The sequence below is a fragment of the Xanthomarina sp. F2636L genome (assembly GCF_026410195.1).
In the GTDB taxonomy this organism is placed as follows: domain Bacteria; phylum Bacteroidota; class Bacteroidia; order Flavobacteriales; family Flavobacteriaceae; genus Xanthomarina.
This window is the reverse complement of record NZ_JAPMLM010000055.1, coordinates 288,357-346,027: the sequence shown is the minus strand read 5'-3', so window position 1 is coordinate 346,027 and position 57,671 is coordinate 288,357. Positions and strand designations below refer to the sequence as shown.

Here is a 57,671-nt window from a genome sequence, read left to right as displayed (position 1 = left end):
CAGCTAATTCGGCATCTTGCCATGCTTTATCATTTAAAATTCCGTCTATTTTAGGTGCAGCAATAGCTCTTTGTATATGAATAGATTTCTTTTCTTGAGCAATTATGGTATTTGAAAAAAATAGAAATAAGAATATATATGCAAAAGATTTCATTAAATGCTATGATTGGTTAGATTAAAAGACATTAAAAATGGAACATTGTTACACTTTATAAAAACAAATCTAAAGGAGATGCAATTAAAAAATGCTAACTAAAAGTTAAAAATAACTTAAATAAACATGTTATAAATTTATAAAGTATTCATAGTCAGGTTTTGTCTTATAAATATTTTGGAACGTTATTTGTTATTATTGTTATAATTAATTTATTATATGACATCAGAAAAAAGTTCAAAAAATAAAAAACTCCTTTTAGGAATCCTATTTGATTTATTAGGATATGTCTCCTATGTATTCCCTCCGTTCGATTTTGTTTGGGCACCGTTATCTGCTTACTTAATGACAAGATTGTATCCTGGAAGAAAAGGTAAAATTGCAGCTGTTATTTCATTTGTGGAAGAAGCCTTACCAATGGTTGATATTATTCCTACGTTTACTCTCATGTGGTTTTACACCTTTGTGTTTTCTAATAGTAAAGCTAAAACTCAAGTAAAAACAAATAAATAAAAAAACCTTCTGAAGTTAAATTGCTTCAGAAGGTTTTTGTCGGTTTTTTTAATAGGTAGTTTATAAATTATAAGAAAGTGATATACTAATATTTCTTCCCATATTATAGATACCTTCCTGTTTTAGTCTGGATAAATGATTGATATATTTTTTGTTGGTTAAATTACTTCCAGAAACTGCCACAGACAAATCATTTTTAAATAGTTGAAATGTGCCACCAATACCTGCACTTAGTAAGTTGTAGCTGTCTGAAACCATTTCATATTTGCTTACATTATTTTGAGCAAATGTAGATTGTAGTTTAATAAAACTATATAGCTTATCAGCCCATTTGCTATCTAATTCCACTCTAAGCGTATTGCTTAAACTATTTGCAGGAATTAAAGGTAAATAAGTCTCATTTTTCTGTTTTCCTGTTACAGTTTCAAAATTACTTTCTACGTGAAGCCAATCTAAAGGATGTGGATGAAAATGAAATCCTATCTCTCCGCCATATAAATTAGCATCTTCCTGAATATAGCTATACACAGGAGTGTCATTAATAAAAGTACCATCTGGTTGAAGAAAAATATAATCATTTACAAGGTTATAAAACCCGTTAACATAGAATTCCACATGTTCACTTTTAAATTCTAAAGCTACATCTGTTTGAAAGTTTTGTTCGTTGGTAAGATTTTCATCTCCAATTTCAAACCTATTAGTTCCTTCATGAGTTCCGTAAGATGTTAATTCGGCAAGATTTGGAGCTCTAAACCCTGAAGCAAAATTTAACCTAGCAGTTAATCTTTTTAGCAGAGTGGTTTTAACTCCTATAGCGCCATTAAAGCTTTTAAAGTCTTTAGTGAACCCGTTGAGAACCTGTATGTTTCTATTATCAAATCGAGCTCCAATTTGGATATCTGCATTTTCAAAATGAATGTGAGACATGGCAAATAAACCAAAATCGTTTGTAGTGGCATCAGGAATTAATTGTTCTTCACCATAATTGGTATTCACTTGATTCATCCCTTGTGTACCAACTATGGTTTCAAACTTACCATATTCGGGTAATTGATATTTTACATCATAATTAAAAGTCTTTAACTTCATATGAAGTGCAGCTTCTAACGCTTCCTCTTCATGTTCATCATGGTCATCATGGTCATCATGGTCATCGTGGTCATCATGGTCATCGTGGTCATCATGACCATGATGATGTTCTTCGAATTCTTTTCTATCGTTATAGATATAGCCTAAACTAATTTCTAAACTTGAAGTGTCGAAATATATGTTAGACTTAGAGCTAAATACATGATTGGTGATGTCTTGATAAGGTAATTCTGGAGTTTTATTTTTAGTTTGCTCTCCAATAGTTTCTGGAATTCCTAATTTGGAATGATTCATATTATAACGGAATTCCGTTTTAAACTGTGTGCTTTGATATCCAATCCCAGATTTAAAATCCTGCTCTTTAAAGCGTGTATTGGTAACTCTGTAATCTGCAGTGTTGTAATCTGAGTGTTCCGTTAAACTTCCTCTTATCAAAAATTTTAGTTTGTCGCTAGACTCTTTATAACCTATGTTGCCTGAGTAACCAGAGGTGTTTCCAAAATAAGTTGCTTCAACATCGGCAACGTTTGTATTTTGTTGAGCAAACTTTTCTGGATTTATATATAAAACACCACCAAGAGCATCGCTACCATAGAGTAGGGAAGCAGGACCTTTGATAACCTCTACACTTTCCACACCCGAATCGTTTAAGCCCAAGCCATGTTCATCTCCAAACTGTTGATTTTCTAACCTGACACCCTGTGTATAAACTAAAACACGATTAGAACTTAGTCCTCTAATTACAGGTTTTCCAATACTAAGTCCTGTACTTATGCTTTCAACTCCAGCTATATTTGTAATACCTTCAGCTAAAGTTACAGCACCTTGTGCTTTAAGATCTGAAATTTTTGCTTGTTCTACTTTCATCACATTTTCACTTTGAAGTTTATGAAAAGGAGTTGAAATAATAATTTCTTCCATTTCAATGGCGGAAGATGATAAGAAAATTTCTAAGGCTTCTGTTTTTGGAATCGAAACAGTTTTAGAAAAGGTTTCATAACCAATAATAGAACATACTATCTTGTAATTACCTGAGGGCAAATTGCTAAGAGTAAACTGGCCATGTTCGTCTGTAGTGGTTCCTTTTTCTAATTGTGGCAAATAGATATTTGCAAATACTAATGGTTCCTGAGTTTCATTGTCTAATATGGAACCATGTATGTTGTTTTGTGCTTGTATTACAGGAATACTCGCAAAAAACAATAGATATAAAATTTTTTTCATTTAAATATATTTAATAGTTAATGTGCTACTGAAAGATTCAGTCTCGAAATAAAATATTAACTATTAAATGGTGGTCCACGAAGGGAGAAATGAAGTTTTTGGAATTCACTAATAAAGAAATATTGTGAATTAATTACTTGATGATTTTCTGCTTTTTCAAGAAATTCATACGTGTATTCAGGTAAGTTAAATGCTGTATTGAGTTGGAATTTTTGAAATTCACAATCTATATCAAGAGTATGTAAATGTGCTTGTGCTTCACCTAAACAAACTTCGTGTTTGTGATGATTATGACTAAAAGCATGCGACAATTTAAAAGCAGAAGGCATTAAAACAAATACTACCAAAAGTATTGAGATAATTCTAAAGATGATATGTTGTTTAATTTCTTGCACTAATTAAAAAAACGTTTTAAGCCAAATCTACTGAGCATTTTCTTTTCAAATTCCCAAAAGAATTTAAACTGTCCAAACAGCCAACCAGTAAAAATCAAGAGTATTTGGTAAAAAATAAGTCCAATAATAATATATAAAACCCAATAGACCGTAATATTTAAGTTTTCTTTAGTAATTCCTATGAGTTTCATGATTGGTCTTCCTACAAATAATGACGATGTTCCAGTTATTGCAAAAACTATGAAAATACGAATAAGTTCCCATTTATAATCTACAATCCAACGGTTTTCTAATTTTTTAAAAATAAATAAAATAAATTTAAGTAGGATAAAAAATAGGATGGCCGTACCAGCTAGTATAAATAATATATGTTGTTCTTTTAGAATGACGTTTGCCAATTTATAGGCACTATAAGTCAATCCTAATATTCCTAGAAATGGAAATAGAAGTTGCCAGTTTTTCTGTATTTCCCAATTTTTTTTGAAAGTCTCCATGAGGGCTCATTTAAACGTGCAAATATACTTTAAATTCTAGGAATATAACTAGTTAATTGTTGTTTATAGGTTAACTGAAAGTATATGAAATAGTTATATAGTTTATAATTTACTTCATAGCCATAATCCACTGTTTTATCGTAATATATTTGAGAATCGTACAAACCTGATGGGTAATTTAAAGGGTGTAAAACTCTCTCATTCCAAGCATCTACATACTGTTTGTTTCTTGTTTCCAAAAAATCCTGTTCGTAATACCCTATGGGTCTAGCTCTGGTTTCTAACCATATATTATATCCAGGTTCAATAATTATTAATTCGTATTCTAAATCGTTATTAGCTATAGATACTGTATCGTTTTTAGTTACATGGATGTTTTCATTATCTGAAGTGTTATCTATTGATTTAGCAGAATTACAACTAAATAAAAACCCAAAAATCAATAAGATGTAAAGTAAGTATTTCATGGTAAGTGAATTTACATTATAAGATACAAAAATCACATCTTATTATATAGATTTTTAAAGATTTTAACTAAAAAAAGCCAAACCTTGGTTTGACTTTATATTTAGACTTTTATGGTCTGAATAAGAGGTTGTTTAATAAAAAACATATTGAGATTAATGTGTTTGTTTTATATTTTTTATTTTCCAAAAAGACCTCCAAGCAAGCCTCCAAGTCCACCTTTCTTTTTACTTCCACCTAAAACCATACCGGCAACATCGTCGATAACGCTTCCGTCGCCATCAGCATCTAATATAGACTCTAAAAAACTTTGTTCATTATTAGCAGAATTTCCACTTAATAAACCACCAAGTAAACTTTCAATTCCTGAAGAACTATTTACATTACTCTCTTTACTTTGTTTTCCTAACATTCCCATTAAAAGAGGCGCTGCTACTTTTAGAATATTAGCAACAGAACCAGCATCTACACCAGCTCGAGCACCAATAGCATTTTCAACATGTTGTTGTTTGTTTCCAAGGACGTGATTTAATATTTTACCACCATCATCCAACACACTTGAGTTGACACCACCTTCAAAAAGTCCACCTAAATTGTCTAAAATACTTCCATCGTGCTTGCTGTTTAATGCATTTAATAAGCCTTCAGCTCCTTGAGGAGAAGCTGCATTGCGTTTCATTGCCTGCATTAATACTGGCAAGGCCATGACTAATACTTCGTTGGTTTTGCTTTCTGATTGATTGGTTTGTCCTGCAACGCCATTAATTATGGTTTTGCCCATATCTGTATTTAATAAATCTAATATTCCTGCCATATTCTTATTGTTTTTTTAATGAAGTTGTTAATTTACAAAAAAGCCTATAAGAAATAAAACTTATAGGCTTTTTAAGTCTTGTTTGTTAACAAGTTTATACTTTTTGAGTTTTTAGTAGACTGATAATTTGGGATGCTAATTCGGTCCCAATTCTATCTTGAGCTTCATTTGTAGCAGCTCCAATATGTGGTGTTAACGAAATTCTACCATTCATTAAAACTTGAACTGCTGGAGTTGGTTCTTCTTCAAAAGTGTCTAGACCAGCAAAGGCTACTTTACCACTTTCAAGAGCTTTTACTAAGGCTACTTCATCTATAACACCTCCACGTGCTGCATTGATAATTCCAACGCCATCTTTCATCATATCGAATTGTTTTTCACCAATTACATATTCGTCTTGTGCAGGAACATGCAAAGTAATAAAGTCGGCATGTTTTAAAATTCCTTTAGTTGGTTCGGTTTCTATTTCAACATTAATAAATTGTCCATTGTAAAATTCAACTTTAATGTTCGACTTCCCAACAAACTTATCGCTAGCAATCACTTTCATACCAATACCTAAAGCAATTTTAGCAACTTCTTTACCTATACGTCCAAAGCCGATAATCCCAAGAGTTTTTCCTCTTAACTCAATTCCTTTAGCATAGTTTTTCTTTAAAGATTTAAATTGTGTATCTCCATCTAAAGGCATGTTTCTGTTGGAATCATGTAAAAATCGAACACCTCCAAATAGATGAGCAAAAACCAATTCTGCAACCGATTGAGACGAAGCTGCTGGAGTATTAATTACATGAATGTCTTTGTCTCTGGCATAATCTACATCAATATTGTCCATACCAACACCACCACGACCAATAATTTTTAGGGAAGTACAACTATCAATAATGTCTTTCTGAACCTGCGTAGCGCTTCTAACCAATAAAACATCTATCTGTTTTTCGTTAATGTAATTGATTAATTGTTCTTGTGCTACTGTTGTTGTTAGAACTTCAAAACCTTCTTTTTCTAAGGCTTCTATACCATTTTTTGAAATGCCGTCGTTTGCTAATATCTTCATATTTATTTCCTGTGAAAGTAGGAATCTATTTTAGTTAAACTTATTTTATGTTTTAATAAGTAATCGTTTACCGGAATTACTTACTGAATACTTTTTTATGCTTTTGTTTCCAATTCACTCATAACTTCTACCAAAGCTTTTACACTATCTAGAGGTAAAGCGTTATACATAGAAGCTCTGTAACCTCCAACACTTCTATGGCCATTTACCCCATTAATACCAGCCTCTTTAAGCATGGTTTCGAAAGTTTCCTTTAGATTATCGTTAACCAAAGTAAAAGTTGCATTCATGTATGAACGATCTTCTTTTACTGAATAGCCTTTAAATAAGGGATTCAAATCAATTTCAGAATACATGACTCTAGCTTTCATTTCGTTTACTTTTTCTATGGCTTTTATACCTCCTAGATTTTTTAGCCATTCTAAGGTTAACATAGACGTATAAACAGCAAAAACAGGTGGTGTGTTAAACATGCTGCCTTTATCGATATGAACTTTATAATCCATCATAGATGGAATTTTTCTTGAAACTTTTCCTAATATATCTTCTTTAACAACAACTAAAGTCGTTCCTGCTGGACCCATGTTTTTTTGAGCACCTGCATAGATTAAATCGAATTTTGTAAAATCTAAACTACGAGAAAAAATATCACTACTCATATCACAAACCATAGGGATATCACAAGTTGGGAAAGATTTCATTTGCGTTCCAAAAATGGTGTTATTGGACGTGCAATGGAAATAGTCGTAATCAGAAGGAATATCATAACCTTTAGGAATATAATTATAATTAGCACTTTTAGAAGAAGCTACTTCGTAAACATCATCATAAATTTTAGCTTCTTTAATAGCTTTTTCACTCCAAGTTCCAGTGTTTAAATATCCAGCTCTTTTTTCTAGTAAATTAAGAGCTACCATTAAAAATTGTGTACTTGCTCCACCTTGTAAAAATAAGACTTTATAGCCTTTACCTTCTAAGCCTAAAAGCTCTAAAGTTAAAGATCTGACTTTTTCCATGACATCTACAAAAGATTTGCTTCTGTGTGATATTTCCAATAAGGATAAGCCATCGTTATTGAAATCCATAACGGCTTCTGAAGCTTTTAATAATACTTCCTGAGGAAGAATAGATGGTCCTGCACTAAAATTATGTTTTTTCATATGTATGTTCCAAATCACTGGAAAAGTTTTATTGTTAGATATCTATTTTAATTATTATTAAAAAAACAACACCTATTTAAGGTAAATAGGTAAGCTGAAAATTAAAGTAAACTAAAGCCACAAAGGTGCTAATTTCTGATAAAAAAATGTGGTAATAATCGGATTTTTATTAACTAAATTTTCAACAAAAAATCTATTGTGTCAATCCCATCTGCGTAGTCCCAAAGTTTAGGGGCTTGTGTGTCTCCAAAAGCTATACTACTATCAGTTAGGTTATTAGATACAATGCATTGTATCTTTTCTGAATCTATTTCCAGTTTATTTTTTAAGATTTCCAAAGAGTCAAAATGTTCATAAAAAACTGTTGCAATAGGCGAAGCATAGCTGGCATCTTCCTTAATCATTAAAAAACCATTTTCTAACATATCAAATTCGCTCATTAAATATACAGCCTTATTATAATCGTAATTATTAGCGTATTTAGCTTCGTTAATAATGGGATGCCATGCATACATTGCTTTAAAAAAGTTATCAAAATCATAGTCTTTTGGTACAAAAATCTTAGACACATTTCTACAACCCAAACCGTAATATCTAAAAATATCGTAAGAAAGCTGAGTTAGTTGTTCTTCGGTTTCATCCCCAGTTAATATAGCCACCGAGTTTCTATTCTTTCTAATAATTGATGGTTTGTTTTTAAAATAATACTCAAAATATCTAGCTGTATTATCACTACCTGTAGCAATAACAGAATGAAACTCTTCTAATTTACCTTCGGTAAATGTTATTTTTCCTTTAAAACCAGGAGCAACATATTCTAAATATTTAGCTAAATAGAGCAATAAGTGTTTGTCGTTAGAAGACTGTTTTACTAAAACTTCATGTCCAGAAAGTAAAACACAGAAAAAGTCGTGAAAACCAACCAATGGAATATTCCCAGCCATAATAATGGCTACTTTTTTGGATACAATATCATTAAAGTGATAATTCTTAATAAACTGCTTAATATTATTCTCAGTCAATGCATTAGCCCAATTGTGTAAAGTAAAATAAATGTTTTCATTTGTAAACCAACCATTATGTTCATTAGCAAGTTTAATTTGATGTTTAAAGCCTTCAAAAAACATCTCGTTATGTAGGATGTTTTCTTTTTTAACGATTCCATCTGTTGAAAACTGACTTAAAAAATCGCCTAATTTAGCAAAGGCTTGGATTCTTTCTTCTAAATTCATTATAAGGTTTGGTTATGAATTGTTTTGGCTTTATTTTTGCAACGGCAAATTTACGTAAAGGAAATGAGCAATAAAAGGTTTTAAATATCATTGTAAATTTTAATTGATTGGAATTCACTAAGATCTTTTGTATTATAAATTGAATAGATTAAAAAAATAGAGATTGTTATGGCAATAATTATAACAGACGAGTGTATAAACTGTGGCGCTTGTGAACCAGAATGTCCAAATAACGCTATTTATGAAGGTGCTGACGATTGGAGATATAAAGATGGTACTAGTTTAAGCGGAAAAGTGGTGCTTCCTAATGGTAACGAAGTGGATGCAGACGAAACTCAAGAACCAATAAGCGATGAAATTTACTACATAGTTCCAGATAAATGTACCGAATGTATGGGCTTTCACGACGAGCCACAATGTGCTGCTGTATGTCCTGTTGACTGCTGTGTTCCGGACGATTCACATGTGGAAACAGAAGAAGAGCTTCTTGGTAAACAACGCTTTATGCATCCAGAAGACTAATTGATAATTTATATGTAAAAATTTAAAAACCCCAAGCATTTGCTTGGGGTTTTTGATTATTTAAATTTAAGGTTTTAGATACTACTAAGTTTAAAATGGCAAATTAATAGATTCTGGAACTATAAAATCTTTGCTATATGGATTTTCAAGAAAGCTAAGTGGGGGTTTTTGAAATTTAAGAATATCTTCTTTTTCAATCCCATAAACCTGCCAATAATTAGAGACTAATTGAGCAAATATATTTTCATCCCAAAGCCCAAATTTAGGCTCTTTTCCAGTCGTTTTAACTTCTACGGAAATTCCATGATTTTGACTCTGTATGTTGTATTCTGGTTTGTAATGTAATATATAATCTGTATAATGAAATCTAGCGTACAGCTCTTCAAACTGAACAGGATGTAACACATGACCTGACATTTTATCGAGAATCTCTTTTTGCTTTTCGCCAATAACCCCATTATCTTGTAAACAAGCTATAAAGCCAAAGCCGTTAACTCCAAATTGGAACATTAAATTGATGGCATCGTCGCGATAACTAAAAATATCGGCTGAATATTTAAGAGGAAATACAGCGATGGTCCATGGTTTTTTTCCAACAAATGAAATGGGCTCTATTAAGGATTGTAGCATGAAATGAAAGTGGCCAAAACGCTCTTTGAGAGAGGCTGAAAGTTCAAAATCTTCCCCTTTTTTTAGCAGTCTGTCTCTTTCATATATCATTTCGTAATATAGCAGGCCATAAACCATTCTGCCAGTCCATTGAAAAAGCAACTCTTGATCGAGAGACGCCATGCCTTCAAAACCTTTTTTATAAGCCTCTTGAATTTTAACATCTAATTCTTCAAAAGCTTTTTTCACTTCTGAAGAACACGGTAATTTTAAGTCTGAATAATGATAAGATTTGGTTTTATCCATCATCTCAATTTTTTCATCACCAAATTTAAAATGATCCATGAGCCACTCAGGGAAAACGGTTAGATTTTCATCTGTTAAAACTCCTGAAAGAAAGCAAAAATGTTCATCAAAAATCAAATCCTTAAAAGGATTGTAAAGCAGTTCAGACATAAATATTTTAAGAAATTAAGTTGTAAATATTTTTTACAAATATAACCATAAACTATGGTTTGCTTGTTTCAATTTCTATCAAAAATTGTTTCAGAAATAAAATAAAAGTAGTTGCTTGTTTTTTGAAAATAACAAGTTATAATACCGTTTGTTATTCCTTTTAAAACTAGATAATAAGGTAATGTAAATAAATTAGAGTCTAATTAATTTCATTAGTATTTTAACCAATTCTGTAACAGATAACGTAAACCTGCGTCACATAAATATATTCTTCAATAACTTCCTACAAGACTTTAGCTATTGGAGGTCAAATTAATCAAAAAATGAAAAACATCTACCTCCTTGCTTTCATAGCAACCTTTAGTTTCCATGTTAAAGCACAAAACAACCCTTTTAAACCCATTCAAAATAACGATGGTTGGCAAACGAGTTATCTATTAGAAAACAATTTAAAGCTTCAAATAATGGATAGTCTTATCGCTTATGGAAAATTTAAACAGATGTCTAGTGTAGTAATTGCACATCAAGGTAAAGTTGTTTTTGAGAATTATTATAATAGTAACACGCCTAACACAAAACATAATACACGCTCTGCAACAAAAACCATAACAGGAACTCTTATAGGTTGTCTCCTTCAAGACGGTTCTTTAAAATCGGTAACCGAAAAAGCTACTATTTATTCCAAAACTAAGGGTGTACAATATTCCGATTCAAGAAAAGATAAGATAACTATTGAAGATTTACTTACTATGTCTTCAATTTTAGAATGCGATGATTGGGACCAGAACTCTCGAGGACAAGAAGAAAAAATGTACCTAATTGAAGATTGGGTGCAATTTTATTGGGATTTACCCATAAAGGGGTTCCCAGAATGGAAAACAAAACCCAAAGACACAAAATATGGTAGGAGTTTTAGTTATTGTACGGCAGGAGTTGTGGTTCTGGGAGACATTATTAATACCATTTCAGGGAATCTAGAGAACTACGCAGACCAAGCGCTTTTTTCAAAATTAGGAATTACAGATTATCATTGGCAAAAGACGCCAACAGGGCAACCAATGACAGGTGGAGGCTTAGGCTTAAAAAGTAGAGATTTGTTAAAAATAGGGCAATTATACATTAACAAAGGGAAATGGGAAAACAACCAAATTATTTCAGAAAACTTTGTTAGTGAATCTACAAGACCTCATTCTGAAGTTGGAATGTTTGATTACGAATATGGTTATTTATGGTGGCTCTCTGAATTTGGTAAGAAAGATGAAAAAGTAAAAGCTAGCTTTATGACAGGAACTGGAGGAAATAAAGTGGTAATTTTCCCAGACTTAGAATTAGTGGTTGTTTTAACGAGTACCTATTTTAATGGAGGAATGGAATCTCATCAGCAAACAGCCAATTTGTTAAATGATTTTATTGTTCCTGAAATTATAAAACTGGACTAATTTTATACTCATAACAAGTGTCCGAATACGCTTCTTGTATGATAATTTAGTGTCCAAAAACATTTCCTTATTTCACTATTCAAACTATTCAAGGAATTAACTACATTTGCAGCTTGAAAAAGTCCAGGGTTAATCCTCCATATTATTTTGCAGGATAATTTTGGAAGTTAATATAATAATATAGATTTCTATTTGTCGTCTTGAGTAGTAACAGAAACAAAATTTGTTTTTTTGTTGAATATTTAAGTAGGATCAAATGTCTTAATGATAAATAGAATATTAAAAAAGGAGATTCCTGCTTTCGCAGGAATATAGTTTATGAAAGCAGGCATCGTAGGATTACCAAACGTAGGGAAATCGACCCTTTTTAATTGTTTATCAAATGCTAAAGCGCAAAGTGCCAACTTTCCGTTTTGTACCATAGAACCTAATATTGGAATTGTAAACGTTCCAGATCCAAGGTTAGAAAAACTGGAAGAATTAGTAAAACCAATACGTGTGCAACCAGCAACTGTTGAAATTGTCGATATTGCAGGTTTGGTAAAAGGAGCAAGTAAGGGAGAAGGTTTAGGAAATCAGTTTTTAGCAAATATTCGTGAAACAGATGCTATTCTTCATGTATTACGTTGTTTTGATAACGATAATATTGTTCACGTAGATGGAAATGTCAATCCCATCCGTGACAAGGAAACTATCGATATGGAGTTGCAGTTAAAAGACTTAGAAACAGCTGATAAGAAGCTGGAAAAAGTTAAACGTGCTGCAAAAACAGGTAATAAAGAAGCTCAAAAAGAAGAGGCTGTTTTATTAAAAATAAAAGCAGGTTTAGAAGCTGGAGTTTCGGTTAGAGCTTTAGATTTTTCGGAAGAAGATTACGAAGATTTTGTAAAGCCAAGTCAGTTTATTACAGACAAACCGGTGATGTATGTTTGCAATGTGGATGAAGGTTCTGCAACCACAGGAAATGCGTATGTGGAACAAGTACGTGAAGCTGTTAAAGATGAAAATGCAGAGGTTTTAGTATTAGCAGTAGGAACAGAAGCAGATATTAACGAGTTGGATGATTATGAGGAGCGTCAGATGTTTTTGGCAGATATTGGTTTAGAAGAAGCAGGTTCGGCAAAATTAATCCGTTCGGCTTATAAGTTATTAAAGCAACAAACCTATTTCACAGCTGGAGTAAAGGAAGTTCGCGCTTGGACAGTTGACATTGGAGCTACGGCACCTCAAGCTGCAGGAGTGATTCATACTGATTTTGAAAAAGGCTTTATTAGAGCTGAAGTAATTGCATATAACGACTTTGCAACTCTTGGTAGTGAAGCTAAGGTGAAAGAAGCCGGAAAAATGCGTGTAGAAGGCAAGAATTACATTGTTAAAGATGGCGATGTTATGCATTTCCTATTTAACGTATAAATTATAATATCCCCTAATTTATTAATGTACATGAAAAAAATAATAATGGCTACAATGTTCTGTAGCATAATCTTCCACGGTTTTTCTCAAGATAAAAAACAGACTGCTAGCGTAGAAAAATCAGTTTATGGCATTCAAACAGGGTTTGCTGGTGTTTGGGGTCATGGTGAATTTAGATTATCCAACAAGTTTGCATTGAGAACTGAAATAGGGTTGGACTTAGGAATATGGGAAAATAATTACAAGAATGAAAGTGGTATTTTTTTTATTCCTGTGATTACTTTGGAGCCACGTTTTTACTACAACTTAAATAAGCGACTAAACAAAGGTAAGCGTATTGATGGCAATAGTGGAAATTTTATAGCTTTAAAAACCAGTTATAATTCAGATTTATTTTTCATTGGTACAAGTAAGGATATTTATTTAGAAACTGATTTTATGATTATTCCAACTTGGGGAATTAGAAGAAATATTGGAAAACATTTTAATTATGAGGCTGGTTTTGGTGTAGGTTATATTCATTATAGAGAAGAATATTATAGTGATAATAATAGTGATGTAGCAGTGAATCTACATGCAAGAATAGGTTATAAGTTTTAATTGTTTTTAGAATGAAATTATATATAAAACCCATGTTATTAATATCATGGGTTTTTTTGGAAATAACTTTAAGGTGTATATATTTGATTCCAAGTACTTTCTATATAAAATACTTTAAACCGAATCATAATAAAACTCATTCTACCAACACTCATAATTACAAGTGGCTTTTAATTAACTCTTTTTTACAGACTATGGTCTAAAATAGGTTTTCATTCGTAAATAAATTAATTAGATTTTTAATTTATACCCCAAATTTATGAATATGAAACAATTATTGGTTGGAGCCTTTTTAGGTTTCTATACCATCATGTCTTTTTCCCAAACAACTACAGAAGATTCCAAATTTGCTCTAGGTATTTCTACAGGTTATAATAGAGGTTTAGGCGTTCAGCTTAGTGTAACAGCCTTAAAACCTTTAGAAAACATCCCTTTGCAAATACGTTTTGGAGTGGGCTTATCCAAACTGGACCCTGGAAATGCTGCAGATGCCAGACGTATCTTTATTAATAATGCTACGAATGGTGTTCCTGAGAAAAAAGCGAGTGCTTTTGATTATCGATTAGACTTTATGTTAGATTCTAATTTAATTCCAATAGAGAATTTTCAAATTGCATTTGGACCAAGATATACAAGCTATAAAGCCAATTTTAACTATGTTGGAGGTAATGAAAATTTTGATGTCACTAGCAACCAATTTGGTATTGGAATAGGAGCAGAGAGTCAATTTAAAATAAACAACCGACTTAATTTACTAGCAGCTGTAGGCATTGATTACTATTTTAACAGCACTTTAAAAGGCCACGACACTTCTTACAGTCCAGATAATGACAATGTAAACCCTAGAAATGATAATGAAAATAACAATGAAGAGTTTACATATTCTGATGCTGATAAAGCCATAAATCAACCTTCTTTTATGCCCAGAGTCCTTATTGGTTTAGTTTATATGCTATAAAAGACTTTAAATATATTCGTATTAGCCAATGTTCTCAACAACATTGGCTTTTTTATTGTTAATTACTTTGTGACTTTGGTATTTTATATTTTGACTTGAAGTCTTATATTAGCAACGCACCAAAATTTGTACCAATTTTATGTCTGAACAATCCAATTATACCGAAGATAACATACGCTCACTAGACTGGAAAGAACACATTAGAATGCGTCCTGGAATGTATATTGGAAAACTTGGCGATGGTTCTTCTCCAGACGATGGAATTTACATTCTATTAAAAGAGGTTTTAGACAACTCCATAGACGAATACGTCATGGGTGCTGGAAAAACCATAGATGTGTCTATTCAAGGAAGTAAAGTTATTGTTCGCGATTATGGACGTGGTATTCCTTTAGGAAAAGTAGTGGATGTGGTTTCTAAAATGAATACAGGTGGAAAATACGATTCCAAAGCTTTTAAAAAGTCTGTTGGATTAAATGGGGTTGGTACTAAAGCTGTTAATGCATTATCATCTTTCTTTAGAGTAGAATCCACTCGAGATAATAAATCAGCTTCAGCAGAATTTGAACAAGGAAACCTTACCAATCAAGATTTATTAGATGACACCTCCAGAAGAAAAGGAACTAAAGTATCTTTTGTTCCGGACGATATTATTTTTAAAAATTATAAGTATAGAAGTGAGTATGTTGTAAAAATGCTTAAAAACTACGTGTATCTAAACACAGGGTTGACCATTATTTTTAATGGTGAAAAGTATTATAGTGAAAACGGTCTGAAAGATCTTTTGTCTGAAAATATCAAAGATACAGACAGATTATATCCTATTATTCATTTAAAAGGTGAAGATATTGAAGTTGCCATAACTCATAGTAAAACCCAATATAGCGAAGAATATCATTCTTTTGTAAATGGTCAAAACACCACTCAAGGTGGAACACATTTAGCGGCATTTAGAGAAGCTTTAGTAAAAACAATTAGAGAGTTTTATGGAAAAAACTATGAAGCTTCAGACATCAGAAAATCTATTGTCTCAGCTGTTTCTATAAAAGTAATGGAGCCTGTTTTTGAAAGTCAGACCAAAACCAAGTTAGGTTCTACTGATATGGGAGGGGAGTTACCAACGGTTAGAACGTTTGTAAACGATTTCCTAAAAACTCAGCTAGACAATTATTTACATAAAAATCCAGATGCTGCCGAAAAGATTCAGCGTAAAATCCTTCAAGCAGAGCGTGAACGTAAAGAGTTATCAGGAATTAGAAAATTAGCTAAAGATCGTGCTAAGAAGGCGAATCTTCACAATAAAAAATTACGTGATTGTCGTCTCCATTTTGGTGATATTAAAAATGAGAGATATTTAGAAACAACTTTGTTTATTACTGAGGGAGATTCAGCTTCTGGAAGTATTACTAAATCTAGAGATGTAAATACGCAAGCTGTATTTAGCTTAAAAGGAAAACCTTTAAACTCCTATGGCTTAAGTAAAAAAATAGTTTATGAAAACGAGGAGTTTAACCTCTTACAAGCAGCATTAAACATTGAGGAAACCATAGAAGATTTACGTTATAACAACGTGGTAATTGCTACAGATGCCGATGTGGATGGAATGCATATTAGGTTATTATTGATCACTTTCTTTTTACAATTCTTCCCAGAAATTATTAAAGAAGGACATTTATATATTTTACAAACTCCATTGTTTCGTGTTAGAAATAAAAAGGAAACCATCTATTGTTATTCTGAAGACGAACGACGTCAAGCTATTGAAAAGTTAAAGCCAAAACCTGAAATTACTCGATTTAAAGGTCTTGGTGAAATTTCACCAGATGAATTTGTGCATTTTATTGGGGAAGATATTCGTTTAGATCCAGTCATGTTAGATAAAGACATGTCTATTGAAGACTTACTTTCCTTCTATATGGGTAAAAACACGCCTACCAGACAGGATTTTATTATAGACAACTTGAAAGTTGAATTAGATATTTTAGAAGAAGAAAAGGTATAATGAAAATTTTAAGTTTCTGTATTCTATTTATCCTGATTTTATTGGCGCAAAGCAGTTATTCTCAATATGCTAAAATTGATCTTTCTTCCATTTCTGAAGACAAGAAAAATGAGGTTTATAATTTGGCTTACCAAATACTAACAACCTGTAATGAAGCTCCTAAATTAAAATCAAAAAACGCGACATTAAATTTTAGGAAATATTACGATGAAGTTAGATTAGCACGCAATTGCAAATGGCAAGAAGAACGTTATGGAGATGTAACTAGTGTTGTGTTAGAAGAAGTTATTTTCAGAAACGATAAAAATGTATATAGATATAAAGTAAAAAGATCAAAAGCAGATTGGCTTTCAGAAATTAGAATATTCATAGATGAAAAAGGAAAATATTCTAGTATAAATACTAAAAATTATTGGGCGGATAAGTTTTATTCTTGGAGTGACAACCCCAAACCGATTGTTGTAAATACAGAATTAGTTGATGATTCAATTATTAAACGAAATAATGAATTTGCATTGAAATCTTTCGACATTTGCGAAGAGACTGAGCTTTATAGCCTTAACGAAACAAATGCTATTTATAGAACCATAAGAGAGGTTCGGAAAAAACAGATGCTAGAACAATGCCGATCTATTAAAAGAAAATACGGCAATTTTAAAAATTTAAAATTTATTGAGTATTTAACAGATTCTATTTCTTTAAAAATATACAGATATCAAGTTGATTTTGATTCTTTGAAAAAACCTTCTGAAATTAGAATCTACTCAAGATTAAACGATAAGTATTCGGGGATTTTTGTATTAGATGTGTGGTATGATCAATATTTTAGTTTAAAAAAAGCAAATGAAAAATCACGAAACGAACTTGGAAATTAGTTAATTTAGTGAGTTAAATAATTTATTAAAAATGAGAACCAATAACGATAAGGTAAGAAATGTTATTATTTCAGTATATTTTATACTGATTGTACTAGCAATTTTATTAGCGACCATTTTTAGTGCTTTTAGCGAGTTTACTTCTAATCCGCTAATAACATTTTTTATACTAGTTAGTAGTTTTGCAGCACTTTTTTTTATTGTCCATTTTATTTCAAAATACTTCGAATATGATAGCGATGGCTTAAAAGTAATTGTAACCAATAAAGGCTTATTATTATCAGAACATTTTAATTATAGAGAACATTCAATTGAATTCTATAAAGACCAACTTACAGGTTTTAAATTCAATAATTATTTATTTTATAAAGAGTTGGTTTTGTTTATTAAAAGTAAACATGGTCATTCTAAAAAAGAACGTTTTAATGTGACTTTAGTTACTAAAAAGAAGAGAAAATACATCAAACAATCATTAAGTAAGATGATAAAAGAAAACAGAAAATCTAAAGATTAATGAGCGAAGAGAACGACAATTTGTTAAATGAACAAGAAGACAACAAAGAAACTATAACTAAGGTTTCTGGAATGTTTAAAGACTGGTTTTTAGATTATGCATCTTATGTAATTCTAGAGCGTGCAGTACCAGCTATTGAAGACGGATTTAAACCTGTACAACGTCGTATCATGCAGTCTATGAAAGATTTAGATGATGGGCGCTATAATAAAGTAGCCAATATTGTTGGGCATACCATGCAGTACCATCCTCATGGAGATGCAAGTATTGCAGATGCAATGGTTCAAATTGGTCAGAAAGATTTATTGATTGATACCCAAGGAAACTGGGGAAATATCTTAACTGGAGATAGCGCTGCAGCTGCGCGTTATATTGAAGCTAGGTTGTCTAAATTTGCGTTAGACGTAATTTACAATCCAAAAATAACCGAATGGCAAGCTTCCTATGATGGAAGAAAGAAAGAACCAATAAATCTTCCTGTCATGTTTCCGTTGCTTTTAGCTCAAGGAGGAGAAGGTATTGCTGTAGGGCTTTCAACAAAAATATTGCCACATAATTTTATCGAGCTAATTGACGCATCTATAAAACACTTAAAAGGGAAACGATTTACAATATATCCAGACTTTCCAACAGCTGGTATTGTAGATATAACCAATTATAACGATGGCTTAAGAGGAGGGAAGGTTCGTGTAAGAGCTAAAATTTCACAGTTTGATAAAAATACCTTGGTCATTACCGAAATTCCTTTTGGAACCAATACATCGTCTTTAATAGATTCTATTTTAAAGGCCAATGATAAAGGAAAAATTAAAATTAAAAAAATTGAAGATAATACGGCTGCAAAAGTAGAAATCTTAGTGCATTTACCTGGAGGAATTTCTCCAGATAAAACCATCGACGCTTTATATGCTTTTACTAGTTGCGAAAGTTCTATTTCGCCATTAGGCTGTGTTATTGAAGATAATAAACCCTTGTTTGTAGGAGTTTCTGAAATGCTACGTCGTTCTACAGATAATACAGTACAACTCTTAAAAAGTGAGTTGGAAATTCAACTTGGAGAATTTGAAGAACAATGGCATTTTGCATCTCTAGAACGAATTTTTATAGAAAATCGAATCTATAGAGATATAGAGGAAGAAGAGACTTGGGAAGGTGTTATTCAAGCCATTGACAAAGGTTTAAAACCTCATACTAAACACTTAAAACGGGCTGTTTTAGAAGAGGATATTGTTAGATTGACAGAAATTCGAATCAAACGTATTTCTAAATTTGATATTGATAAAGCACAACAAAAAATAGATGCTTTAGAAGATCAGATTGCTCAAATAAAGCATCATTTGGCAAACTTAATTGATTATGCAATTACTTTTTTTGAAAGATTAAAGAGAGACTACGGCGAAGGTCGAGAAAGACAAACAGAAATTAGAATTTTTGAAGATGTAGATGCTACCAAAGTAGTTATAAGAAACACAAAACTATACGTCAATAGAGAAGAAGGTTTTATAGGAACCTCTCTTAAAAAAGACGAATATGTTTGTGATTGCAGCGATATAGACGATATTATTGCCTTTACTAAAGATGGTAAAATGATGGTGAGTAAAGTAGACACAAAAACCTTTGTTGGAAAAGATATTATCCATGTAGCCGTTTTTAAAAAGAAAGACAAGCGTACCATTTATAACTTAATTTATAAGGATGGAAGCAAAGGTCCATCTTACGTCAAGCGTTTTGCTGTAACTAGTGTTACTAGAGATAGGGAATACGATTTAACCAATGGGAATAAAGGCTCTATGGTATGGTATTTTTCAGCAAATCCTAATGGAGAAGCTGAGATGGTAACCATTAATTTACGACAAATTGGTAGCGTAAAAAAACTAAAATGGGATTTAGATTTTGCAGAAGTATTAATTAAAGGCCGTGCATCTAAGGGGAATAGAGTTACTAAACATGCCATTAAGAAAGTAGAATTAAAGGAAAAAGGAGTTTCAACTCTAAAACCAAGAAAAATTTGGTTCGATGATACAGTTCAGCGTTTAAACGTTGATGAACGTGGCGAACTGGTTGGGGAATTTAGAGGTGAAGACCGAATTTTAATCATTACACAATCTGGAACAATCAAAACCATTATACCAGAAATTACAACGCATTTTGATGACGATATGATTGTGATGGAAAAATGGATTCCTAAAAAACCTATATCAGCCATTTACTTTGATGGTGAAAAAGAACGCTATTATGTGAAGCGTTTTCTTGTAGAAAATGAATCTCGTGAAGAAAATTTTATTTCCGAACATCCTAATTCTCAACTGGAAATTGTTTCAACAGATTGGAAACCCATGGCAGAAGTGGAATTTACCAAAGAAAGAGGAAAGGACAGAAAGGATAATCTGAAAGTTAATTTTGAAGAATTTATTGCTGTAAAAGGCATTTCAGCTTTAGGAAATCAGTTGACCAAGGATAAAATAAATCAAGTAAGTCTATTAGATTCATTGCCTTATGAAGCACCTGAAGAAATACCTGCCGAAGAAATTGAAGTGGTAGATGAAACAAATGTTTCTGATAAAAACCAAATAAAAAAATCCTCAGAAGATTCTACTCCTAATAATAACGACGATGAAGCAGAATCGGATTCTTTAGATGATAAAGGACAGACTAAACTGTTTTAATAAAAAGATAAATTACAAATTGTAAGTCTAGTTTATATTTAAAAATAAACTAGACTTTTTTTTTAACTGCTATTTTGGTTTATAACACCTATATTATCAATGAAAATCAACTCTAAATTTCAATCAAATCCCTTATTGTTAATAATTTAACAGCTTTCAATTTCATAAAAAAAGTTGAATATCAAATTTTATTTTGTACTTTTAAGTGTTAATCAATCCTTATTTTTATGAAAAATACTACATTAAAAACGCTGTTTTTACTTACAATTACGTTATTCATAACGTCTGCGTATGCACAAACAGACAGAAAATCGTACACTTCTACAGAGGTAGGAAAAGTACTGGAAAAAGTACAATCGGCAGAAAACTTAACACTAAGAGAGCCTGCTAATTTGCTTACTAAAGAAGAAAGTCAAATTCTGAGAGACTATTATATAACGTCAGAAATTTCAAATTCAACTTTTAGGGCTACTGGAGATGTTTATGCTTTGGATGTTAGAAATGGTGGTGATTATGGAACTTTTCCGTTAACTGGACCTTTTAATATTGCAAGTATTACTACCATTCCAAATGATATTTATGCATCAGATTTCGATGTAACAGGCACCTTGTATGCTTTGGAAACTACCAATGCTAATTTACTGACTGTCGATCCAGATACTGGTACAGTTACAGTAGTTGCGGCTCTTACAGGAGCAGCGACAGGACTTACTTATTCTGGCTTATCTTGGAATAAAATAAATTCTACCATGTATGCTCTAACCACAGACGGAACGACTACAAACCTTTATACTTTAGATCTAGCTACAGGAAGTATGACTTTAATTGGAGCTACCGGAACAACTTTAGGTATTTGGTTAGCCATTGATAACACGGGTATTATTTATATGGCTGACATTGGTAATGATAATTTATATACTTTAAGTCCTACAACAGGAGCAGCTACTTTGGTTGGTCCGTTAGGCGTTGATATTTCATTTGCGCAAGACGCTGATGTAGATCCTGTATCAAATACCTTATATATGGCAGGATATATAGGTGGAGGTGTAAATAATATTTATAGTGTCAATGTCACAACTGGAACTGCAACAGCTTTAGGTTCCGTAAATAGTAATGCTGCTGAGTTAGGTATGTTTTCTATAGATGGACCAATTGGTATTGACAACAATTTTGTTTGTGATGATGCCATTACCATAGGTTTAGGAATTATTAATTCCAACGGACCTTCGAATACAGCAGGAGGAGCTTCTAATGTTTGTTTATCAGGAGCTACAAATGCTGAATGGTATAAATATACTGCTACTAATTCGGGAGATTTAACTATTTCTTCAGATTTAGCATCAAACACAGGAGTAGATACTAGGGTGTCTGTTTATAATGATGACTGTAATAGTTTAGCCTGTATCGATTCAGATGATAATTCGGGTGCAAACAATACATCAACTGTTGTTATCCCAGTAGTAAGTGGAACCACTTATTTAATAGAATGGGATGATGCAAACAATGCAGATGCTTTCGATTTTGAACTTTCTTTAGCTATTTCTTGCCCTGATCCTGTAAACTTTTCAGTAGCATCTTTTACAGATACCTCTGCTGACTTTTCTTGGGATGCTGTAGTTGGAGCTACTAACGGTTACGTTTTAAGTGTATTCAACGCAGGAGACGACCCAGATGTTGATACTCCAGTTTATACAGAAAATATTCCTTCAGGAACGCTTACTGCAACAGCAACTCCTTTAATGGCGCAAACCATGTACGATGCTTATTTAACAGCAGATTGTGACACCGACGGTATGTCAAATTCTGTTTCTGTAAGTTTTGAAACAGATATAGCTCCCCCGGTATGTGGAGGAATGTTCTCAGACCTTGGTGGCAATACAGGACCATATCTACCTAACGAAAATACGGTAACAACTATAACGCCAGATGTTTCTGGAGATGTTGTAACGGTAACATTTACATATGTAGATATTGAAACTTCTTCAGGAAGTGGAAACCAAGATGGATGCTGGGACTATTTAACTGTTTATAATGGCCCTGACACAAGTTACCCTGTTTTAGCTCAAACCCTTTGCGGAGAAGAGAGTGGAGATGGAGGCGTGCCTTCTGTACCTGGAAGTTTATTATCTATTGGAATGTCGTTTACATCGACTGATGTTTCTGGAGCTTTAACTTTTGTGTTTACATCTGATGGTAGTGTACAGGAAACAGGTTGGTTAGCCGATGTTACTTGTGGACCACCACCAATGTGTGTAACACCTGGAAGTTTTACAAATGCCTCTAATACAGACACAACAGCAACTTACACCTGGGATGCTATTACAAATGCTAGTAATGGTTATATATTTAGTGTATTTAATGATGGAGATGATCCAAATACAGCTACTGCTGTTTATACTGAGAATGTTGCATTTGGAACAAATACGGCAACAGCCACTGGATTAATGCCAGCTACTGCTTACGATGCCTACATAGTAGCAGATTGTGATGCAGATGGAATCTCATCCATGGGCATGGATTCTTTTACTACTGAAGCAGCGCCACCAGTTTGTGGAGGATCTTTTGTTGATTCAGGTGGAGTTTCTGGGGATTATTCTCCTAACGAAAGTACAACAACAACGATTACTCCAGATGTTGCTGGAGAATATGTAACTGTAACTTTTACCTATGTAGACATAGAGGCAAATGCTTTTGGTGCTGGAAATCAAGATGGATGTTGGGACTTTTTAACCATTTACGATGGTCCTGATGCTTCTTCCCCAGTATTAGCACAAACCCTTTGTGGTGAGGAGAGTGGAGATGGAAGTATTCCATCGGTTGCAACAAGTTTACTTTCTACAGGAGACTCCTTTACATCGTCTCACACTTCTGGAGCTTTAACATTTGTTTTCACCTCTGATGGTAGCGTAAGTGAAACAGGTTGGATTGCAAATGTAACATGTGGAGCTTTATCAATTGATGATTACCAAGCAGATCAATTTAATTATTATCCAAATCCAACAACAGGACTATTACACATAAATGCGAAACAACAAATTGAAACTATTGAAGTTATCAATATGCTTGGACAACAAGTTATGAGTCTTAACCCAAATGCTTTGGAAGTAACTTTAGATTTTTCTAATTTAAATCAAGGAGCTTATTTCTTAAGATCTTCGATTAATGGGAATCTAACAACTCATAAAATTATTAAGAGATAAATTAATAAAGAGTTATATATTAAAAGACCATACAGATTTATTTGTATGGTCTTTTTTTTATATGTTTAAAGGCAGCTTTAATCTATTTTGCTTTTAACTTTTTCTTCTGAATTCTGAAGTTTAAAAACTCTACAAACAAAGAGAATGCAATAGCAAAGTATAAATAACCTTTTGGGATAGCTCCAACGGTTTGATCGAAAAATGAAGTTTCAGATAGGTGAGCAGCTTCTGTAATAAGCATAAATCCAATTAATATTAAAAAGGCCAAACCTAATATCTGCATACTTGGGTGTTCGTTTATAAATTTTCTAATCGGATTTGCAAATACAATCATAATAATGATTGAAATTACCACAGCAATAATCATAAGTACTAAAGCATAGTTATGGTTTGGATGAAGCCCATTAGTCATTCCAACAGCCGTTAAAATAGAGTCTATAGAAAAAATAAAATCAATTATTACTATTTGAGTAATGGCTTGAGATAAGGATGTAATCTTTTTACCTTTTACTTGATTTTCATCGTGTTCCGGAGATTCCACTTTTTCTCTAATCTCAGAGGTGCTTTTGTAAATTAAAAACAAACCTCCTATAAATAAAATAATGGCTTGCCCACTAATACCAATATAAAGCCAATCTGTATCAATAGTATAAAATGGTTTTTTTAAACCAATTAAAAAGGAAACAAAAAACAACAAGACTATTCGCTGTACCATGGCTAACAACAAGCCTATATTAGTAGCCTTAGCACGTTGATGTTCTGGTAATTTGTTGGCAGCAATAGAAATAAAAACAATATTATCTATTCCTAGAATAATTTCTAAAAAAGTTAAAGTTAGTAAGGCCATAATGGCATCACCAGATAATAAAAAGTCTATCATACTATTCTAGTTTAGTTGCAATCCCTTTTTGTTTTGTTTTATCTCCTACATAAGAATACTCAAACGTATAGGTAGAATCAGTAGTTACTAATATTTTTAAATGTATATCTTTCTGTTCAGCCATACTTTTAGGGTTTATGGTCTTAAAAACAACTTCGCAATCGTTAATCCATCGTACTTGAGACGAATCGACTTTATTATTATAAGTTTCAATTTGCAGGTCTTTGGTTCTAATAAATTCCGATTTATAAACCTGATCATCTATGATAATTTCACTGTAAAATTTTCCCGTCTGAAAATCTGCACATTCGCGTTCAACTTGATAACAGCTTGTAAACAAAAACAATAGGCTAAAACTTAAGAGGTATCTCATAGGTGTTTTCCAAGAAAGTGGAAGTCTTATTTTATATTAATAGAATAATTATTCAAAAATACTAAAAAGTAATACACAAAGCGATAGGAATATATGTTTTTCAAATTTCAAATAAAAAGAGTTCTTATACGTTTACTAGGTTATTATTATCTTTATAAATCTATCTTAAAGTCTTTTAATCTTCCTTTTAAAAGTGCTATTTTGCAGCGTTTTTACATTTACTTAGTAATTACTTAAAAATGACATCTCTTTATGCGTAAAATATTTTGTTTGCTCACTAGTTTTCTTGTATTCACAAGCCTTTTTGCTCAAACTTCAAATCCGTTGTTGGCTACAGATGTTGAAATGCAGCAGAAGTGGGTAGATAGTTTGTATAACAATATGACTTTAGAAGAGAAAGTGGGGCAACTTTTTATGGTTCAGGCTTTTTCTAATCAAGGTTTAGCTCATGAAAATATTATAAGTCAATTGATAACCAATCATCATATTGGTGGAATTATTTTTTCTAAAGGCGACCCGATTAACCAAGCCAGAATTAATAATATTTTCCAAGAAGCGTCAAAAGTCCCTTTGTTAATTGGAATGGATGCAGAATGGGGATTAAGCATGAGATTAGATTCTACTTATGCCTTTCCATGGAATATGACTCTTGGTGCCATTAAAGATAATGAGCTTATTGAACAAGTAGGTAAACAATTAGGTGAACATTGTAAGCGTTTGGGAGTTCATTTTAATTTTGCGCCTGTTGTTGATATTAATACCAATCCAATAAACCCAATTATAGGTAACAGGTCTTTTGGAGAAGATAGAGACAATGTTACAGAAAAATCCTTAGCCTTAATGAAGGGCATGCAAGGAGCAGGAGTTTTAGCAAATGCCAAGCACTTTCCTGGGCATGGAGATACAGATACGGATTCTCATAAAACTTTGCCAAGTATTAATTTTGATGCTAAGCGTATTGACTCCGTAGAGTTTTATCCTTATAGAAAACTAATTAATGAGGGTTTATCCAGTGTTATGGTTGCTCATTTAAGTGTACCAGCTTTAGAGTCTAGAGAGGGTTATCCGTCTTCTTTGTCTTATCCTATTATAACTGAAATTTTAAAACAAAAACTTCAGTTTCAAGGTTTAATCTACACGGATGCCTTAAACATGAAAGGTGCTGCTAACTTTGGTAGTGATGGAGAAGTTGATTTAGCGGCCTTCATGGCTGGTAACGATGTATTGCTTATTCCTGAAGATGTTGCTAAAGGAATTAATAAAATAGTAGAAGCCTATAATTCCGGAATCATTTCAGAAGAAAGATTAGCACATTCGGTTAAAAAAATCCTTCAAGCAAAATATAAAGTTGGTTTAAATAATTATAAACCTATTGAAACAAAACATTTAGTCGAAGATTTAAATAGAATACAAGACAAAACCTTATCTGAAGTTCTTTTTGAAGATGCCATTACCGTTATAAAAAACAAAGAAGAATTACTTCCAATCAGAAAATTAGAGAAGAAAAAAATAGCTTATGTTAAAATGGGCGATGATGATGGCTCTACTTTCTTTAAAGAACTTCAAAAATATGCTAAAGTTCATGAGGTTTCAGACGATAATTTAGACGGATTAATAAGTAAACTCTCTGGTTATAATACTGTCATTGTTGGTTTCCACCGTTCTAATGATAATCCGTGGAAAGATTATAAATTTAGTGATAAGGAGTTGGTTTGGTTGTACGAAATTGCTAGAAACAATAATGTGATTCTCGATGTTTTTGTAAAACCTTATGCATTACTTGACTTATCAACAGTAACAAACTTTGAAAGCATTATAGTTAGTTATCAAAATAGTGAAGTAGCTCAACAAAAATCGGCACAACTTATTTTTGGTGCTATTCCGGCAAAAGGCATGTTACCCGTTTCTGTTGGAAACGGATTTCATGCTGGAGATGGGGTTGCTTATGCTAATTTATCACGTTTAAATTATGGATTACCAGAACGTGTTGGAATGAGTTCAGAAAAACTTAAAAAACTGGATTCTGTTGCTCAATATGCAGTAGATAAAAAAATGACTCCGGGAATTCAATTGCTGGTTGCTAGAAAAGGAAAAGTTATTTATAACAAAAACTTTGGAACGCATACTTATGATAAAAAATCAGAACCAGTAGCTTTCGATGATATTTATGATGTTGCATCATTGACAAAAATCTTAGCAACCTTACCGTTATTAATGGAACTTGAAGATAAAGGAGAAATTAATTTAGATTCTAAATTGTCCGATTTACTTCCAGAATACGCTAACTCTAATAAGAAAGACATCACCTTAAAAAAGATGTTATCTCATTATGCTAGACTAAAACCGTGGATACCTTTTTATTATGCCACTTTAGACTCTACAAAACATCCAGATCCTAAATATTACAGAAAGGAACCAAATAAAAAGTTTTCGGTAAAAGTAGCTAACAATCTTTATATGAGAAAAGATTATCAAGACTCCATTCAGAAAATAATAATGGATACAGATCTTTTAAATAAAGAGAGTTACAGGTATAGCGATTTGCCCTATTATATTTTAAAGAAATATATTGAGACTTATTACGACCAAACCTTAGATGTGCTTGTGCAAGATCATTTTTATGAATCTTTAGGAGCAAATTATACCACTTATAATCCGTATGTTAAGTTTAGTGGAAAAAAAATCGTTCCAACAGAAGTTGACGATTATTATAGATATCAAGAAGTGCATGGTTATGTACACGACATGGGAGCAGCGATGCAAGATGGGGTAGGTGGCCATGCTGGTGTTTTTAGTAATGCTAACGATGTTGCCAAAATAATGCAGTTGTTTTTGCAAAAAGGATTTTATGGGGGAAAACGTTATTTTAAACCAGAAACTGTAGATAAATATAATACCTGTTATTTCTGTGATGAAGATAATAGACGTGGTATTGGTTTCGATAAACCGCAACTAGGCGATGTTGGACCAACTTGTGGATGCGTGTCTATGGCTAGTTTTGGACATTCGGGCTTTACAGGAACTTATGCTTGGGCAGATCCTGATGAAGAAATTGTATATGTGTTTTTAGCAAATAGAACCTATCCAAAAGCAGATTCAAATTTGTTGCTAAAAGCAAATATTAGAACAGATATTCAACGCTTAATTTATGAAGCAATTATAGATTAAGTCAGTACTTATAATTATATACACTTAATAATGTAAATATGAAAATTGGAATTGTATGTTATCCAACTTTTGGTGGTAGTGGCGTAGTAGCAACAGAACTAGGAATTGAGCTTTCAAAAAGAGGTCACGAGGTTCATTTTATTACTTATAAACAACCAGTAAGATTAGATCTTCTGGGAAGTCATGTGCATTTTCACGAAGTAACAGTTCCAGAATATCCGTTATTTCATTACCAACCATACGAATTAGCTCTTTCTAGCAAATTAGTAGATATGGTTAAGCTTCATAAAATAGAGGTTCTTCATGTTCATTATGCTATTCCTCATGCTTATGCTGCATATATGGCCAAAAAAATGCTACAAGAAGAAGGAATATATTTGCCTATTGTAACAACGCTTCACGGCACGGATATTACCTTGGTTGGATCACATCCATTTTATAAAACAGCAGTTACTTTTAGTATTAACCAATCTGATGCGGTAACCTCTGTTTCAGAAAGTTTAAAGCAAGATACTTTAAGGTTATTCGATATTAAAAACGATATTCATGTGGTGACAAACTTTATAGATATTGCTAAACACACACCAAATTTTATCGATTGTCAACGTGATTTACTAGCAAGTAAAGATGAAAAAATTATTACTCATATAAGTAATTTCCGAGAAGTAAAGCGTATTCCAGATGTTATTAAAGTATTTTATAATATTCAGAAGGAAATTCCTGCTAAATTAATGATGGTTGGTGAAGGACCGGAAAAGGAACCAGCAGAGCAATTATGTGCTAAATTGGGTATTGAAGATAAGGTTGTTTTCTTTGGAAATAGTAATGAAATAGACCGTATTTTATGTTATTCCGATTTGTTTATTCTTCCTTCTGAAACCGAAAGTTTTGGTCTGGCTGCATTAGAGGCCATGGCGTCTGGTGTACCAGTAATTTCAAGTAATTCAGGTGGTATCCCAGAAGTAAATATAGAAGGTGTGTCGGGATATTTAAGCAATGTTGGAGATATAGACGACATGAGTAAAAACGCGCTTCGTATTCTAAAAGATGAAACGACTTTGGCAAAATTTAAGGAAGCAGCTAAAAAACAAGCCTGTAATTTCGATATCTATCAAATTGTACCCCAATACGAAGCTATTTACGAAGCAACCCTTGCAAAATGTAAACCCTTAATATAACTTTCATAAATATATTTTATACCTTTCTGTTCTTAAATAATTCTATCCAAAATGAACAGAAAATCTTTTTTAAATTTAACAGCACGCGCAGGACTTTTTCTGGGTCTAGCGCCAAGTGTGCTTGCAGGAAATAGTAACGAGAAAGTAGAGAAAGAACTAGTTAACGAACTGTTAAAACAGAAAAAAGCTAAAGGAAGTGCAGTAGGTCTAACTGCAGATCCAATTTCAAAAGTCCGTGTAGGAATGATTGGAATGGGGAACAGAGGAGGCGTTCTTATTCAAATGTTTGATTATCTCATAAAAAATAATCATGCAGAAATAGTAGCACTTTCAGATTTAAAACAAGATAAGGTTGAAAAACATAACGATTATCTTAAAACCATTCAAAACAAACCAGCCGATTTATACTATGGAAATGAAAACGAATGGAAAAAATTAGCAGAAAGAGACGATATTGATTTAATCCTAATTGCAACCCCATGGAATACGCACACAGAAATGTCTGTTTATGGTATGGAGCAAGGGAAACACGTGGCTTGCGAGCAACCAATGGCTATGACTTTAGAAGATTGCTGGAAGTTGATTGAAGTAGCAGAACGTACAGAAAAACACTGTATGTACATGGAAAATTGCTGTTATAACGGCGAAGAGCTTTGGGTATTAAATATGATAGATCAAGGTGTTTTTGGTGATGTTAATCATGCTGAAGGGGCTTATATTCACGACTTACGTAAACATATGATGGACGACAAATACTACGAAAATCAATGGCGTATAAAACATCATGAAACAAAAAACGGAAATTTTTATACAGGTCATGGTTTAGGACCAACAAGTTTTTATATGGATATCGGGCGTGGAGATAACTACGATTTTATTACATCGATGAGTTCTCGTGATGATAGTATGAAAGCTGGAGCTGAAATTGAAAATTTCCCGGTAAAGAATTTTGCTTGTGGAGATATGAATACCACCTTAATTAAAACAAAATTAGGGAGAACTATCATGCTTCAATTCGATACACATACCGGAAGACCTTATTCTAGACTTAATAATGTATTTGGAACCAAGGCAGCTCACGAAGGTTATCCTTCCAGGTTGTATGTTGGTCACGAAGAACTCCAATGGGGACATAATTGGCTTACTGATCAGGAATATAAAGATTATAGAGAACGATATGACCATCCCTTATGGAATAAACTAAAAACGCAAATAGATTCCAATGCTGTGGGACATGGAGGAATGGATTTTGTGATGATTTATAGGTTAATCCGTTGTTTAAACGAAGGTTTGCCTTTAGATATCAATTTATACGATAGTGTTCTTTGGAGTGCCATGACGCCTTTGTCTGAGATATCTGTTGCTAATGGTAGTGCCAGAACTGAAGTTCCAGATTTTACAGGAGGAACATGGGAAACGCCAAGAAAAAATGAAATTTTACGAGATTTTCTATAAATTAAAACTAGAATAAGTAATACGTTTTATCTCATCATAATTCTGAATGGCACTTTTTAAAAGTGCCATTTGGTTTTTAGCTCGAACCAAATTGTGTTCTTTAAAAGCAGTTTTATAATACACATCATTATTTAAATAATCTGTTAAAAACCTTAAACCCATAATAAAAATGATGGTTTTTACACCTAATGGTAAATAACGTTTTTCTTCTGAAGTTAAAATATTAGAAGTTTCTAAGGCAAAGCCTTTACAAAACGCTTTATAAAACTTTAAATTGATTGTAGTTCCTTCTAAATCTTCAGAATCTTCAACAGTATTGGAGCAGATGGAACGAATCGAATCTCCAAAATCAAAATGCACAATTCCAGGCATAACCGTATCTAAATCAATAACGGCCAACCCATTATCTTCTTTGTCAAAAAGAATATTTGATAATTTAGCATCGTTATGGGTAACTCTTATTGGAAAATTGTCTTTTTCTTTTAATTCTGAAAGAAGAAACATCTCCTTTTGATGTTCCAACGCAAAACTTATAAGTTCGTGAGCTTTTGCTTTTCTGGATCCTTTTGCTTGCTTTAAAGCTTCTTCAAATTGAAAAAACCGGAAAGGAACCGAGTGAAACTTAGGAAGTGTTTCTATAATTCCTTCAGTATTTAAAGTTTCCGTATGTGCTATAAAATTCCCAAATAATTTTGCTGCTTCAAAAACCTGCTTTTCATTAAGTGCTCTATCAATAGTTTTAGATTTAGGAATATATTCCATTAATGTCCAACAACCGTTATGAGCTTCAACAAAAAAAGCATCATTTTCCGTTTTAATAAACCCAGCAATTTGATACTTGTTATTAGATTTTTGATAGGATGTTTTTAAATGATTACTAACAATCACCTTATTTAAAATAATTTCATTTAAATTGTTAAATACTTGGTCATTAATCTTTTGAAGTACATAGTTTAAACCATTACTACAATAAACTAAATAGGTGTCGTTAATATGTCCTGAAGCCAAAACTTCAATCTTTACAACAGTCTGTTTTACCTGAAATTGATTAAAAATATTTTTAAGAATCTCCATTAATTACCATAGTTTTGTTGGATAAACATCTTCAGAAATAAGATCTAAAAGTTGTTTTTTTACCGTAGGTTCATCTTCTCTATAAGTAACTCCAAACCAGTTGGTGTTAGTTTCAAGCATTTTGTAAGTTGTTATGTTTTCTTTAATTGTATAATCAACAACCTGAGGTATGTAGAACTCCGCCGTTTCAGAATCTTTATTTTCTAATAGGAAATGTTTAAACAACTGTGCAGTTACTTGGAAAATTTCTGGTGTAAATCCCCAAAAATTCATGGAAACTATCGTAGTTAAAGGCATTAACACATTGTCTTTGCTAATGTCTGTACGTTCAATGATACTGATAAGTTCTTGCTTTTCATTTAAAATACATTCTCCTCTGGAGACCGTTCCAAAATCTGATAAGGTATTTTTTAGTTGGTAACCAACAAAGTAATTTTGTTGAGTTGAATCTTGATATAGCGCGTCGTGCATGAGTTCAAAAGCTTCTCTTCCATAAAAATCGTCAGCATTAATTAGAGCAAAGGGGTTGTTTATCGTGTTTTTTAAAGATAGTAAGGCATGGCCAGTTCCCCAGGGTTTCTTTCGTTTTGGTAGGTCTTTTGTGTCTTGGATTACAAAGTCTATTTGAATATGTTTAGGTAATTTTTTTGAGTATCGTTTTTCAAAAACATCTAAAATCTCATTTCTCACAATAAAAACTAAGTGATTGAAGCCTACCTGAATTGCATCGTATACAGAAAAATCTAAAATAGCATACTCATGTACAACAGTATGTGTTTGTTTTAAACCTCCAAATCTGGAACCCATTCCAGCCGCCATAATGGCTATCGACTTTTGTGTCATTCTACAAAATTAGACAAAAAAAACACCTTAAAAAAAGGTGTTTTGTATAATGTTTTAGAAAGCTATTTAGAATTGATATCTAACCCCTAAACCTAGGTCGAAATCAAGATCGTTATTATCGTATGCGCTTCCTCCAAAACCTAGTTCAGGTCTTACGTCAAGCGATAGAAGCAGAGGAAAATCAAAACTATATTCAATACCAACTGTACCAGTTAAAATAACAAATCCATCGCTATGTTTGTGACCGTAGTAATCTTTATAGCGGTTCGAAGCAAAGCCAATTCCAGGCCCGGTGTACCAATTAAAACCACCGTCTATATTCCAAAGCCATTGGTATAAGCCAATTAGTTTAACACCATCGTAATTTTTTCCATCACTCCAACCAAAATTAAATTCTAGTCTATTGTTTTCCATAATGGCACGCTGGTAAGAGATAGAGGCACCAAAGCCATCGCTGTCACCAAGCCTAAGGCCTATGGCATTTTTAGAGATTTCTTGCCCTTGAATAACGGATGTAAAAGCCACAAAGGCTACTGCAATTAATATTACTTTTTTCATAATTTATTATATATGTATTAAATTCAAATTAACCACTTTGTTTCGTGATAAGTCATAAACTAATCTTAAATTTATGGCTATCATTTAAACTGTAAATTTTTGGAATTATTGCAAGCTAATACGTTTTTTAAAGATTTAAAAAGTAAGCTAGATGGCGACTTACACTACGATAACTTAACGAAAGCTATCTATGCTACTGATGCTTCGGTGTATAGAAAAATACCTCAAGCTGTTGCCTACCCAAAATCGATAAATGATATTAAGCATCTTATCAAATTCTCTAAAAAAAACAAAACTTCATTAATCCCTAGAACGGCTGGTACATCTTTGGCTGGTCAGTGTGTTGGAAATGGTATCGTGGTTGATGTTTCCAAACATTTTACAAAGATATTACATCTTGATAAGAAAGCAAAGACAATAACGGTGGAACCTGGGGTAATTAGAGACGAACTTAATAACTATTTAAAGCCTTATGGTTTGTTTTTTGGACCAAATACTTCTACTTCAAATCGTTGTATGATAGGGGGAATGGTTGGAAATAATTCATCCGGTACAACGTCCATCCAATATGGCGTAACTAGAGATAAAGTGCTAGAGCTGAAAACAATTTTAAGCGATGCCACTGAAGTTGTTTTTGGTGAAATAACTAAAAATGAATTTCATGAGAAAATAAAGTTAAATTCCTTAGAAGGGTCTGTTTATAAAGCTTTATATGAAGAATTATCTTTAGAAACTGTTCAAAATGAAATTCTAGAACAATTCCCAAAACCAGAAATTCATAGAAGAAATACAGGTTATGCTATTGACGAATTGATAAAAACAGATGTGTTTTCGGATAGCTCTGAAAAATTTAATATGTGCAAATTGCTTTCAGGAAGTGAAGGTACATTGGCGTTTACAACTGAAATTACCCTGCAGTTAGATGTGCTACCTCCCAAAGAGAGTCTAATGGTGGCTCCGCATTTTAATTCTATACAAGATTGCTTAAGTGCTGTTGAAACAGTGATGCAACACGATTTACACATTTGTGAAATGATGGATAAAACCATTCTGGATCTAACAAAACATAATAAAACACAAGAAGAGAACAGGCAGTTTATTGAAGGCGATCCACAAGCTATTTTAATGTGCGAAATTAAGGGTGATACTTTAAACGAGGTTCAACTAAAAGCTGAAAATCTGATTAATGCTATTGAAGGTCTGAATTTAAGTTTTTCGAATCCTATTCTTAAAACCGATGATATTGATAAGGCAATCGAATTGCGAAAAGCAGGTTTAGGTTTGTTAGGAAACATGATTGGCGACAGAAAAACAGCCGCTTGTATAGAAGATACGGCTGTTGCCTTGCCGGATTTGGCAAGCTATATCAGCGAGTTTACTAAGTTAATGACAAAATATAATCAGGAAGCTGTTTATTATGCACACGCTGGAGCTGGAGAATTACATCTGCGCCCCATTCTAAATTTAAAGAAAAAGGAGGATGTGGTTCTATTTCGAAAAATCACCACAGAGGTTGCTCATTTAGTTAAGAAATACAAAGGTTCTATGAGTGGGGAACATGGCGACGGTATTGTTAGAGCGGAATTTATCCCATTAATGATTGGTGAATCAAACTATCAGATTTTAAAACGAATTAAAGCAGCCTTCGATCCAGATAGTATATTTAATCCAGGAAAGATTGTCAATGCTTTTCCAATGGATGAAAGTTTGCGCTATGTGCCAAATAGAGAAGAGCCGAAGATTGAAACCTTTCTAGATTTTTCAGATTCCTTAGGAATTCTACGTGAAGCCGAAAAATGCAATGGATCTGGCGATTGTAGAAAACTTCCAGAATTTGGAGGTACTATGTGTCCAAGTTATCGCGCTACTAGAAACGAAAAAGACACAACCAGAGCGAGAGCTAATGCCTTGAGAGAGTTTTTGACCAACTCAGAAAAAGAAAATAAGTTTAATCATAAAGGACTAAAAGAAGTTTTCGATCTGTGTTTAAGCTGTAAAGCTTGTGCTAGCGAATGTCCGAGTAGTGTGGATGTCGCCTCTCTAAAAGCTGAGTTTCTATACCAATACCAACAAGAAAATGGTGTCTCTTTAAGAACAAAATTGTTTGCCTATAACAACCACTTAAACGAGTTGGGAAGTAGGTTTTCAGGTTTTACAAATTTTATGTTTTCAAATGGTTTTACATCGTCAATTTTAAAGAAATCTTTTGGAATCGCTTCAAAACGAAGCTTGCCTTTGATTTCAACTAAAAGTTTAATTAAACATTATAAAAACACTATAAATAAAGAAGATAGATTAAAATATATAAAAACAGTATATTTATTTAATGATGAATTTACCAATCATTTAGATACGCAAATAGGGATAGATGCTTTAGTGCTTTTAAAAGCCTTAAATTACAAAGCTATCATTCTAAACCATATGGAATCCGGGCGTTCATTTTTATCTAAAGGCTTATTAAAACAAGCTAAAAAAGTCGCTAATAAAAATATAGAAATATTTAAAGATAGAATTACGGCAAATACGCCCTTGATTGGAATTGAACCTTCAGCAATTTTATCTTTTAAAGACGAATATTTAAAACTAGCAGAGGATAAAACTTCAGCTAAAAGTATAGCAAAACACTGTTTTCTAATTGAGGAGTTTCTTCAACAGGAAATAATACTGGGAAACATTAAGGCTGAACAATTTACAAAAGAAGCTCAAATAATTAAGTTTCATGGACATTGTCATCAAAAAGCATTGAGTAATCAAAAAACAAGTTTTGATGTTTTGAATTTACCTGAAAATTATGAAGTCACAATTATTCCTAGTGGTTGCTGTGGCATGGCTGGAAGTTTCGGTTATGAAAAGGAACATTATGAGGTAAGTATGAAAATTGGTGAACAGACCCTGTTTCCAGCTATTCGAAAAGCCTCTTTAGAAACCATTATTTCGGCAAATGGAACTAGCTGTAGGCATCAAATTAAAGATGGGACCCAAGTAGAAACCAAACATCCAGTAACAATCCTTAAAGAAGCACTCTTATAATTTTTGTTTCTGTAATATAAAATTTATTTTAGCATACTTGATTCACTAAACTAACATCTAGATTCTATTAAATGGCAGGAAATACCTTCGGTAAATTATTTAAGTTAACCACTTTTGGCGAATCTCACGGAGCAGCTATTGGAGGTATTATAGATGGTTGTCCGTCAGGATTAACTTTAGATATAGAAGCTATCCAAACGGATTTAAACAGAAGAAAACCAGGGCAATCCGAAATTGTTACACAACGTAAAGAACCAGATAAAGTAGAATTTCTATCGGGAATTTTTGAGGGAGTCACCACAGGAACTCCAATTGGTTTTATAATTAAAAACACGAATCAAAAGTCTAAAGATTATTCACATATAAAAGATGTATACCGTCCAAGTCATGCAGATTACACTTATGAAAAAAAGTATGGTGTTCGCGATTATAGAGGAGGAGGGCGCAGTTCTGCCAGAGAAACAGCTTGTAGAGTGGTGGCTGGAGCTATTGCAAAACAGTTTTTAAAAGACGTTAAAATAAATGCTTATACCTCTTCTGTAGGTGAGATTTTTCTTGAAAAACCGTATCAAGATTTAGATTTTTCTAAAACGGAAACCAATGCTGTTCGTTGTCCAGATGCAGAAACAGCAGACAAAATGATTTCAAAAATAAAAGAGATCAGAAAACAAGGAGATACTATAGGTGGTACGGTTACCTGTGTGTTACAAGATGTGCCTTTAGGATTGGGCGAACCAGTTTTCGATAAACTACATGCCGAATTAGGTAAAGCCATGCTTTCCATCAACGCTGTAAAAGGCTTTGAATATGGCAGTGGGTTTTGTGGAGCAAAAATGAGGGGAAGTGAGCATAACGATTTATTCAATGAGGACGGCTCAACAAAAACTAACCTGTCTGGAGGTATTCAAGGTGGAATTAGTAATGGCATGGACATTTATTTTAGGGTGGCCTTTAAACCTGTAGCAACCATTATTCAAAAACAAGAAGCCTTAGATAACTCAGGGAATATTGTTGAAATGCAAGGTAAAGGGCGACACGATCCATGTGTGGTTCCAAGAGCCATTCCTATTGTTGAAGCTATGGCTGCTTTAGTTTTAGCCGATTTTTATTTATTGAATAAAGTTTATAAATAACAAGATATAACGTCTCTCTTTTTAAAAAGAAGAAAACGTATTAAGAATAAAAGAGTTTATGAAAAAACTAGCATTACACTGGAAAATTATAATTGGAATGGTACTCGGTATTATTTGGGCTTTACTATCAAGCTCAATGGGTTGGAGTGCTTTTACTATAGATTGGATTGATCCATTTGGAACCATATTTATTAATTTACTGAAGCTTATTGCTGTTCCGTTAGTTTTATTTTCCATAATTAGTGGAGTTGCTAATATTGGCGACCCATCGAGTCTGGGTAGAATGGGGGGTAAAACTCTAGGAATTTATTTATTAACGACTATTATGGCCATTTCTTTGGGCTTAGTATTGGTAAATGTTATAAAACCTGGAAAACTAATAGATGATCAAAGTAGAATAGATAATAGAATTAGTTATGAAATTTGGGCAGATTCTCAAGGTTATGAAATTAAAGATGGGATAAACTATTTGCAAGATCCTGAGTTTTTTGAACGTGCTCAAGAGATTTCAAACCTATCTAAAAGTGAATTAAAAGAAGCAGCTGTTGAAGATAAACTAGAAACAGTTAAAAAGCGTAAAGAAACAACTCCGTTACAACCTTTAGTAGATATCGTACCCAGTAATTTCTTTCATTCTTTATCAAATAACGGTTTGATGCTGCAAATTATATTTTTTGCTATCTTCTTTGGGGTTTGTTTACTGTTTATTCCTTCAGATAAAGCAAAACCTGTGCTAGTTTTTGTTGATGGTATAAATGAAGTATTTCTTAAAATGGTTGATATTGTTATGCAAGCTGCGCCATTTTTTGTGTTTGCACTTTTAGCTGGAGTAGTAAGTAAAATGGCAGGGGATGATATTGGAAAAGTAGTCGAAATTTTTAAAGGTTTAAGTTGGTATTCTTTAACCGTATTAGCAGGGCTATTGTTAATGATATTTGTAATTTATCCTATTATTTTAAAAGCTTTTGTTAAGAAAATTCCATACAAAGGATTCTTTAAAGCCATGAGCCCAGCGCAAACCTTGGCTTTTTCAACCTCAAGTAGTGCAGCAACGCTTCCTGTAACCATGGAATGTGTTGAACAAAATTTAGGAGTGAATAAAAAAATAAGCAGTTTTGTTTTACCAATTGGAGCTACGGTTAATATGGACGGGACAAGTATGTATCAGGCAGTTGCTGTTATTTTTCTAGCACAATTGCATATGATAGACTTAACCATTGCACAACAAATAACGGTTGTATTAACAGCAACTTTAGCCTCTATAGGTTCTGCAGCTGTTCCTAGTGCAGGCTTGGTAATGTTAATAATTGTATTGGATTCTGTAGGCTTAAATCCGGCCTGGATTGCTATTATTTTTCCTGTAGATAGAATATTAGATATGTTTAGGACAGTTGTAAACGTTACAGGAGACGCAACAGTTTGCTCCATTATTGCGGATGGAGAGAACATGTTAGATTATAATGACCCTCAAAATCCAACAGAAACTTTTGATTTAGATTCATAATCTGATATCAAGTTGTCTGAAATTCTTATTTTTAATTAAACAACAAAAGATAGAATTATGAATGTTTGCTTTTTAATGTACCCTTGGGATGATATAGAACCAGAAAATGATACAAGTTTAGCTTTAATAAAGGAATGTGTTAAAAGACAGCATGGAGTTGCCATCTGTACACCAGCTAATCTAACGATTAGAAACAGTGTTACTAATGCATTTTGCACTGTTATCGGACGTATGGAAAAGGTGCCGGCTTCTTTAAAAGCTTTTTACAAAAAAGCTGAAATTAGAGAGGAAATGTTACCTTTAGCAGGGTTTGATACTATATTCTTCAGAGCTAACCCACCATTGGATCCTATCATGCTTAATTTTTTAGATTCTGTAAAAGACGATGTCTTTATTATTAATTCTCTTGAAGGGATGCGTGAAGCCAACAATAAACTTTATACAGCAGCTTTTGGAGATGCTCATAGTAACATTATTCCCAATACGCATGTATCTAAAAATAAAAATTACTTAATCCGACAAATTAAAGAATCAAAATCTGATAAAATGATTATTAAACCCCTAAATGGCTTTGGTGGTTCAGGAGTCATTCTTATTGAAAAGTCGGCTATGAGTAATATTAATTCCTTGTTAGATTTTTATATTAATAACAGTGGTGATGGGGCATCAAATTATGTGATACTTCAAGATTATATTGAAGGAGCAGATCAAGGAGATGTTCGAATTTTAATGCTCAATGGAGAACCAATAGGAGCTATGAAGCGTGTTCCCGGTTCAGACGATCATCGTTCTAATGTGTCTGCTGGTGGTTCTGTTCAAAAACATACATTATCTAAAGTTGAAAAAGCGCTTTGTAAGCAAATTGGACCTAAATTAGTTAAAGATGGGTTATATTTTGTAGGGATTGATGTTATTGGCGGAAAATTGGTAGAAGTTAATGTAATGTCTCCAGGAGGAATTACTTATATCAATAAGGCTTATAAAAATAAATATCGGGTGGAAGAAAAAGTTATTGACTTTTTAGAAAGCAAGGTTCTAGATAATGTTGAAGCTTTTAATAGACGTTCCCGCTTAAGAAAAACTGTAGAAGATGCTTAATTTATTTAGTAGTTAACAAAAATGAATTCCGAATTATTACTAGCATCTCCAATAGTTTCTGTTGCATGGCTTCAAAAACATTTAAGTCATCCAAATCTTGTCATCCTTAATGCAACTATTCCTAAGGTAACAGGAAATGATACCAACTTGAATGAATATCAGATTCCTTCCACTAGATTTTTCGATTTAAAAAACAAGTTTAGCGATGTTTCTGCACCATTTCCAACAACATTTCCTTCTGAAGAACAGTTTGAACTTGAAGCTCAAAATTTAGGTATCAACAAAAAAAGTACTATTGTGGTCTACGACGAAAAAGGAATTTATTCAAGTCCCAGAGCATGGTGGTTGTTTAAAGCTTTTGGTTTTAATAATATAGCTGTTTTAAATGGCGGGTTTCCAGCTTGGATAAAATCAGACTATCCAACTGAAAATAAACAGAATAATAAAGTTGAAAAAGGTGATTTTAAAGCGAAACTTCAACCAAATTATATGAAATTCTTTGAAAATATAAAAAGGGAAACTCAGGATAACACCCATTTAATCGTTGATGCTCGTTCTGAAGGTAGGTTTAAAGCATTAGAATCTGAGCCAAGGGAAGGATTGCGAAGTGGTAAGATTCCTAATTCTATTAATCTTCCCTATGAAAACTTAATAGATGCTTATGGATTATTAAAATCTGATATCGAATTGAAACAGCTATTTCAACCTTTCCAGAAAAAAACAAAGCACTTACTTTTTCTTGTGGCTCAGGGATTACAGCTTGTGTTTTGGCTTTAGGAGCTGAAATTGCAGGATATGAAAATCTTTCTGTTTATGATGGTTCCTGGACAGAATGGGGAAGTTTAACAAAAGAGTAAATATGCAAAGACTTTCAATTGAACAGATTATTTTAAAAATTAAAAATGGAGAAGTTTTTCATGCGGTTTCAGAGGATTATTCTTTCACTTTAAAAATTGATTCCTATGTGCCTTATGCCTGTGCAGCCATTCATGATGGCCATCAATTTAGAAAGGAATTATGGGAAAACTGTTTGCATTCTGAATATGACAGATGGTATGAAGAAGATCCTCTAACAAAAAAAATGATTGCTTCTCATCCCATTGTTATTGCAGGTTGTGACTCTAGATTTGAATACGATTTAAACAGACCTCCAGAAGAAGCTGTTTTTGAAACAGCTTGGGGAAAGCAACTTTGGAAAAGTCCACTTTCAGCAGAAATGAAAGCAAAAAGTATCGATAAGCATGCTGCTTTTTATAAAGTTACTTCGGCTTTAATTTCCAAACTAGAAGAAACATTTGGGGTTTGCGTGGTGTATGATATGCATAGCTATAATTGGCAACGTTGGGATAGGGAAGTGCCTACTTGGAATTTAGGAACCAGTAATATTGACAACGATCGCTATGGAGCTGACATTGAAACTTGGAGACAAAGCCTTTCTGAAATACAATTACCAAATAATATAGCACAAACGGCTAAAATTAACGACACTTTTCAAGGCAATGGATATTTTTTAAAATTCATTACAAAAAACTATAAAAATACTTTAGTTTTGGCTACTGAAATAGCAAAAGTATATTGCGACGAATATCTGCAAATTATATATCCAGAAGTAGTAGATAAGGTCTCAAAGGAACTAAAAACGAGACTCCCTGAACACGCTTCAGAATTTTATAAAATCCATGCGAAATAAATGATTTCAGAAAAACTTATAGAGAAACACCAAAGCTTGTTTGATATTGACGCCAACTTAAATAGATTGGTTAAAAAAATTGAGATTTTAAACTATATCAATCCCTTAAATATTGAAAGTGAAAAGAAACAGTTTTTCACTTCAAAATTTAACTACGAGCCGCAATTCAAGTATCCAAAAATAAAATTCAACGGATTTAAGCTTCATAGATTGTTTTACTCTCAAAGATTGGAACGTATTCAAGATGAAGATGTAAGAAGTTTATATGAAGATATTATTTATGAATACTCTGGATTGATAGAGTGTATTGAAACCATTAATCAAGGAAGGAAATTTTATTATAATAGTTTAAAAAGTTTTGGCACGCCTACTGAAAAAGACATAGACAATGCGAAATTTATTTTAAGATTTGATGATGCAGAATTTTCTGAAGATATGCTTCCAATGTATTCTGCACATGATGCTATAGATTATTTTGAAGCATTCTCAAAACGTTATGATTTTAAGTATCACGTCAAGCTTTCTACTAATATTTCGGCAGCTGCAATGGTTCAAAATAATGCACAAACCTTGGTTTTAAGAAAAAATCATAAGTTTAGTAAAAACCAATTACAGGTTTTAGCTAATCATGAAATTGGGGTACATATGGTTACTACTTTTAATGCCGTAAATCAGTCCTTACAGATTTTCTCTAATGGATTTCCAAACAATGTGGAAACCCAGGAAGGTCTGGCAGTTTATTCAGAGTACATGTCTGGCTGCTTAACTTTAACAAGGTTAAAAGAATTGTCTTATCGTGTAATAGCTGTGGATAGTTTGATTAAAGGGTATTCATTCTCAGATACTTACGATTTACTTTACAATCAATACAAACTTAAAAAAGATAAAGCTTTTGCTATTACACTTCGTGTTCATAGAGGAGGTGGTTTCACCAAAGATCACTTATACCTGTCTGGTTTGCAAAAAGTGTATCAATATGCCAAACAAGGAAATGACTTGGATATTATTCTTACTGGAAAATCCTCATTAGAATATAAGGATGCAATCTATAAATTGCAGGAATTAGGCTTAGCAAACACCTCTAAATATTATACAGATTCATATTTGCTTAAAGATCAATACAACAAAGATTTAGATTTTATATTGAATAGTTTGAAATAATCTTTCTTTTCACTAAAACTTTGGTCTAATTATCAATTACTTATGTATTTTGTAGAAGATTTTTACATATTTTATTTATAAAACAATTATTTCCATCAGTTCATCGAATTTATAAAAAGACTTATCAAAAACTTATTTAAGTTTACATTAATAAAATAAATGTGCTATGTTTTAGTATTGATATTTTAAATTTATTTTTTAATTTTTTGGTTAGTTGTTAAGTTTACAAAAAAGGTCTTGAATTGATATTCAAGACCTTTTTTATTTGATAGAATTTATTGAATATGTGCTGCTCTACGTCTGTGAATGCGATGTCTTAAAGCTGGAATATTAAATATGATAATAGAAATTATTATAAGCAGATAGCTTAATCCTTGAAGCAAAGTGATTTCTTCATTAAAGTAAAAAATGGCTAGAAAAAAGTTGATTATTGGATTTAAATATATAAAAACACCAACTACAGAAGAAGGCAAGCCTCTAAGCGCATAAATATTTAAAAACATAGGAATTATAGTAAACACAACAGCTATTAAGCCTATCATGCTATAAAAGAAAGAAGTTTTAATAGTGCTAAATTCATAGGTCATGAAAAAAGGGAATAGTAATATAACAGCAAAAAATATCTGAGCAGTAAGTACCATAAAACGATCCATCTCCTGGTTTTTTCGTTGTAAGATTAAATAAGTAGCGTATGAAAAAGCTATAATCATGCTATAAAATAAATCCATGAAGTTTCCTAATGAAAGTAATAAGCAACCTATTAAACTTAATACAACTGAAAACCACTGAAGTTTAAAGAGTTTTTCCTTTAAAATAAGATAAGCTAAAACCATAGTTAAAATAGGGCAAATAAGATAAGCTAAAGATGTGGCACTAACACTTACATTATTCATAACATAGATGAAAATATACCAATTTAACGCTAAAAATAAACCACTAAGCATGTTAATACCAATAATACGGTATTGTACTTTTTTCTCAAAGGATAGAAATAAGGCCTTATTCTTTTTAAGTGCTTTGGGTCTTAAAAACAACGTAATAATCATCATAATAGCAGCTGATAAGACTGACCGGTAGCTCAGAATATCAAAGGCTGTAAAGTTGTCTAAAGATTTTAAAACAACACTAAAAAAGCCCCAAATGGTAAAGGCTGAAATAACAGCAATATAATATTTGGTTGCGTTCATCTTAACGATTTTTAAAGAATTTGCAAATGTATCTTATTATGGTATCTCAAGACTGTTAAAAAGTGTTATTATTTTAAAAAGAAATGCGTGATACTATTTGATAAATAAACAAAAAAAAAAGTCTTGAATATAATTCAAGACTTTTTTTAAAAATATTTAAAAATATTAGTTGTTAAGACTTTCAGCTACTTTTTTAGTATATTCTTGAGCGTTTTTAGTAACATCTTTTGGATCTTCAATTTGAGATGTTACTACAGCAACTAATTGTTTTTCTTCAGGTTGTGCTAAATCGTAAATAACTGTCTCAACTATATAAGTTTTAATAGTTGTTGTAGTATAGGTGCTTGGCACATAACTCCCGAATGTAGAATAAGACATTGGGTGCGCATAGTAACCATAAAAACCACCATAATAAGATGGGTAATAGCTTGGAAAATAACTAGCTCCAGCATAATATCCACCATCTTGAGAAGTTTGAGTTGATTCTCTCATATCTTTTACAACTGTTACAACAATCCCATCGTACCCTTCATTCTCTAAAAAAGATTTAAAGTTTTGTAGCTTTTCTTCTGAAAGTTTTTCATCTGGTAACATGTTTGGAAATTTTCTAAAGCTTTCAGTAGCTTTAATTCCATTGGCACGCATTTGATTAGCCATTTCTTGCTCGAAAGCAATTCTAGCTTGTTTATTCTGAGTTCTAGCAATAACCAATACATTGTTGTCTTTTATAGTGCTTGCTGTTTCCGAATGCCAAGAATCTACAACTTTGATACTAGAGCAACTTGAAATGACAACAAGTAAGGCAAGTGCGAAAATTAATTTAAATGTGTTTTTCATAGTAATTTGTTAAAATATAAATAATTGTTTAAAATAGGTTATTATTAAAAAGTGTATCCAACTGCAATACCATATCTAAATGAAAATGCTGAAAATTTGGATTTATTATTGATTTCAGAAAATCTAAAATCTGAATTTATAAAATCAAGTATACTGTATTCTTCTAAAGCTTCATTTAAATCATCATAAAACTCTTCAGGTAAGTCTTTTTTGTTTTCAATATGAAAATTATATCTACCAGAGCCTGGTCCAGCAATCATAAAATCGATGTTTAAATGTTTTGTTACAGCCAGTTTATACCCTAACATGAGCCCTACAGAAGTTATATCCAATTTCATATCAAACTCCATATCATAAGTTGTACCGTCATCACTCATATATGCTCCAGCTAGATTAGATTTGTAATTAGAGTATTTTAAATAAGCTCCAAAATAAAAACCATCAAGATTATTTTTAGATGTGCTTTTTAAGTAATATCTAATTTCTGGGGCTATTTGAAAACCAGTATAAAATACTTCTTCTGTTTTAATTTGGTCCGTATCTATTCCAGATAGCTTTATAATCCCTTCTTTTCCTTTGTAACCAAGTGCTAAAGCACCTGAGAAATTATTCCATATATAACGTTCATAAGATAATTGATAAACGCCATTTAAAAGTTGTAAAACCTCAAAAGAGACTTCATTTTTAATAAGATTAGCTTGTGGAGATTGCTCTATTTCCTGACTGTTGGCAGTTGAGGATATCAATACCATCAATAATACTAAGCATGTACTTAATCTTTTCATATAGAGTTCAAATGTATTATAAATTTACAAATAAATTTTACTCTAATTTAAAAATTTCGCTTTTAATTTTTGACTAGGAATCATACACTCATTTTGCTTTCCATACCATTTATAACGGTTTTTAGCTATAATACTATATACCCAATTTCTTATAAACGAGGGAATAATTAAAAGTACACCAAGAAGATTGATTGGAAAATTTAATTTAACAGCAATCTTTAATGCAGCAGTAGATTTAAAATACAATTTTTTGTTGTTCTTAAACAGAATTATAGAATCTATCTTAGATGTATCAATATGGTAATAATCTATGATTTTTTTTCCAGCTTCCCCTTGTAAAGGTGCAAACATAAAAATATCGTTTTTATCATGTTTTATTACGTATTGAACGCTGGCGTTACACAGGTTGCAGACACCATCAAAAAGTATTAATTGTTTGTTTTTTTCTAGCTCAATCATATTATCTGGAAGCTTCTACAAGCTCTAATTGGTCCAAGCTTACATTTGTTGTAAAAATACCATAATTAACAATGGCTTTATTTTTTTCTATACTGTCAATACTTCCAACAGCACGACCATCTTCCATACGTACACGATCGCCAACTTTTAACGTAGGCTTAGGTTTTGCTGGTTTTAATGCTTCTTTTTTCTTAGCCTCTTTTTTCTTTACTCTAATGACTTCTACTTTTTTTTCAGCTTCCTGTTTGACTTGTTTTTCTTTAGCTTTTTCTATTTTTTTCTGCTTGGCAGAGACCTTTTTACGTTTCGAGTTTTCGACTTGAACGACTTTAAAAAGTTCATCCATAAGATCTTTTTTCTTTTTGTTTTCGAAGTATTTCTCTGAAAGATCGTTTACTTTCTGTCCTAAATAAATAAGTCGTTGATTACTATCATATAATTCTTGATAGCTTTCTAGTTTTTTTTGAATTTTTGAATTAATCTCTTCTAACTTGTCGGCTTCCGTTTGCTTTTTACGTTCATTAACCTTTAGGGACTGTTCCGTTTTTTCAAGTTTAGAACGTTCTTTTTGAAGTTTTGCAATGGTTCTGTCAAAACGCACCTTTCCTTTTTCTATCTTCTTTTTAGCACGGTTAATTAAACTATAAGGAATGCCATTTTTTTGCGCAACTTCAAAAGTAAAGGAACTTCCTGCTTGTCCTAAAGCTAGTTTATAGATAGGCTCCAAGGTTTTTTCATCGAACATCATATTGGCATTTTGCATATATGGTAGTTCGTTAGCTAAAATCTTTAGGTTGGAGTAGTGGGTTGTAATTATTCCATAAGCTTCTCGATGATAGAATTCTTCTAAAAAGGTTTCAGCTAAAGCACCTCCCAACTCTGGATCAGATCCTGTTCCAAATTCATCTATAAGGAATAAAGTGTTTTTATTGCATTTTTTTAAGAAGTAATTCATCTGCTTTAAGCGATAACTATAGGTACTTAAATGGTTTTCAATGGATTGATTGTCTCCAATGTCTGAAATTATTCTATCGAATAAAAAGACTTTACTTCGTTCATGAACAGGAATTAGTAAACCACTTTGTAACATGAGTTGGAGTAAGCCAACGGTTTTTAAAGTAATACTTTTTCCACCAGCATTTGGCCCAGATATAACTATAATTCGATTCTCCTGACTTAACTCTATGCTTTGAGGAAATGTTTTGGATTTATTTTTTTGATTACTTAAGTACAGTAGAGGGTGATATGCATCTCTTAAAAACAATTCCTTTTCATCACTAATTTCTGGTAAAATTGCATGTAAAGATTTCGCATATTTAGCTTTGGCTGAGATAACATCCAATTCAATTAAAAACTCTTGATATTGTTTTAAAAGTGATAGAAATGGACGAATAAAATTAGTCAAAGACTTTAGGATTCTAACAACTTCTTCTCCTTCTTCATATTCCAGATTATTAAGTTCTCTGGTGTGTTGTAGTGTGGTTTCTGGTTCAATATAAACAATGCTTCCTGTTTTACTTCCACCCATGATGGCACCTTTAACCTTACGTCTGTACATGGCCTTTACTGCCAATACACGTTTGTTATCGACTACAGATTCGCGGATATCATCTAAATAATCTAACTGATGATAATTATTTAAAGCCGATGCAAAACTTTGATTTATTTTACCTTTTAGTTTATTTATTTCTTGTCTTAATTCTGAAAGGAGTGGAGAAGCAGAATCTTTGACATCTCCAAATCTGTCTATTATAGTATCTATTTCTTCAATAATGACTTTTGTGACCTCAATATTTGATGCATAAGCATATAATTTTGGGTAATATTCCTCAAACTTTTTTAAGAATGTGATAATCTCGTTTGAAGTTATTGAAATTGCAACAATTTTCTTCAAACTATGAGCTTCTAAAAAGGTGTTTTCTATTTTTAAGAGTTTTAACTCTTTTGAAATAGTTTCAAAACCATGATTAGGAATCCGGTTGTCATTATAAAATGAAGCTAAAAATTCATTTGTTAGAGTTAAAGCATTAAAAACAGATTCTTTAGTTTTAAAAGGTTCTATTTGTAAGGCTTGTTCATGACCTAATGCTGTCACGCAGAGCTCACTAACCTGTTGCAAAACAGTTGAAAACTCTAAGTCCTGAAGGGTCTTTTTATGAATATGTATCATTGATGTGTGCTTCAAAAAAAAGTATCTAATTATTAAAATAGTAAAGCATGCTAATTTACGTATAATGTTTGAAAACAGATAGCCTACTTATCATAAGATGGCATAAATATTGATTATTTTTACATAACTAAAACAACATACATGACATTTAAAAACATTATTTGGGTGCTATTAATTGCAATTTTGATTACAAGTTGCAAAAAAAGCTATTTTAAATACACTGAAAAGCCTGAATATATTACAAAGCCATCAGCTGAAAATAAACCTTATTTTGATGCCTATGATGCAACTTTAAAAGTCTGGGATATAACTTTTGAAGAACTATATATACCTACAAGTTTTGGAACCGCACATGTTGTTATTAGTGGGCCAGAATCTGGCGAGCCATTGGTTTTATTACATGGTATGAATGCCAGTTCGACCATGTGGTATCCTAACATTAAGGCATTTACTCAAGATTATCGTGTGTTTGCTATTGATTTTATTTTAGAACCTGGGAAATCTTATAAAACAAAAGATATTGAAAGTGTGGAGCAAATTTCGGCTTGGTATCATGAAATTTTCAATACATTAAAATTAAAATCTTTTCATTTAATTGGAGCTTCAAGAGGAGGTTGGCTTTCAGTGAATTTAGCTTTACAAAATCAGGAAAAAATTAAAAGTATGACTTTATTAAGTCCAGCCCAAACTTTTATATGGATTCGCCCAAGTGCAGACTTACTTAAAAATATAATCTACGCTTTATCATCAGAAGAAAAACAAATGCAGCAGAATTTAAAATCCATGTCCAGTAATGTTGATAATATTAATAAAACCTATTTAGAACAATATGCTATTGGCACTGAAAAAGATTCTATTAATAAGTTTGTTATGAGTATGCAACCATTTTCAAAACGTGATTTCCAATCTTTAAAAATGCCTGTTTTAGTATTAATTGGTGATGATGATATGATTAATAATGAAAAAACACTTTCACTAGCAAAAGAATGGATTCCAAATAGTCAAGCTGAAACAATTAATAATGCAGGACATTTTTTATCTGTAGATCAGGCCGAAGTTGTCAATAATAAAATTTTAAAATTTTTAAAGCGTATTAAAAACTAATAGCTTTATTAAAAAAATCTGATTTATAAATATACCTGAATTGTTAAAGCTATCATCGTAAAAACAGTTAAAATAACAACTAATGGGATTACAAATTTCAACCATTTATCATAACCTACTTTTACAATAGCTAATGAAGCTAAAATTAGTCCTGTTGGATTTATAAAGGCAAATAAACCCATTCCATACTGATAACAGTTTACAATAATTTCTCTTCCAAAACCTACTGTATCTGCTAGAGGAGACATGATTGGCATAGTCAACACAGCCATTCCGGAAGAACTTGGTATAAAAAATGATAGTCCACCGTAGATAAATAACATTACATTTGCAAAAACACCTTTGTTCATGCCTTCTGTTAAATTACTAGAATGAAACAATAAGGTATCACTAATAAAACCATCTTCCATTAATACAGAAACTCCTCTAGCGATACCTATAATTATTGCTACTCCCAATAAATCTCCAGCACCTTTTACAAAGGTTTCAACAAAATTTGCCTCGTGAATTTTTCCAATAACTCCTATAAGTATGGCTCCAACAAAAAAGACCGTTGTCATCTCTAAAAACCACCATTCTAATTGAGATACTCCATAAATCATGACTACAAAACACATAGCAAACACAAATAAGATAATACGTAAACGAGTAGTTAATACGACGGTTGCATTTGCTGATGTTCCAAAAAGAGCTTCAATTTGTTCTTTCTGACTGTAAATAATAGATTTTGAAGGGTCTTTTTTTACGCGATTTGCATATCTTAAAATATATATAATACAAATTAATGTTCCTAAAACAAGCATAATCATTCTTCCTGTCAACCCTGTGGTCCAATTAATTCCAGCAGCATCCGAAGCAATAATAACGCTAAACGGGTTTACAGTAGAACACATGGTGCCAATGGAAGATCCTATATAAATTGCAGCTAAAGGTACTATTGCATCATATTTAGCAGCTAAGAACATAGGAATTAAAATAGGGTAGAAGGCTATCGTTTCTTCAGCAAGACCAAAGGTTGTTCCTCCTAAAGCTACTAAAATAGTGACTAAAATAATGAGCACATACTCATGGCCTTTTAAAGCTTTTGCCAACCAGGAAATTCCAGCATCAAAAGCTCCGGTAAGATTCATGATGCCAATTAATCCGCCAATAATCAATACGAGGAAAATAATATCAGCTGCTTCGATAATTCCTTTTACTGGTGATTTAAAGAATGCTAAAACACCTTGAGGTCTAGCCTCTACTTCTTGGTAGGTGTCTGGAATTGAAATTGGTTTCCAAATATCCCCATTAGTGAATTTTTCTAAAGGAATTTTTATATGTAAATCTTCCAGAGTTTTTTGACTTGCTTCTAATGTTTTAGTACTCTCCAAGCTACTTCTTGTAAAAGTATTCGCATCTTTATTATAAGAAAGATTGTCGTATTTTCCAGCAGGAATAATCCAAGTTAAGAGTGCGACTGCAGCAGCAATTATTAATAAAATGGTCTGTGCTGTTGGAAATTTAATATTTTTCAAGTGCCTATTGTTTTATTTAGAATTAAGATAGTATTATTTTAGTATCGAAATAAAAGCGAAGATATAAAATGACTTCAAATATCGACAAAAGTTGGGAACCTTTTTTAAATAATGAATTTAATTCATTATATTTTAAAGCTCTAGAAAATTTTTTAAAAGATGAATACAGAAACCATACATGTTTTCCTCCTAAAGAAGAGATTTTCAATGCATTTAACCATTGTGATTTCAATAAAATAAAAGTAGTTATTATCGGACAAGATCCTTATCATGGTGCTAATCAAGCCCACGGATTATGTTTTTCTGTGAATGAGGGCATAGCACATCCACCTTCATTAAAAAACATTTTTAAAGAATTAGAGCAAGATTTAGGAGTTCCCTATCCAAAAAGCGGAAATTTAAGTAAATGGGCAGATCAGGGTGTGTTTTTATTGAATGCTACATTAACTGTGAGACAAGGTGAAGCTGGAAGTCATCAAAAAAAAGGCTGGGAACAATTTACAGATGCGGTAATTAAAATTATAAGTGAACAAAAAAAACAAGTGGTGTTTTTGCTTTGGGGAGGTTTTGCAAAAAAGAAAGCTAAATTAATAGATGCCAAAAAACACTTTATATTAGAAACAGGTCATCCTTCTCCATTAAGTGCCAATAGAGGCTTTTGGTTTGGTAATAAGCATTTTAGTAAATCTAACTCCCTGTTGGAGCAAGTTGGGCAGTTGCCTGTTGTTTGGTAGTCTCAGTATTAATAATGATTGTAGGTTTGTTTTGTACTTTATCTGTACGTCGCGTGGTTTTATTACAACTAAAGAATAGCAATAAAAAATTTAAGGCAACTAATATAGATAAGATTGAAGTAATTGTCAATAGCATAAGCAATTTGTTTTTTTTTTCTTCTGTACAAGGCAAATATAAGAGATTAGTTGTTAAAAATTAAATATTTTTTAACATTTTCCATAAAGACATATTTTTAAAGTGGTGATATTTAGTGTTTTTTGAAAAAAATCAAGTAATAAATATGTTAAAATTAAGACTATATTTCAGTAATTAAATGCTTGTAATCTTTTTTTGTAGAAATTATATTTAAAGCTAATAATTGTTCTTGAATATTGTCTATGCTTTCTTTGTTTATGGTGTCTTGCGACCATTCTGTTAGAGATAACCATTCTTGTACATCTGCAATTTTTTGATTGTATCTTTTAGCGATAATTTTATCGATTTCTGGAATGTTCTTAAAGTTTTTAGTGTTATTGTTTATAATCTCTAAAATAATTTTTATTTCTTCATGATGTTCCCTTAAAGATTCGTCTCTAGCAGCAATTACGAAGCATGGCCATGGCGTAGGACATTCTCCAATGCGTCTAAAAACACCTTGATCAACTAAAGGTTTTGTCATAAATTTTTCCCACAAAAAATAATCTGCTTTTCTTTCTGTAAGACCTTCAACAGCACCATCTAGATCTTTTATAACTTCAAAATGTAAGTCTGTGTCTAAATCCCAACCATTGTTTTGTGCATTGATGTAAGCCATTAAATGTGAGCCAGAACCATAACGACTAATAGCTGCTTTACTTGCTTTTAAATCTTCAATAGTTTTATAATTTGAATTTTGTGCTACATGAATCCCCCAAATTAAAGGTGTTTGTACAAAAGTTTGAATAATTTTACTGGGATTACCTTCAACAATATCTTTTATAATACCTTCAGTTAAAATAACAGATAAATCTATTTCACCTTTTCTTAATGATTTTGACATAGCACCTGTACCACTTGGATAGTCTTTCCATCTAAGATTTATGCCGGCTTTTTTAAATTCGCCCTGTTTAAGTGCTAAATACCATGCCAAATTAAAATGCTCAGGAACGCCACCTATATGAATTGTTTTCATTGAAATAGTTTGATTAAGATTCCTTTCGAGGAATTATAAATGATTACACTAATTTATTTAAGGTATAAATTATTAGTTTTTCAACTATAGCTTTTGGGTCTTTAGTAAACTGTCCTGTAGCTCTATTGGCTATAATAGCGTTTAATGAAAGTGCGTGATGCCCAAGTAATTTAGATAAGCCGTAAATTACAGAGGTTTCCATTTCGAAATTGGTAATTCGCATGCCTTTAAAATTAAAATTATCCATTTTATTGTTTAAATCTGGATCCTGTAAAGGCAGTCGTAAAATACGTCCTTGTGGCCCGTAAAAACCACCAGCAGTTGCTGTTAACCCTTTGTAAACTTGGTCGCTATTGAGTATATTTTCAAGTTTCTGACTGTTGTTGATCACTATTGGTCTGGCTTTATTTGAATCCCAATTGGTAAATTTTATAAATGCGTCTTCAATATCTGGATTAACAATACTATCTATTTTATAAAAATGAAGCATCCCATTTAAATCCAAACCATGCGAACTCATTACAAAAGAATCTACTGGAACATCGGCCTGTAATGAGCCCGAAGTACCAACTCTAACAAAATTAAGGCTTGTATGCGTATCTTTTGGTTTTCTAGTTTTTAAATCGATATTCACTAAAGCATCCAATTCGTTTAAAACAATATCAATATTGTCTGGTCCAATTCCAGTTGAAATAACAGTTAACCGTTTGCCTTTATAAATACCCGTTTGTGTTTTAAACTCACGTTTTTGAGTTGAAAACTCAATACTATCAAAATGTTTGGTAATCTTTTCAACACGATCTTGATCTCCAACAAGAATAATATCGTGAGCTATATGTTCTGGTTTTAAATTTAAATGATAGATACTACCATCTGGATTTAAAATTAATTCTGAATTTTTAATTGACATTTAGTGGTGTTTTTATTAATTTATTTGTTTGACCATCATAAGAAAAATCTAATCGATTTAAACCTCCAAAAGTCAAATTATTATTTATCTGAAATGAAAAATTATGATTTCCTGTCAAAGCTTCGTAGCCTTTTCTGTTTAAAGAAATTTTGTTTTCTTCTTCTGTATAAAATATTTGAAGTATGTCTATTAATCTTAGTATTTGCATGTCTCCAAAGCCATAATAGCCTTGGTAATTTAGCACATAACCCATTAACTGATTTTTAGACTTCACGTTTTTTTCTTTAATAATAGTTAATATGTTTTCTTCTAGTGTACTTAAACCAGACTTTAAATTTGGAAAGCGTGTTAAATGGGCTTTTAAACAATTGCTTAGGTATTTAAAAGATGATTTTTGTGTAATAAAAGGCTTTAATAAATTATGGTCTTTCCCATTATAAATATGCCATATTGAAATGGCTAATTCTAAATCGCTATCTTTTAATTTAATTTTTTCTTTATAATGCTGAAACAATTGCTCTGGAGTTAATTCTGAAAGTCCTTTTAATTGTGTTTTTCCTTTAATTCTACCACTACATACCAAATAAATAGGAAGAGGCACTTGTTTCTCGTTTAATAATTTAATGACGCCTAGCATGTTGATGTGACAAAACAAATCGTATTCAAACCAAAGCACAATTTCAGAATATGAATCTACATTGTTTAGAATGGCTATCTCTTCTTTAAACTCTGTTTCATTTAATTCTATATGATAAAAATCGTTTAAAAAAGTTTTTCGTTTTATTAAAAATTCTTCCGAATTAATTAGTGTAGTTGTTGGTCCTTCACATAGCATTTCCTGCCAGGTCAAATAATCTCCAGAAATATCAAGTTCCTTTAGATAATGAGTTAAGCTGCTTCCATTTGTTATATGCAATGTTACTTTATCCATCAGCCACCAACACGTTTCACAAGAAAACCTTTGTCTTTGAGAATTTTCATGATTTTATCTCTAAAATCTCCTTGAATGATAATTTTATCATCTTTAAAACTGCCTCCAACACTAAGTGTTGTTTTAAGGTCCTTTGCAAGTGCTTTAAAGTCTTCTGTAGCACCAGTATAACCTTCTAATATAGTGATGGGTTTTCCTTTACGCTTTTCGTATTTACAAATTATAGGCTCATCCTGCATCCATAAATCAGTGGCTTCATTTTGAATATCGTCAGAAGAAGTGTCTGGCTCATGGTCTGGAAATAGGTTTTTTAATTGATCTTGTAAATCCATAATTAAAATTTTCAGTTTCAGTTAACAGTCTCAACAATTAGATATAAAAAATAGCAAACTGCGACTGTAGCTGAATACTATTTTTTTATTAGTCCAAGCTCAATAAGACGTTCATTTAAGAATTCGCCAGCAGTAATATCTTCAAATTGTTTTGGATTATTTTCGTCTATACAACTTTCCAATACATCTAATTTCATATCGCTAATTGGGTGCATAAAGAAAGGAATAGAATAACGTGAGGTTCCCCATAGTTCTCTTGGAGGATTAATAACACGGTGGATGGTAGACTTTAATTTGTTATTGGTATGTCTAGAAAGCATATCTCCAACATTTATCATTAGTTCGTCTGGTTCTGCAATGGCATCCAACCATTCTCCTTCATGATTTTGAACTTGTAACCCACGACCTTGAGCCCCCATTAATAGCGTTATTAAATTAATATCCCCATGGGCTGCTGCACGCACGGCGTTTTTTGGTTCTTCGAAAATAGGAGGATAGTGGATAGGTCTTAAAATACTATTTCCATTATGGATGTAATTATCAAAATAAGTTTCTTCCAAACCTAAGTGTAATGCCAAAGCACGTAACACATATTTAGCTGTTTTTTCTAACATTCTATAGGCTTCCTTTCCTGTTTTATTAAATTCAGGAAGCTCCTCAACTTTAACGTTTTTAGGATACTCGGCTTCAAGTTTCGGGTTGTTTTCAACAAATTGTCCAAAATGCCAAAACTCTTTTAAATCGCCTTCCTTTTTGCCTTTAGCACTTTCTTTTCCAAAAGAAATATAGCCTCTTTGTCCTCCAATGCCTTCTATTTCATATTTCCTTTTAGCTTCAACAGGGAGTTTAAAGAATTGTTTAACCTCGCTATACAGTTTATCTACTAGGGCATCATCTAAAAAATGACCTTTTAAAGCTACAAATCCAATATCTTCGTATGCTTTTCCAATTTCATCAACAAACTTTTGTTTTCTAACTGGGTCTCCTGAAGTAAAATCATTTAAATTAACACTTGGTATATTATTCATGGTATATATTTTAATAAGAATGTATTACAAATGTACGAAAACATTATAAAGTTTAGAACACTAATTATTTTAAGATTTTCAATTGTAATTATCAATTTATAGTATATTTGACAAACAATTATTATGAGTACTCACGTGACTATACCTACTGAAATACAATACAATAAGACAAATCTAGATTCTACAGAATTACTAGAATTATATAAAAACATGCTAAAGCCTCGATTGATAGAAGAAAAAATGCTAATTCTTCTACGTCAGGGAAAAGTGTCTAAATGGTTTTCAGGAATTGGCCAAGAAGCCATTTCTGTTGGAGTTACCATGTCTTTACAAAAAGATGAATACATCTTGCCAATGCATAGAAACCTCGGTGTTTTTACCAATAGAGAAATTCCATTATATCGTTTATTTAGTCAGTGGCAAGGTAAAGCCAATGGCTTCACAAAAGGACGAGATAGATCTTTTCACTTTGGAACTCAAGAATTCAATATTGTTGGAATGATTTCTCATTTAGGACCACAATTAGGTGTTGCAGATGGTATTGCTTTAGCAAGTAAACTTCAAAATAAAAACCAGGTAACTGCTGTGTTTACTGGAGAAGGAGGGACTAGCGAAGGAGATTTCCACGAGGCTTTAAACGTCGCTTCTGTTTGGCAATTACCAGTTATGTTTTGTGTAGAAAATAACGGCTATGGTTTATCCACACCAACAAGCGAACAATATAATTGTAAGGATATTGCTGATCGCGCCTTAGGTTATGGTATGGAATCCCACATTATTGATGGCAATAATATAATAGAAGTTTATACTAAAGTTAGAGATCTTGCTGAAAGTATAAGAAAGCATCCTCGTCCCGTGTTATTGGAGTTTAAAACTTTTAGAATGCGTGGGCACGAAGAGGCAAGTGGTACTAAATACGTACCACAAGATTTATTAGATACTTGGGCTAAGAAAGATCCTCTTGAAAATTTTCAAGCTTTTTTAAGAGATGAAAACATCTTAACTGAAGAACAAGAAGTTGTTTTTAAAGAAGAAATTGTTCATGAAATCAATGAACATCTCCAAATAGCTTTCGATGAAGAAAGCATTATAGCTAATGAAAGTGACGAATTAAATGATGTATACAAACCATTTGATTATAAGGAAGTTGCAAAAAATACAGAAACAAAAGAAATTCGTCTAATAGACGCAATCTCTGAAGGTTTAAAACAATCTTTGGAGCAGCATGATAACTTGGTTATTATGGGACAGGATGTGGCTGAATACGGAGGCGTTTTTAAAATTACTGAAGGCTTTGTGGAGCAATTTGGAAAAGACCGTGTAAGAAACACCCCTATTTGTGAGTCTGCTATTGTAGAAGCAGGAATGGGATTATCTATTGCTGGTATGAAAAGTGTGGTTGAAATGCAATTTGCAGATTTTGTGACTTCAGGTTTTAATCCCGTCGTTAATTATTTAGCAAAATCTCATTATAGATGGAACCAAGAAGCTGATGTGGTTGTTAGAATGCCTTGTGGTGCTGGAGTTGCT

General features: G+C 32.2%; 50 protein-coding genes (2 of these 50 cut by a window edge). 24 read left to right on the top strand and 26 right to left on the bottom strand.

The window, feature by feature from the left end; genetic code table 11:
- Positions 1-154, bottom strand: the 5' portion of a protein-coding gene (locus tag OS191_RS02650; protein WP_267154162.1) for a DUF5916 domain-containing protein. 2,279 nt of this gene lie to the left of the window's left edge; 154 of the gene's 2,433 nt are visible here — the first part of the coding sequence; it begins with the start codon at positions 152-154; the stop codon falls past the left edge of the window.
- A 219-nt stretch (positions 155-373) separates the two neighbouring features.
- Here OS191_RS02650 and OS191_RS02645 point away from each other — a divergent pair, with 219 nt between their 5' ends.
- Positions 374-667: a hypothetical protein gene (locus OS191_RS02645; RefSeq protein ID WP_267154161.1), complete on the top strand. Its 294-nt coding sequence runs from the start codon at positions 374-376 to the stop codon at positions 665-667.
- Between the two features lie 60 nt (positions 668-727).
- On the opposite strand, the gene OS191_RS02640 is transcribed toward OS191_RS02645, so the two are convergent.
- The 8 genes from OS191_RS02640 to OS191_RS02605 all read right to left on the bottom strand — a co-directional run bounded on the left by OS191_RS02640 (position 728) and on the right by OS191_RS02605 (position 8,597).
- Positions 728-2,980: a TonB-dependent receptor gene (locus OS191_RS02640; RefSeq protein WP_267154160.1), complete on the bottom strand. Its 2,253-nt coding sequence runs from the start codon at positions 2,978-2,980 to the stop codon at positions 728-730.
- A 56-nt stretch (positions 2,981-3,036) separates the two neighbouring features.
- Entirely contained in the window at positions 3,037-3,375 is a 339-nt protein-coding gene (locus tag OS191_RS02635; RefSeq protein WP_267154159.1) for a hypothetical protein, read from the bottom strand.
- A complete protein-coding gene (locus tag OS191_RS02630; RefSeq protein ID WP_267154158.1) occupies positions 3,375-3,869 on the bottom strand; it encodes a DUF6787 family protein in 495 nt (164 codons plus the stop codon). Before OS191_RS02630 ends, OS191_RS02635 begins: the two co-directional genes overlap by 1 nt.
- A gap of 29 nt (positions 3,870-3,898) precedes the next feature.
- The gene (locus OS191_RS02625; protein WP_267154157.1) at positions 3,899-4,336 is read right to left on the bottom strand and encodes a DUF6146 family protein; all 438 of its coding nucleotides are present in this window, start codon (positions 4,334-4,336) and stop codon (positions 3,899-3,901) included.
- 176 nt (positions 4,337-4,512) lie between these two features.
- Entirely contained in the window at positions 4,513-5,148 is a 636-nt protein-coding gene (locus tag OS191_RS02620; RefSeq protein ID WP_267154156.1) for a DUF937 domain-containing protein, read from the bottom strand.
- A gap of 94 nt (positions 5,149-5,242) precedes the next feature.
- Positions 5,243-6,205 carry a D-2-hydroxyacid dehydrogenase gene (locus OS191_RS02615; RefSeq protein WP_267154155.1) on the bottom strand — a complete coding sequence of 321 codons (963 nt, stop codon included), beginning with the start codon at positions 6,203-6,205 and terminating at the stop codon, positions 5,243-5,245.
- Between the two features lie 95 nt (positions 6,206-6,300).
- Entirely contained in the window at positions 6,301-7,365 is a 1,065-nt protein-coding gene (gene serC / locus OS191_RS02610; protein ID WP_267154154.1) for a 3-phosphoserine/phosphohydroxythreonine transaminase, read from the bottom strand.
- A gap of 173 nt (positions 7,366-7,538) precedes the next feature.
- Positions 7,539-8,597, bottom strand: coding sequence for an acyl-CoA reductase (locus OS191_RS02605; protein WP_267154153.1), 1,059 nt, complete (start codon positions 8,595-8,597; stop codon positions 7,539-7,541).
- Between the two features lie 168 nt (positions 8,598-8,765).
- On the opposite strand from OS191_RS02605, the gene OS191_RS02600 reads away from it, so the two are divergent.
- On the top strand, positions 8,766-9,119 hold the full coding sequence (locus tag OS191_RS02600) for a 4Fe-4S dicluster domain-containing protein (protein WP_267154152.1): 354 nt from the start codon (positions 8,766-8,768) through the stop codon (positions 9,117-9,119).
- Positions 9,120-9,209: 90 nt separating this feature from the next.
- Here the strand turns inward: OS191_RS02600 and OS191_RS02595 are convergent, their stop codons facing one another.
- A complete protein-coding gene (locus tag OS191_RS02595) occupies positions 9,210-10,184 on the bottom strand; it encodes a hypothetical protein (protein ID WP_267154151.1) in 975 nt (324 codons plus the stop codon).
- Positions 10,185-10,507: 323 nt separating this feature from the next.
- On the opposite strand from OS191_RS02595, the gene OS191_RS02590 reads away from it, so the two are divergent.
- From OS191_RS02590 to OS191_RS02550, 9 genes are all read left to right on the top strand, one after another.
- A complete protein-coding gene (locus OS191_RS02590; protein ID WP_267154150.1) occupies positions 10,508-11,623 on the top strand; it encodes a serine hydrolase domain-containing protein in 1,116 nt (371 codons plus the stop codon).
- A gap of 318 nt (positions 11,624-11,941) precedes the next feature.
- Positions 11,942-13,036: a redox-regulated ATPase YchF gene (gene ychF, locus OS191_RS02585; protein ID WP_267154149.1), complete on the top strand. Its 1,095-nt coding sequence runs from the start codon at positions 11,942-11,944 to the stop codon at positions 13,034-13,036.
- Positions 13,037-13,066: 30 nt separating this feature from the next.
- Positions 13,067-13,636 (top strand): hypothetical protein, encoded by a 570-nt coding sequence (locus OS191_RS02580; protein ID WP_267154148.1) that lies wholly within the window; start codon positions 13,067-13,069, stop codon positions 13,634-13,636.
- A 265-nt stretch (positions 13,637-13,901) separates the two neighbouring features.
- Positions 13,902-14,594 carry a TonB-dependent receptor gene (locus OS191_RS02575; RefSeq protein ID WP_267154147.1) on the top strand — a complete coding sequence of 231 codons (693 nt, stop codon included), beginning with the start codon at positions 13,902-13,904 and terminating at the stop codon, positions 14,592-14,594.
- 139 nt (positions 14,595-14,733) lie between these two features.
- A complete protein-coding gene (locus tag OS191_RS02570; RefSeq protein ID WP_267154146.1) occupies positions 14,734-16,596 on the top strand; it encodes a DNA topoisomerase IV subunit B in 1,863 nt (620 codons plus the stop codon).
- A complete protein-coding gene (locus OS191_RS02565) occupies positions 16,596-17,471 on the top strand; it encodes a hypothetical protein (RefSeq protein ID WP_267154145.1) in 876 nt (291 codons plus the stop codon). Before OS191_RS02570 ends, OS191_RS02565 begins: the two co-directional genes overlap by 1 nt.
- A gap of 31 nt (positions 17,472-17,502) precedes the next feature.
- Complete coding sequence (locus OS191_RS02560) at positions 17,503-17,985, top strand: hypothetical protein (protein ID WP_267154144.1); 483 nt, start codon at positions 17,503-17,505, stop codon at positions 17,983-17,985.
- Positions 17,985-20,651, top strand: coding sequence for a DNA gyrase/topoisomerase IV subunit A (locus OS191_RS02555; protein WP_267154143.1), 2,667 nt, complete (start codon positions 17,985-17,987; stop codon positions 20,649-20,651). The genes OS191_RS02560 and OS191_RS02555 overlap by 1 nt, the downstream gene beginning before the upstream one ends.
- Positions 20,652-20,878: 227 nt before the next feature.
- Positions 20,879-23,851, top strand: coding sequence for a T9SS type A sorting domain-containing protein (locus tag OS191_RS02550; protein ID WP_267154142.1), 2,973 nt, complete (start codon positions 20,879-20,881; stop codon positions 23,849-23,851).
- Positions 23,852-23,933: 82 nt separating this feature from the next.
- Here the strand turns inward: OS191_RS02550 and OS191_RS02545 are convergent, their stop codons facing one another.
- Entirely contained in the window at positions 23,934-24,731 is a 798-nt protein-coding gene (locus OS191_RS02545; RefSeq protein WP_267154141.1) for a TerC family protein, read from the bottom strand.
- A 1-nt stretch (position 24,732) separates the two neighbouring features.
- Complete coding sequence (locus OS191_RS02540; protein ID WP_267154140.1) at positions 24,733-25,104, bottom strand: DNA topoisomerase IV; 372 nt, start codon at positions 25,102-25,104, stop codon at positions 24,733-24,735.
- Between the two features lie 252 nt (positions 25,105-25,356).
- Between OS191_RS02540 and OS191_RS02535 the strand changes: the two genes are divergently transcribed.
- From OS191_RS02535 to OS191_RS02525, 3 genes are read left to right on the top strand one after another with little or no spacing between them, the layout of a single operon-like run.
- Positions 25,357-28,272, top strand: a complete 2,916-nt coding sequence (locus tag OS191_RS02535; protein ID WP_267154139.1) for a serine hydrolase domain-containing protein — start codon at positions 25,357-25,359, stop codon at positions 28,270-28,272.
- 38 nt (positions 28,273-28,310) lie between these two features.
- Positions 28,311-29,450, top strand: a complete 1,140-nt coding sequence (gene bshA, locus OS191_RS02530) for an N-acetyl-alpha-D-glucosaminyl L-malate synthase BshA (protein WP_267154138.1) — start codon at positions 28,311-28,313, stop codon at positions 29,448-29,450.
- Between the two features lie 51 nt (positions 29,451-29,501).
- Positions 29,502-30,905, top strand: coding sequence for a Gfo/Idh/MocA family protein (locus OS191_RS02525; RefSeq protein WP_267154137.1), 1,404 nt, complete (start codon positions 29,502-29,504; stop codon positions 30,903-30,905).
- Here OS191_RS02525 and OS191_RS02520 read toward each other — a convergent pair.
- The 3 genes from OS191_RS02520 to OS191_RS02510 form a co-directional block, all read right to left on the bottom strand.
- Positions 30,900-31,979 carry a phosphotransferase enzyme family protein gene (locus tag OS191_RS02520; RefSeq protein WP_267154136.1) on the bottom strand — a complete coding sequence of 360 codons (1,080 nt, stop codon included), beginning with the start codon at positions 31,977-31,979 and terminating at the stop codon, positions 30,900-30,902. The two genes, OS191_RS02525 and OS191_RS02520, sit on opposite strands and share 6 nt — an antisense overlap.
- Before the next feature lie 3 nt (positions 31,980-31,982).
- Entirely contained in the window at positions 31,983-32,822 is an 840-nt protein-coding gene (locus tag OS191_RS02515) for a sugar phosphate nucleotidyltransferase (protein ID WP_267154135.1), read from the bottom strand.
- Between the two features lie 66 nt (positions 32,823-32,888).
- Entirely contained in the window at positions 32,889-33,380 is a 492-nt protein-coding gene (locus OS191_RS02510; RefSeq protein WP_267154134.1) for a hypothetical protein, read from the bottom strand.
- Positions 33,381-33,479: 99 nt separating this feature from the next.
- On the opposite strand from OS191_RS02510, the gene OS191_RS02505 reads away from it, so the two are divergent.
- The 7 genes from OS191_RS02505 (at position 33,480) to OS191_RS02475 (ending at position 42,996) form a co-directional block, all read left to right on the top strand.
- Complete coding sequence (locus OS191_RS02505; RefSeq protein ID WP_267154133.1) at positions 33,480-36,410, top strand: FAD-binding and (Fe-S)-binding domain-containing protein; 2,931 nt, start codon at positions 33,480-33,482, stop codon at positions 36,408-36,410.
- A 71-nt stretch (positions 36,411-36,481) separates the two neighbouring features.
- Positions 36,482-37,543, top strand: a complete 1,062-nt coding sequence (gene aroC, locus OS191_RS02500) for a chorismate synthase (RefSeq protein ID WP_267154132.1) — start codon at positions 36,482-36,484, stop codon at positions 37,541-37,543.
- Between the two features lie 58 nt (positions 37,544-37,601).
- The gene (locus OS191_RS02495) at positions 37,602-39,047 is read left to right on the top strand and encodes a dicarboxylate/amino acid:cation symporter (protein WP_267154131.1); all 1,446 of its coding nucleotides are present in this window, start codon (positions 37,602-37,604) and stop codon (positions 39,045-39,047) included.
- 57 nt (positions 39,048-39,104) lie between these two features.
- Entirely contained in the window at positions 39,105-40,145 is a 1,041-nt protein-coding gene (gene gshB, locus OS191_RS02490) for a glutathione synthase (RefSeq protein ID WP_267154130.1), read from the top strand.
- A 21-nt stretch (positions 40,146-40,166) separates the two neighbouring features.
- Complete coding sequence (locus OS191_RS02485) at positions 40,167-40,922, top strand: sulfurtransferase (protein ID WP_267154129.1); 756 nt, start codon at positions 40,167-40,169, stop codon at positions 40,920-40,922.
- 82 nt (positions 40,923-41,004) lie between these two features.
- The gene (locus OS191_RS02480) at positions 41,005-41,835 is read left to right on the top strand and encodes an N-formylglutamate amidohydrolase (RefSeq protein ID WP_267154128.1); all 831 of its coding nucleotides are present in this window, start codon (positions 41,005-41,007) and stop codon (positions 41,833-41,835) included.
- Positions 41,836-42,996, top strand: coding sequence for a peptidase MATCAP family protein (locus tag OS191_RS02475; RefSeq protein ID WP_267154127.1), 1,161 nt, complete (start codon positions 41,836-41,838; stop codon positions 42,994-42,996). It begins immediately after the preceding gene.
- A gap of 275 nt (positions 42,997-43,271) precedes the next feature.
- Here OS191_RS02475 and OS191_RS02470 read toward each other — a convergent pair whose 3' ends face one another.
- The 5 genes from OS191_RS02470 to OS191_RS02450 all read right to left on the bottom strand — a co-directional run bounded on the left by OS191_RS02470 (position 43,272) and on the right by OS191_RS02450 (position 48,434).
- Positions 43,272-44,183, bottom strand: a complete 912-nt coding sequence (locus OS191_RS02470; protein WP_267154126.1) for an EamA family transporter — start codon at positions 44,181-44,183, stop codon at positions 43,272-43,274.
- Positions 44,184-44,348: 165 nt separating this feature from the next.
- Positions 44,349-45,020, bottom strand: coding sequence for a hypothetical protein (locus tag OS191_RS02465; RefSeq protein ID WP_267154125.1), 672 nt, complete (start codon positions 45,018-45,020; stop codon positions 44,349-44,351).
- A gap of 44 nt (positions 45,021-45,064) precedes the next feature.
- Entirely contained in the window at positions 45,065-45,805 is a 741-nt protein-coding gene (locus OS191_RS02460; protein WP_267154124.1) for a DUF3575 domain-containing protein, read from the bottom strand.
- Between the two features lie 42 nt (positions 45,806-45,847).
- Positions 45,848-46,264, bottom strand: a complete 417-nt coding sequence (locus OS191_RS02455; RefSeq protein ID WP_267154123.1) for a thiol-disulfide oxidoreductase DCC family protein — start codon at positions 46,262-46,264, stop codon at positions 45,848-45,850.
- 1 nt (position 46,265) lies between these two features.
- On the bottom strand, positions 46,266-48,434 hold the full coding sequence (locus tag OS191_RS02450) for an endonuclease MutS2 (RefSeq protein WP_267154122.1): 2,169 nt from the start codon (positions 48,432-48,434) through the stop codon (positions 46,266-46,268).
- Positions 48,435-48,575: 141 nt separating this feature from the next.
- On the opposite strand from OS191_RS02450, the gene OS191_RS02445 reads away from it, so the two are divergent.
- The gene (locus OS191_RS02445; RefSeq protein WP_267154121.1) at positions 48,576-49,538 is read left to right on the top strand and encodes an alpha/beta fold hydrolase; all 963 of its coding nucleotides are present in this window, start codon (positions 48,576-48,578) and stop codon (positions 49,536-49,538) included.
- A gap of 23 nt (positions 49,539-49,561) precedes the next feature.
- Here the strand turns inward: OS191_RS02445 and OS191_RS02440 are convergent, their stop codons facing one another.
- On the bottom strand, positions 49,562-51,055 hold the full coding sequence (locus OS191_RS02440) for a YfcC family protein (RefSeq protein ID WP_267154120.1): 1,494 nt from the start codon (positions 51,053-51,055) through the stop codon (positions 49,562-49,564).
- Positions 51,056-51,123: 68 nt separating this feature from the next.
- Here OS191_RS02440 and OS191_RS02435 point away from each other — a divergent pair, with 68 nt between their 5' ends.
- Positions 51,124-51,789: a uracil-DNA glycosylase gene (locus OS191_RS02435; protein ID WP_267154119.1), complete on the top strand. Its 666-nt coding sequence runs from the start codon at positions 51,124-51,126 to the stop codon at positions 51,787-51,789.
- A gap of 296 nt (positions 51,790-52,085) precedes the next feature.
- Here the strand turns inward: OS191_RS02435 and OS191_RS02430 are convergent, their stop codons facing one another.
- From OS191_RS02430 to OS191_RS02410, 5 genes are all read right to left on the bottom strand, one after another.
- Positions 52,086-52,940, bottom strand: coding sequence for a substrate-binding domain-containing protein (locus OS191_RS02430; RefSeq protein WP_267154118.1), 855 nt, complete (start codon positions 52,938-52,940; stop codon positions 52,086-52,088).
- 43 nt (positions 52,941-52,983) lie between these two features.
- Positions 52,984-53,850 (bottom strand): nucleoside phosphorylase, encoded by an 867-nt coding sequence (locus OS191_RS02425; protein WP_267154117.1) that lies wholly within the window; start codon positions 53,848-53,850, stop codon positions 52,984-52,986.
- A complete protein-coding gene (locus tag OS191_RS02420; RefSeq protein ID WP_267154116.1) occupies positions 53,840-54,781 on the bottom strand; it encodes a DUF1835 domain-containing protein in 942 nt (313 codons plus the stop codon). The genes OS191_RS02425 and OS191_RS02420 overlap by 11 nt, the downstream gene beginning before the upstream one ends.
- On the bottom strand, positions 54,781-55,113 hold the full coding sequence (locus tag OS191_RS02415) for a translation initiation factor (RefSeq protein ID WP_267154115.1): 333 nt from the start codon (positions 55,111-55,113) through the stop codon (positions 54,781-54,783). The genes OS191_RS02420 and OS191_RS02415 overlap by 1 nt, the downstream gene beginning before the upstream one ends.
- 77 nt (positions 55,114-55,190) lie before the next feature.
- Positions 55,191-56,141, bottom strand: coding sequence for an isopenicillin N synthase family dioxygenase (locus OS191_RS02410; protein WP_267154114.1), 951 nt, complete (start codon positions 56,139-56,141; stop codon positions 55,191-55,193).
- A 123-nt stretch (positions 56,142-56,264) separates the two neighbouring features.
- Between OS191_RS02410 and OS191_RS02405 the strand changes: the two genes are divergently transcribed.
- A protein-coding gene (locus tag OS191_RS02405; protein ID WP_267154113.1) for an alpha-ketoacid dehydrogenase subunit alpha/beta crosses the window boundary here: on the top strand, positions 56,265-57,671 show its 5' portion. Its footprint extends 600 nt past the window's final position; 1,407 of the gene's 2,007 nt are visible here — the first part of the coding sequence; it begins with the start codon at positions 56,265-56,267; its stop codon lies off the right edge, out of view.

Excerpts from the sequence above, each read along its gene's own strand:
- OS191_RS02645 (WP_267154161.1), top strand. The coding sequence starts at position 374 with ATGACATCAGAAAAAAGTTCAAAAAATAAAAAACTCCTTTTAGGAATC.
- OS191_RS02640 (WP_267154160.1), bottom strand. The coding sequence starts at position 2,980 with ATGAAAAAAATTTTATATCTATTGTTTTTTGCGAGTATTCCTGTAATA.
- OS191_RS02630 (WP_267154158.1), bottom strand. The coding sequence starts at position 3,869 with ATGGAGACTTTCAAAAAAAATTGGGAAATACAGAAAAACTGGCAACTT.
- OS191_RS02625 (WP_267154157.1), bottom strand. The coding sequence starts at position 4,336 with ATGAAATACTTACTTTACATCTTATTGATTTTTGGGTTTTTATTTAGT.
- OS191_RS02620 (WP_267154156.1), bottom strand. The coding sequence starts at position 5,148 with ATGGCAGGAATATTAGATTTATTAAATACAGATATGGGCAAAACCATA.
- OS191_RS02615 (WP_267154155.1), bottom strand. The coding sequence starts at position 6,205 with ATGAAGATATTAGCAAACGACGGCATTTCAAAAAATGGTATAGAAGCC.
- serC (WP_267154154.1), bottom strand. The coding sequence starts at position 7,365 with ATGAAAAAACATAATTTTAGTGCAGGACCATCTATTCTTCCTCAGGAA.
- OS191_RS02605 (WP_267154153.1), bottom strand. The coding sequence starts at position 8,597 with ATGAATTTAGAAGAAAGAATCCAAGCCTTTGCTAAATTAGGCGATTTT.
- OS191_RS02600 (WP_267154152.1), top strand. The coding sequence starts at position 8,766 with ATGGCAATAATTATAACAGACGAGTGTATAAACTGTGGCGCTTGTGAA.
- OS191_RS02595 (WP_267154151.1), bottom strand. The coding sequence starts at position 10,184 with ATGTCTGAACTGCTTTACAATCCTTTTAAGGATTTGATTTTTGATGAA.
- OS191_RS02590 (WP_267154150.1), top strand. The coding sequence starts at position 10,508 with ATGAAAAACATCTACCTCCTTGCTTTCATAGCAACCTTTAGTTTCCAT.
- ychF (WP_267154149.1), top strand. The coding sequence starts at position 11,942 with ATGAAAGCAGGCATCGTAGGATTACCAAACGTAGGGAAATCGACCCTT.
- OS191_RS02580 (WP_267154148.1), top strand. The coding sequence starts at position 13,067 with ATGAAAAAAATAATAATGGCTACAATGTTCTGTAGCATAATCTTCCAC.
- OS191_RS02575 (WP_267154147.1), top strand. The coding sequence starts at position 13,902 with ATGAAACAATTATTGGTTGGAGCCTTTTTAGGTTTCTATACCATCATG.
- OS191_RS02570 (WP_267154146.1), top strand. The coding sequence starts at position 14,734 with ATGTCTGAACAATCCAATTATACCGAAGATAACATACGCTCACTAGAC.
- OS191_RS02565 (WP_267154145.1), top strand. The coding sequence starts at position 16,596 with ATGAAAATTTTAAGTTTCTGTATTCTATTTATCCTGATTTTATTGGCG.
- OS191_RS02560 (WP_267154144.1), top strand. The coding sequence starts at position 17,503 with ATGAGAACCAATAACGATAAGGTAAGAAATGTTATTATTTCAGTATAT.
- OS191_RS02555 (WP_267154143.1), top strand. The coding sequence starts at position 17,985 with ATGAGCGAAGAGAACGACAATTTGTTAAATGAACAAGAAGACAACAAA.
- OS191_RS02550 (WP_267154142.1), top strand. The coding sequence starts at position 20,879 with ATGAAAAATACTACATTAAAAACGCTGTTTTTACTTACAATTACGTTA.
- OS191_RS02545 (WP_267154141.1), bottom strand. The coding sequence starts at position 24,731 with ATGATAGACTTTTTATTATCTGGTGATGCCATTATGGCCTTACTAACT.
- OS191_RS02540 (WP_267154140.1), bottom strand. The coding sequence starts at position 25,104 with ATGAGATACCTCTTAAGTTTTAGCCTATTGTTTTTGTTTACAAGCTGT.
- OS191_RS02535 (WP_267154139.1), top strand. The coding sequence starts at position 25,357 with ATGCGTAAAATATTTTGTTTGCTCACTAGTTTTCTTGTATTCACAAGC.
- bshA (WP_267154138.1), top strand. The coding sequence starts at position 28,311 with ATGAAAATTGGAATTGTATGTTATCCAACTTTTGGTGGTAGTGGCGTA.
- OS191_RS02525 (WP_267154137.1), top strand. The coding sequence starts at position 29,502 with ATGAACAGAAAATCTTTTTTAAATTTAACAGCACGCGCAGGACTTTTT.
- OS191_RS02520 (WP_267154136.1), bottom strand. The coding sequence starts at position 31,979 with ATGGAGATTCTTAAAAATATTTTTAATCAATTTCAGGTAAAACAGACT.
- OS191_RS02515 (WP_267154135.1), bottom strand. The coding sequence starts at position 32,822 with ATGACACAAAAGTCGATAGCCATTATGGCGGCTGGAATGGGTTCCAGA.
- OS191_RS02510 (WP_267154134.1), bottom strand. The coding sequence starts at position 33,380 with ATGAAAAAAGTAATATTAATTGCAGTAGCCTTTGTGGCTTTTACATCC.
- aroC (WP_267154132.1), top strand. The coding sequence starts at position 36,482 with ATGGCAGGAAATACCTTCGGTAAATTATTTAAGTTAACCACTTTTGGC.
- OS191_RS02495 (WP_267154131.1), top strand. The coding sequence starts at position 37,602 with ATGAAAAAACTAGCATTACACTGGAAAATTATAATTGGAATGGTACTC.
- gshB (WP_267154130.1), top strand. The coding sequence starts at position 39,105 with ATGAATGTTTGCTTTTTAATGTACCCTTGGGATGATATAGAACCAGAA.
- OS191_RS02485 (WP_267154129.1), top strand. The coding sequence starts at position 40,167 with ATGAATTCCGAATTATTACTAGCATCTCCAATAGTTTCTGTTGCATGG.
- OS191_RS02480 (WP_267154128.1), top strand. The coding sequence starts at position 41,005 with ATGCAAAGACTTTCAATTGAACAGATTATTTTAAAAATTAAAAATGGA.
- OS191_RS02475 (WP_267154127.1), top strand. The coding sequence starts at position 41,836 with ATGATTTCAGAAAAACTTATAGAGAAACACCAAAGCTTGTTTGATATT.
- OS191_RS02470 (WP_267154126.1), bottom strand. The coding sequence starts at position 44,183 with ATGAACGCAACCAAATATTATATTGCTGTTATTTCAGCCTTTACCATT.
- OS191_RS02465 (WP_267154125.1), bottom strand. The coding sequence starts at position 45,020 with ATGAAAAACACATTTAAATTAATTTTCGCACTTGCCTTACTTGTTGTC.
- OS191_RS02460 (WP_267154124.1), bottom strand. The coding sequence starts at position 45,805 with ATGAAAAGATTAAGTACATGCTTAGTATTATTGATGGTATTGATATCC.
- OS191_RS02455 (WP_267154123.1), bottom strand. The coding sequence starts at position 46,264 with ATGATTGAGCTAGAAAAAAACAAACAATTAATACTTTTTGATGGTGTC.
- OS191_RS02450 (WP_267154122.1), bottom strand. The coding sequence starts at position 48,434 with ATGATACATATTCATAAAAAGACCCTTCAGGACTTAGAGTTTTCAACT.
- OS191_RS02445 (WP_267154121.1), top strand. The coding sequence starts at position 48,576 with ATGACATTTAAAAACATTATTTGGGTGCTATTAATTGCAATTTTGATT.
- OS191_RS02435 (WP_267154119.1), top strand. The coding sequence starts at position 51,124 with ATGACTTCAAATATCGACAAAAGTTGGGAACCTTTTTTAAATAATGAA.
- OS191_RS02430 (WP_267154118.1), bottom strand. The coding sequence starts at position 52,940 with ATGAAAACAATTCATATAGGTGGCGTTCCTGAGCATTTTAATTTGGCA.
- OS191_RS02425 (WP_267154117.1), bottom strand. The coding sequence starts at position 53,850 with ATGTCAATTAAAAATTCAGAATTAATTTTAAATCCAGATGGTAGTATC.
- OS191_RS02420 (WP_267154116.1), bottom strand. The coding sequence starts at position 54,781 with ATGGATAAAGTAACATTGCATATAACAAATGGAAGCAGCTTAACTCAT.
- OS191_RS02415 (WP_267154115.1), bottom strand. The coding sequence starts at position 55,113 with ATGGATTTACAAGATCAATTAAAAAACCTATTTCCAGACCATGAGCCA.
- OS191_RS02410 (WP_267154114.1), bottom strand. The coding sequence starts at position 56,141 with ATGAATAATATACCAAGTGTTAATTTAAATGATTTTACTTCAGGAGAC.